Source organism: Terrabacter sp. Soil811 (assembly GCF_001429655.1).
Lineage (GTDB): Bacteria > Actinomycetota > Actinomycetes > Actinomycetales > Dermatophilaceae > Terrabacter.
Map to the genome: position 1 here is coordinate 114174 of NZ_LMSX01000001.1, position 56977 is coordinate 171150.

Consider the following 56977-nt stretch of genomic DNA (forward strand, 5'->3'; position numbering starts at 1 on the left):
GCCGGACGTCGCCGAGGTAGGCACGCCGGGTGTGGACCGAGCGACCCCGCTCGGCGCCGAGGTGACGGGCGTATGCGTGGAGCAGCTCGGAGTGCTGCTCGAGCACGTCCGGCACCGCCCTGACCACATCCGTCACTCCCGCACCATCGCAAAGCGCCGGTGGTTAGGCAAGTACCGCACCGCGTCGGGAGCGACGTCCCGGGCTCGAGCCTGAGGCGCGCCGTCCTCGAGTGGCCGCGTGACCCCATCCGTCACTCACCCCCTTGGGACCCGTGTGGCGGAGCGGCCACTCGAGTGCGATTGCGCGCTCACTCGACGGGGACCTGGCGCTCAGTCGGGCTTGGCTTGGCGGGGCTGGGGGCGTTTGCGCCAGGTGCCGGCGGACTCGGTCACGAGGCCCTTCCGCTCGAGGCGTCCGAGCGCCGCCCGGACCATGAGCGGCGCGAGGGCGACCTGGCGGACGACGGCGTCGAGGGTCAGGCCGGAACGGAAGGGCACGACCTCGAGGACCGAGGCATCGAGAGGTGGCAGGTCGTCCTCCGGCCGGACCGGCCCGCGGGCCGGCTCGCACGCGTCGTCGCCGAGGTCGCCCACGAGGTCGATGACCTCGTCGGCACTCGTGACGAGGACCGCCCGGCCGTCGCGGATCTCCTGGTGACAGCCGGCCGACGTCATCGACGTCGTCGGACCGGGCACGGCGCCGACGTGGCGGCCGGCCTCGATCGCGTGCTTGACGGTGTTGCGCGAGCCGGAGCGCAGGTCGGCCTCGACGACGATCGTGCCGCGCGTCATCCCGGCGATGAGCCGGTTGCGGGCGAGGAACCGTGACTTCATCGGCGCCGACCCGGGGGCCACCTCCGACACGACGAGTCCGTCGCGGGCGATCCGTGAGATGAGGGTGGCATGCGCCGAGGGGTAGGGCCGCTCGACCCCTCCGGCCAGGACGGCGATGGTCGCTCCGTCGACGGCCAGGGCACCGCGGTGGGCACTGCCGTCGATGCCGAACGCGGCGCCGGACACGACGCTCCATCCCCTCCGCGCGACGCCGGCTGCGATGTCAGAGGCGACCTGCTCGCCGTAGCCGGTGGCGGTCCGGGAGCCGACGATCGCGACGGAGCGCTCCACCGTCTCGGCAAGGTCGAGCGGCCCGCGGACCCAGAGGCAGTAGGGCGGTACGGGGATCTGCGCGAGCCGCTCCGGCCACTCGTCGTCGCCGGGCACGACGACCCGCGCGCCGACCCTCGCCGCGATGTCGAGGTCGCGCTCGGTGTCGAGAGTGGCCAGCCGGGCCCGGAACCGGGTCAAGGTGCCCCGGCCGGCGCGGATGCGCTCGAACGTCTCGACGGCTCCGAGCTCGTCGACGAGACCGGGCACCTCCTTGTCGCACGGCTCCGCGAGACGCGACAGCGCCGCTCGGGCGAACCGGTCAGCGTCCACGGCGCACCCCCACCATCGAGCCCACGCGACCGTGAGCCGCCCAACGGCGCCGGCCTCGCACGTTCATGCGGCCACCCCGGCCCGGTGGCGCAGCGACAGTGCGAGGTCGACCTCCTCGCGCCCGGGGCGTTGCAGCCCCATGACGTCGGCGATGGTCCAGGCGCAGCGCAGGGTGCGGTCATAGCCGCGGAGGCTGAGCGAGCCGCTCTCGAGGGCGCGGTCGAGGGTGGTCGTCGCCGAGGTCGGGAGCCGCCACGGCCGACCGCGCAGGACCGAGCCGGGGACGTCGGCGTTGACCCCGCGACGGCGTTCGAGCACCTCGCACCAGCGCTCACCCTGTGCCTCGCGCGCCCCCGCCACCCGCGCGGCCACCGACGTCGTCGACTCGCCCGCGGGTGCCCCCGCCATCGAGAGGCCCGGAGGCTGGACATGGACCTGCAGGTCGACCCGGTCGAGGAGCGGCCCGCTCAGCTTGCCGAAGTAGGAGCGGCGCATGAGCGGCGTGCACGTGCAGTCGAGACCCTTGCCCCACCCGTTGCCGCACGGACACGGGTTGGCGGCGAGGACGAGCTGGAAGCGCGACGGGAACGTCACGGTCTCCTGGGCGCGGGCGATGGAGACGGACCCGCGCTCGAGCGGCGTGCGCAGCGACTGCAGGACCCCCTTGTCGAACTCGGGGGTCTCGTCGAGGAACAAGACTCCTCGGTGGGCCTGGGTGATGGCGCCGGGCCGGATGTGTCCGCTGCCGCCACCGATGACCGCGGCCTGTGACGCGCCGTGGTGCGGCGCGACGAACGGTGGTCTCGAGATGAGTCGCACGTCCTCACCGGCGCCGAGGGCACCCAGGACGGAGTGGATCGCCGTGACCTCCATCGACTCGGCCTCGTCGAGGGCCGGCAGCAGTCCCGGCAGCCGTTCGGCGAGCATCGTCTTGCCTGCACCGGGTGGACCGGCGAGCAGCAGGTGGTGACCGCCGGCCGCCGCGATCTCGAGGGCGAGCTTCGCGTCGGCCTGCCCGACGACCTCGCTGAGGTCGCGCACCGCCTCGGGAGGAGGCGGCACGACGAGCGGCACCGGAACCTCGTCGACGCCCCGGCCCTTGCCCAGCGCGTCATAGCGCCGGACGAGCTCGGTCACGTCGGCCACGGGGTGGACGCGGATGCCCGAGACGAGACGGGCCTCGCCGGCGTTGGCGACGGGGACGACGACATGACGCACCCCGGTCATCGCGGCCGCCCGGACCAGGGGCAGCACGCCGGGGACGGGTCGCACCGTCCCGTCGAGACCCACCTCTCCGATGTGCACGAGGTCGCGCACCACCGTGGGTGGCACCAGCCGCATCGCGGCGGCGACCGCGACGAAGATGGCCAGGTCGAAGCCGGTGCCGATCTTGCGCTCCCCCGCGGGCGAGAGGTTGACCGTGACGCGACGTTGGCTGACCGGCATGTCGTCGATGCGGGCGGCGGCGGCCTTGATCCGGTCGGACGACTGCTTGACCGCCGAGTCCCCGAGCCCGCTGATCGCGAAGCCGGGCAGGCCGGGCGTCACGTGCGCCTCGACGTCGACGACGAACCCGTGCACACCACGCAGCCCGACCGACCGGGTGCGGCCGAGGCCGGTGCCCATCAGCACACCCCGCGCAGGTGCTGGAGGCTGGCCCGTCCCGAGCGCGGCCGCAGGATCGAGATGACGTCGATGCGCAGGGCAAGTCCCCGCGCGAGCTCGTCGTGGTCGTCGCGCCAGAGCCCGGCCAGTCGCCGCAGCCGACGCTGCTTGCGCCACGTCACGGCCTCGAACGGCGCGCCGAAGGCCTCGCTCGTGCGGGTCTTGACCTCGCAGACGACGAGCTCGCGGCCGTCGACGGCGACGACGTCGATCTCGCCGCGCGCGCAGCGCCAGTTGCGGTCGATGATCGTCAGGCCCTCAGCGAGCAGGTAGCGGCACGCGAGGCGTTCGCCGTAGTCACCGAGGGCGCGGGTGGAGAGGTCCATGACGACCACCCTCCCGGCGCCGACCCGGCGAGGACACCCGTCAGCGCGCGGCTGTGGACGGCATACGCGATCGGCGAGGGGGTGTGGACGAAGCCCGACGGCTCAGCTGAAGTCGCCGTTCTCCGGCAGTTTGATGTCGGGCTTGGGCAGCTCCTCGACGTTGACGTCCTTGAACGTCACGACGCGCACGTTCTTGACGAACCGCGCCGGCCGGTAGATGTCCCAGACCCACGCGTCGGCCATCGTGACGTCGAAGAAGACCTCACCACCGTCGGAGCGCACCTTCACGTCGACCGAGTTGGCGAGGTAGAAGCGGCGCTCGGTCTCGACGACGTGGGTGAAGAGGCCGACGACGTCGCGGTACTCCTTGTAGAGCTGGAGCTCCATCTCGGTCTCGTACTTCTCGAGATCTTCCGAACTCACCTGATCGCCGTCCCTGTCTGCTCTGCCGTGATGGGCGCCGGAGCGAACGACTCCGTCCCCTCATTCAACACCTCGACCGGCTCGCCCACGTACACGCCGGGCAGGCGCCACGAGCGGCGGTGCAGCTCGCAGGGGCCCAGACGCGCCAGCGCGTCCATGTGCTCGGGCGCGGAGTAGCCCTTGTTGAGCGACCAGCCGTATGCCGGGTGGTCGGCCGAGAGGGCCACCATCATGTCGTCGCGCTCGACCTTGGCCAGCACGCTCGCGGCCGCGACCGAGGAACACTTCATGTCGGCCTTGATCATCGTCGTCACCGGCGGCGTGGTCGGTGCGGAGTCGTCGGCGAAGGCGAAGAGCCCCACCTCGGTCGGGGCCGTCAGCCAGTCGTGGTTGCCGTCGAGGATGACGAGGTCGGGCACGACGCCGAGTCCCGCCAGGGCCCGCATCCCGGCAAGGCGCAGGGCACCCATGATGCCGATCTCGTCGATCTCGTCAGGGCTCGCGTGCCCGACGGCGTGGGCCACGGCCCAGCGCTGGATGCGCGGCACGAGCACCGTTCGAGCACGCTCGGTCAAGAGCTTGGAGTCCTTGACGCCGATGGGCGCCGAGCGCACCGTCTCGTCGATGACGACGATACCGACGCTGACCGGCCCGGCGAGCGCGCCGCGGCCCACCTCGTCCATGCCGGCGAGGAGTCGGTGACCGGATCGCTGCAGGGCGCGCTCGACGCGCAGCGAGGGCTTCTTGGAGGGAGCAGGGCGTGCCATGGCGTAGCTCGAGCGGATCAGCCCGCCGCGGCCTTCGTCGTCGTGGCGCTCGGCTTGCCGCTCTGGCTGGGGTTGACCGTGGCCTTCTTCGTCGGGGTCGTCGACGGCGTCGTGGGCGTCGGGACCTGCGAGAAGGTGCGCTCGGGGACGCCGAGCCACGTCACGTGGTCGATCGGCCAAACGACGAAGAGGGCGCGACCGACGATCTTGTCCATCGGCACGGAGCCGGTGGCCCCGGTGCCGTCGTCGTGCCAGCGGCTGTCGGAGGAGTCGCTCCGGTGGTCACCCATGACCCAGACGCGCCCGGCGGGGACCGTGATGTCGAACTTCTTGCCCTCACTCGGGTAGTCGCCGGGCTTGACATAGGGCTCGGTGATCTCGACGCCGTTGACCTTGAGCTTGCCGGTGTCGCCGTCGGCCTGGACGTGGTCGCCCGGCAGGCCGATGACGCGCTTGATGAGGTGGTTCTCGGAGTCCTCGGGCAGCAGGCCGACGAAGACCAGGGCGTCGTGGAAGGGGCCACCGACGGTGCTGTGCTGCTCACCGAGGTCGCCGAGCCACGGGCTGGGCACGCCCGGGTCCTCGAAGACGACGACGTCGCCGCGCTTGAGGTCGAGCGGTCCGGGTGTCAGCTTGCTGACGATGACGCGGTCGTCCTTGACGAGGGTGTTCTCCATCGACCCGGACGGGATGTAGAAGGCCTGGAAGAGCCACGTCTTGACGACGAAGGAGAGCGCCATCGCGAGGACGACGACGATGACGAGCTCCTTGACGCCTGCGAAAAGGGTCGCGCCGAAACCGCGGGGCTCGTCGTCGTAGTCGTCGTCGAGGTTGTCGTCGTCGAGGTCACCGTCGATGTCGTCAGCACTGCGCCCGCGCGTCGGGTCTTCGGGGCGTCCGGTGTACTGCGACATCACTCACCATTTCGTGGGACGGAGGCAATTTGTCCTTGGTCGACCGATCCGAGCCGACCGAGCGGCCAGTATCGCACCCAAACCTTGCCGATGATGTCGTCCCCCGGCACCATGCCGCCCCCCGGATCGCCGAGGTGCGCACGGGAGTCGGACGACGAGCCGCGGTTGTCGCCCATGACCCAGAACCGGTCGGCGGGCACCGCCACGTCGAAGGTCAGGGCGCTCGGTTTCTGGCCCGGTGCGACGTAGGGCTCGCTGACGGCGTCGCCGTTGACCTCGAGCCGTCCGTCGGCCGAACAGCACCTGACGCGGTCGCCCGGCAGACCGATGATCCGCTTGACGTAGTCGGTGGGCTGGCCCTTGCCGGCCAGGCTCTCGACGGCCTCGACGAGGGTCTGCACGATGCCGCGCTCGGGCACCCGCAGGTTGAACGCCTGGGAGGCGTCGAAGACGATGATGTCGCCGCGCTGGAGGTCGGCCGGCGCCGTGGTGCGGCTGACGAGGATCCGGTCGCCGATGAGGAGCGTGTCCTGCATCGACTCGCTCGGGATGCCGAAGGGCGTCACGAGGAAGGCCCGGACGACGACGATCGCGAGGAGGAGCAGCGCGGGTCCGAGCAGCCACCGGTGACGTCGCGCGGCGGCATACGCCGCGTGGGTAGCCCGGCCACCGTCGCGCCCTGACGGCGACGTCGCGACGTCCCCCGGACGCGACGAAGGCGCGGCGGACCCCGCCTGCTGGGACGTACCGGATCGTTCCGGAACGGCCCGCTCGGGGTCCACCGCGCCTCGCGTTACTGGACGGACGTCTGCGTCAGCAGGTCGTCAGCTCTTGGCGCCGGTCTTGGCCGGGATGCTGTCGCGCTTCTCGCGGATCTTGGCAGCCTTGCCGCGCAGGCCGCGCAGGTAGTACAGCTTCGCGCGGCGGACGTCACCGCGGGTCATGACCTCGATCTTGTCGATGACCGGGGTGTGCACCGGGAAGGTGCGCTCGACGCCGACACCGAAGGAGATCTTGCGGACCGTGAAGGTCTCGCCGATGCCGCCGCCGTGGCGACGGATGACGATGCCCTGGAACACCTGGACACGCGAGCGCGTGCCCTCGATGACCTTGACGTGGACCTTGAGGGTGTCGCCGGCGCGGAAGTCGGGAACGTCCGAGCGCAGCGATGCCGCGTTGATGTCGTCAAACGTGTGCATGATGCTTCGCTTTCCTGGGTGCCACAGGCCACCTCGTCACAAAGGTGTGGGTCGCGTCCGTCGGGCCGCGTCGAGTCACCGGTGGATCTGGTCGAGCTGGTGGTGACCCGACTCCCCCTGTGGCAGGGGCCGTCGTGTGCCGGACGCAAGGAGCAAGTCTGCCAGAGCACACGGCATACCAGAAATCGGCAGCGGTGGACGCCGACCCTCGGTGCCCTAGCGTGGGCCCGTGGACGTCTCCCCCGGCTGGCCCGTGTACCTCTGTCTCGCCGTCCTGCTCGTCGTGACGCTGCTCGCCAACCGGCTGAGCGGCGTGGGTCTGGGACGCCAGTCGGCGATCGCCGGCGCCCGGGCGGTCGTCCAGCTCTCCCTCGTGGCGCTTGTCATCACGGCGGTGGTCGGGTCGCTGGGGCTGTCGTTCCTCGCCGTGGGCGCCATGTTCGCGACGGCGGTGGCGACGACGTCCAAACGGGTCGGTGCGCCACGCACGTGGCCGTGGGCCGCGGCCGCGATGGCCTGTGGCGTCGTGCCCGTCGTCGCCATCGTGCTCGCCACCGGCGCGGTCCCGCTGACGGGGATCGCCGTGATCCCGGTCGCCGGCATCGTCATCGGCAACACGATGACGGTGCACACGCTCGTCGGGCGGCGCACCTTCGCGGCGCTGCGCGAGGAGCACGGGCAGTACGAGGCGTCGTTGTCCCTGGGACTCACATCGAGCCAGGCCATCGACGAGATCATCGCCCGACGGGTGCCCGAGGGGATCCTGCCAAGCCTGGACCAGGTGCGCACCTCGGGCATCGTCACGCTGCCCGGCGCCTTCATCGGCGTCATGCTCGGTGGTGGCAGCGCCGTGCAGGCGGCCACGGCACAGGTGCTCGTCCTCTTCGCCATCATGGCGACGCAGTCGATCACGGCCGGCGTGCAGGCGGCGCTGATCCGCCGGCGCCTCCTGCTGCCCGCCGACCTCGGCGTGGCCCTCGTCTCCTGAGGCAGGCCCCCAGTCCTGAGGCAGGCCCCGTCCTGAGGCAGGCCCCGCCGTCAGCGGCGGCGGCGCTTGACGAGGGTGACCGCGCCCGGGATCGGCGCGGCCGTGTCGACGAGGCGGTAGCCGGCCTTCTTGTACATCCGCAGGTTGTCGGTGCTCCGCGCGCCCGTGTGCAGCGTCAACGTGCGTATGCCGTCCGGCGCCGTCGACTCGGCGTGCTCGAGGAGGCGTTTGCCGAGTCCACGACCCTGGAGGTCCGGGGCGACGCAGAGGCGCCCGACGAACCAGTCGTCGTCGGACGCGCCCGCGCTCGTGCGGACGGCTCCGACGAGGCGGCCGCCGCTGCGTGCGACCCACGTCTGCGTCGTGTCGAGGCTCGCCCGGACGTCGTCGAGGCTCTCGTGCAGGGCCGGGATGTCAAGGGTGTCGTTGGCGACGGCCTCCTGGACCCAGCACGCGCGCATGAGCACGGCGAGCTCGGGCACGTCGCCCGGCGTCGCAGCACTGATGACGACGTCACCGCCGTCGGGGGCGGCGTGCGAGGCGTGGAGCAGGTCGGGCCGCCGCTCCGCCGTGCGTGCGAGCCGCTGCTCGTGCCGCCAGGCCGCGATGGCGCCGTGGTTGCCCGAGAGGAGGACCGGCGGGACGTCGCGGCCGCTCCACGAGGCGGGCTTGGTGTAGATGGGGTACTCGAGCAGGCCGTCCTCGTGCGACTCCTCGACGAGCGACCCGGCGTTGCCGATGACGCCGGGCACCAGCCGGCCGACGGCCTCGACCATGGCGAGGACAGCCACCTCGCCGCCGTTGAGGACGTAGTCCCCCAGGCTCACGACCGACACCTCGAGCCCGAGGTCCTCGCGGGCGTGGTCGTAGACGCGCTCGTCGATGCCCTCGTAGCGTCCGCACGCGAACGCGAGCCACGGCTCGTCGACGAGCTCGCGCGCGAGCGCCTGCGTGAACGGCTGCCCACCGGGCCCGGGGACGATCAGCCGGGGCTTCGCCTGCGACGGGTTGTCCTGTGCGAGAACGTGGTCGAGCGCCTCGGACCACGGCTGGGCCTTCATGACCATGCCGGCTCCCCCGCCGTACGGGGTGTCGTCGACGGTGCGGTGCCGGTCGTGCGTGAAGTCGCGCAGGTCGTGGACACGGACGTCGAGGAGGCCGTCCTCGCGCGCCTTGCCGATGAGGGACAGGTCGAGCGGGGCGAGGTAGTCGGGGAAGATCGAGACGACGTCGACGCGCATGGCCGGACGCCTGGGCGGACGCGGGTCGCGACGCGGGTCGGGCACGGTCACTCGGTGCCCTCGCGGTAGAGGTCGAAGAGGCCGGGCGGCGGGTCGACGACGACGTGGTCCTCCGCGACGACGGGCACGATGCGCTTGACGAACGGGACGTAGGCCGTGACGCCGTCGGTCAGGGTGAGGACGAGCCGGTCCTGGGCGGGACCGATCTCGAGGCCGCTCACGGTGCCGACCTTCTCGCCGCTCGGGTCGCGCGCCTCGAGCCCGACGAGGTCCTCCTCGTAGAAGGCGTCGTCCTCGACCTGGGGGTTGGACTCCGGCAGGACGAGGCGCGTCCCGCGCAGGCTCTCGGCGCCGACGCGGTCGGGGATCTCCTCGAAGGTGATGAGCCAGATGCCGCGGTGCACGCGCGTCGACGCGATGGTCAGCGTGGTGGGCACTCCGGACCCCGGTTCGGCCTCGGTCTCGATGACGGTGCCGACCGCGAAGCGGGTCTCGGGGTCGTCCGTGTGCAGCTGGACGGTCACCTCTCCACGCAGACCGTGGGGCTTGCCGATGCGGGCGAGGACGACGTTCATGGGCCGAATCCTCTCAGGTTTGGGGGCGGTCGGAGACCGGTGCGCGAAGGTCGGGCGCGGGCACGCGAGAGGGGCGCCCCGGTGGTCCGGGACGCCCCTCTCGGTGACTCTGTCAGAGTCGGCGCTCAGCGCACGCGGTCGGTGTCGACGATGTCGACGCGCACGTTGTTGTTGCCCGCGAGGGCGCCGACGACGGTGCGCAGCGCGCTCGCCGTGCGGCCGGAGCGGCCGATGACGCGGCCGAGGTCGTCGGGGTGGACCCGGACCTCGAGCAGCTCACCGCGGCGCAGCTCCTTGCGGACCACGACGACGTCCTCGTCGTGGTCGACGATGCCCTTGACGAGGTGCTCGAGCGCCTCCTCGAGCATGCTCAGGCCTCGGCCTTCGCGGCGTCGTCGCCGGCAGCCTCGGCCGGAGCCTCGGTCGTCTCGGCGGCCTTGGGCTCGTCGGCCTTGGGCTCGTCGGCCTTGGCCTCAGCCTTGGGCTCGGCCTTCTTGGCGGCCTTCTTGCGCGGCGTCGGGCCGTCGGTGCCGGCGTCGGTCTTGCCGCCGGCAGCGGCGATCGCAGCCTCGTAGAGGTCCTTCTTCGGGGTCTTCGGCTCCTTGGTCTGGAGCTTGCCCTCGTCGACGATCTTGATGAGCGCCGCGACGGCCTCGGTCGGCTGCGCGCCCTGGCCCAGCCAGTAGTGCGCGCGCTCGATGTCGATGTCGATGAGCGACGGCTGCTCGGTGGGGTGGTACTTGCCGATCTCCTCGATGGCACGGCCGTCACGCTTGGTGCGCGAGTCCATGACGACGACGCGGTAGAACGGTGCACGGATCTTGCCCATGCGCTTCAGACGGATCTTGACTGCCATGGTGGCGGTCTCCTCAACCAGTAGTGAGCGCGGCGAGACCGGCTGGGTTCAGCCGGGGTGCCGACGCTCGGTGTGTAGGCGTCCGGTCCAGCCGGAAGCGGCCGGACGGGTACAGCCCTCCATTCTGCCAGACCCGAAGGGGTGCTCCGGACACGCACCCGCCAGTGGGCGAGCGCGCGCGACTCGTCCACCCCGATGGCGTATGCCGTCCGCGCCCTCAGGCGTGGGCTGCGCGGACCGCGAGGGCGTGGCGCACGACCTCGCGCCGGGACACGTCGGTGGCGCCCTCGAGGACCGGCACCCCGGAGGGCTCGAAGCCCGCGCGGGCCAGGCCCATCCGCAGCTCCGGCCCGCCGAGCCGGCACTCGACGACGCCGCCGACCGGTGAGACGCGGAGCAGCTCGAAGAGCGTGGCCGGGCTCTCGACGATGGACGCGGTGTAGAGCGGGATGCCGAGCTCGGCTGCCAGGGCCGAGGCCAGGCTCGTGCCGCCGTAGGCGCCGAAGGCCGTGGACCCCGAACCGTTCACGACGCAGGCGATGCGGCGGTGGCCGTGCGGCCGGTAGGGCACGGCCGGCCAGTCGGTGGACAGCAGGGTGAAACGGTCGTGGTCGCGCCAGTCCCGGCGCCCGTCGATGCCGGGCAGGTGCAGGAAGTCGCGCGAGAAGCCCTCGTGGACGAAGCCGAGCGAGCGCACGAGCCCGGCGGAGCGGTGGTTGGCCGGCTGGATGTTCGCCTCGACGCGGTGCAGGCCCATCCCGTGCGGCTGGTCGGCGAAGACGAGGTCGAGCGTGAGGCGCAGCCCCTCGACGAAGAGTCCGCGGCCGGCATACGGGTCGTAGGAGTCGTAGCCGACGGTCGCGCTGCGGAAGGCTCCCTCGACGACGTTCGCGACGTTGATGCGCCCGACGAGGCCGTGTGAGGCCTCGGGGTCGAGCGCGTGCACCATGAAGGTGCGGTAGGTCGGCGACTGGTGGTCGAGGACGACCGGCAGGTTGTGCGGGTTGGGCATGGCGAAGTCCGCGAGGCGCCGCTCCGAGAGGGTCACGGCTGCGGCATACGACTCGATGTCGGCCGTCGACGGGGGACGCACCTCGACACGCTCGCCCACGGCGGTGAGCGGCGCCTCGTCGGCGGCGGGCCCGGGCAGGTGCTCAGACGACAACGCGACCTCGCAGCACGACACCTCGCGGTTCGCCGACGACGGTGACGTCGGCGATCGGGTCGGCGGCGTAGACGACGAGGTCGGCGTCCTCTCCCTCGACGATGCCGGGGCGTCCGAGCCACTCGCGCGCGCCCCACGTCGCGGCCGCGACGACCTCGGCGTTCGTCAGGCCGGCCTTGGTCAGCTCGACCATCTCCTGCGCGACGAGACCGTGCGGGAGGCTGCCACCGGCGTCGGTGCCGACGTAGATCGGCACGCCGGCCTCGTGCGCCGCGCCGACCGTGGCGTGGCGCCGCTCGTGCAGGTCGAGCATGTGGCGGTGGTAGTCGGGGAACTTCTCCTTCGCCGGCTCGGCGAGGTCGGGGAACTGCGCGATGTTGACGAGGGTCGGCACGATGGCGATGCCCTGGGCGGCGAAGGTGTCGATCGAGTCCTCGCGCAGGCCGGTCGCGTGCTCGATGCAGTCGATGCCGGCGGCGGCGAGGTCGCGCAGGGACTCCTCGCCGAAGCAGTGCGCCGTGACCCGGACCCCCTCCTCGTGCGCGGCCGCGATGGCGTCGGCGACGGCCTGCCGCGACCAGCTCGGCGCGAGGTCGCCGACGTCGCGGTCGATCCAGTCGCCGACGAGCTTGACCCACCCGTCGCCGCGGTGCGCCTCGAGCCGGACGTGGCGGACGAGCTCGTCCTCCTCGACCTCGTGGGCGTAGTTGCGGATGTAGCGCCGGGTGCGGGCGATGTGGCGGCCGGCGCGGATGATCTTGGGCAGGTCGTCGCGCTCGTCGACCCAGTGCGTGTCGCCGGGCTGCCCCGCGTCGCGGATGAGCAGCGTGCCGCGGTCACGGTCGGTGATCGCTTGCAGCTCGGCCTCCTCGCGCGGCACCCCACCGTGCGGCCCCAGACCGACGTGGCAGTGGGCGTCGACGAGACCCGGCAGCACCCAGCCCTCGAGCGTCTGCACGTCGCTTCCGTCGCTCGGCGGCGTGAACGAGACACGCCCTCCGATGACCCACAGCTCGTCGACGACGTCGTCAGGACCGACGAGCACCCGACCGCGGACGTGGAGCACCGGTGCACTCATGGCACCGACCCTAACCTCCGTCGCGCGCCAGATCCGTGAGGACGTCCGCCCAGTGCGCCAGGAGCGTCGCGAGGTGTCCGGCGCCCTCCCGGACGACGAGCCGGGACGTCGGCAGGTGGGCGTGCAGCCACTGCCCGTGCTCGAGCCCGACCGTCCGGTCACGGTCGCCGTACCAGAGGTGGACCGGGGCGCGGACGTCTCCGAGGTCGACGTCCCAGCCGGCCGTGAAGGCGAGCGCGTCCCGCGACACCCCGCGGTAGGACGGCACGCCGGGGCGACCGCTGCCGGTCCACGGCTCGAGGATCTCGGGCGAGACGAAGCCGCCCACGCGGACCTTCGCCCGAGCACCCGGTCCGCTCCCCCGCCCGCGGTCGGTCATCGCGCCGTCCTGGAGGGCGACCGCCTCGTCGAGGTCCCCGGCGAGCGCCGCGCGGACCGCGGGGTCGGCCGCCGCGGACGGGTCGAGCTCGAGCAGAGGCCCGATCCCGGCGACGACCCCGACCACGCGCACGCGCTGGGGCAGGACGGCTGCGGCCGCGACGGCATACGGCCCTCCTCCGGAGACGCCGAGCACGGCGAAGGCGTCGATCCCGAGCGCGTCCGCGACCGAGCCGGCGTCCGTCCCGACGGAGGTCAGCGTCGTGGGTCCGTCCGTGGAACCGCCGTAGCCCGGACGGGAGAACGCGACCAGCCGGACGCCGGCGCGGGAGGCCGCGCCGTCGCCGAGCGCGGCCTGCAGCCGCCCGCCCGGGGTGCCGTGGAAGAAGACGAGCGGGGTGCCCCGCGGGTCACCTCCGAGCCACACGTCGAGACGCCGCCCGTCGGGCAGCCGCACCCGCGAGCGTCCGTCGGTGGTGACCACGCATCGAGCGTATGGCGCCCGGCGGGCACCGTCACGGGCGTCGGGTCGCGCTCCGGACGGGGACCGCTCAGGCGATCGAGGCGACGACGATGAGCGACACCGCGAGCTGCACGGCCGCGGCCACGATCGAGGCCGGGCGGAAGTCGCGCTGCGTCACGAGCTCGGCCATGGGGTCGTCGTGACGACTCGTCAGGACGCGCCTCCGACGCCACACGGGCGTCGTCGGATCCCTCGGTCAGTCCAGAATCTTGCGGGGTCGGCCAGCCGGCCGACGTCCGCGGTCACCCGCGGCCTCGTCGGGCCGTTCGCGACCGGTCAGCGACCGCCGAGGAACTTCTCGAAGCCCTTGGGCAGGTTCGACGGGTCGAAGCCGGCCAGCGGGTCCTCGTCGGCCGCACCGGCGCCGTCGGCACCGTTGGCGCCGGGAGCCCCGAAGGCGCCGGCCGCCGACGCGGCGCGCCCGGAGGCGGCCTTCTCCGCGGCGGCCCGCTCCTCGGCGGCGCGCTTGGCGGGGTTGCCGCTCTTGCTCTTCTTGCGCTGCGGCTGCTGCTGCTTGCCGCGCTTGCCCGTGCCGGGGATGCCGGGCATGCCCGGCAGGCCGCCCCCGCCGCCGCGGGCCATCGACTTCATCATCTTCTGGGCCTGGCCGAAGCGCTCGAGGAGCTGGTTGACCTCGGTGACGGTGACGCCGGAGCCCTTGGCGATGCGGGCGCGGCGCGAGCCGTTGATCTGCTTGGGGTGGGTGCGCTCGAAGGGCGTCATCGAGCGGACCATCGCCTCGACGCGGTCGAACTCGCGGTCGTCGAAGGCGTCGAGCTGGTCACGCATCCCCTGCATGCCCGGCATCATCTTGAGCATCGACTTGAGCGAGCCCATCTTCTTGATGGCGTTCATCTGCGAGAGGAAGTCCTCGAAGGTGAAGTCCTCCTCGGCGAGGAACTTGCGGGCCATCTCGTCGGCCTCGCGCTTGTCGAACGCGCGCTCGGCCTGCTCGATGAGCGTCAGCACGTCGCCCATGTCGAGGATGCGGCTCGCCATGCGGTCGGGGTGGAAGACCTCGACGTCGGTGACCTTCTCACCGGTCGAGGCGAACATGATCGGCTCGCCGGTGATCTCGGCGACCGACAGGGCGGCGCCACCCCGGGCGTCACCGTCGAGCTTGGACAGGACGACACCGGTGAAGGCGACGCCCTCGTGGAAGGCCTGGGCCGTCTCGACGGCGGCCTGGCCGATCATCGCGTCGATGACGAAAAGGACCTCGTCGGGCGAGATCGCCGAGCGGATGTCGGACGCCTGCTGCATGAGGTTGGCGTCGACCGCGAGACGGCCGGCCGTGTCGACGATGACGACGTCGTACTGCTTGGCGCGGGCCTGCTCGATGCCCATCCGCGACACGGTGACCGGGTCGCCGAACGACCGGGTGCCCTCGCCGGAGTCGAGGACGGCGTCGTGTCCGCCCATGTTGCCGCGCTCGGGCGCGAAGACGGGGACACCGGCGCGCTCGCCGACGACCTCGAGCTGGGTCACGGCGTTGGGGCGCTGGAGGTCGGCGGCGACGAGGAGGGGCGTGTGGCCCTGGTCCTTGAGCCACTTGCCGAGCTTGCCGGCGAAGGTCGTCTTGCCCGAGCCCTGGAGGCCGGCGAGCATGATGACCGTCGGCGGCTGCTTGGCGAAGCGGATCGTGCGCGTCTGCCCGCCGAGGATGGCGACGAGCTCCTCCTGCACGATTTTCACGACCTGCTGGGCCGGGTTGAGCGCCTGGCTGACCTCGGCACCGAGGGCGCGCTCGCGCACCGACCCGGTGAACCGCTTGACGACGGGCAGGGCGACGTCGGCGTCGAGCAGGGCGAGGCGGATGTCGCGGATCGTCGCGTTGACGTCGGACTCCGTGAGTCGGCCCTTGCCGCGGAGGTTCTTGAACGTCGCGGTCAGGCGGTCAGACAGGGATGCAAACACCCGGCAAGGTTATCCGCTCCGCCGACCACTTCCGACTCGGTGGCCTCCGGGGGGCGAGGGCGTGGGCCGCCGCGTAGGGTCGCGCAGGTGAGTGACCCCAGTGCCCTGCCGTCCCCGACCCCGCCGTTCATCGACAAGATCGCGTGGATCCACCTCGAGGAGCGCCGGCTCCTCACGGCCCGCAACGCCGGCCGGGACCGCTTCTACCTGCCGGGTGGCAAGCGAGAGCCGGGCGAGAGCGACCTCGAGACGCTGGTCCGCGAGCTCGACGAGGAGCTCGCGGTGTCCGTCGACCCGGCGACCGCGGCGCACGTCGGCACGTTCGAGGCGCTCGCCGACGCCCGCACGGACGGGCTCGTCGTGCGCCTCACCTGCTACACGGCGACGCACACGGGCGAGCTCGTGCCGTCGCGGGAGATCGACGAGATCGCCTGGCTGACGGCCCGCGACGGCGACCGGGTGTCGGCCGTCGACCGCCTCGTCCTCGACCACCTCCACGACGCCGGCCTGCTCGACTGACGGGTCAACCAACAGGACGCTCGCCCGCGGCCACGCTCGGTCGGCCGCCGGAGACGCCGTCGTGCCGGTTGGTCGACCCGACGGGTCAGTCGGCGTCGCAGGTGTCGATGATCATCGCGACGGCCTGGGCGGCCCGAGCGGGCGCGAGCTGGCCCCCGCCGAACTCGGTCACGTAGAACGTGTCGAGCGTCTGGCCGGCATACGTCGCGATGTGTGCAGAGCGCACCGACAGCGACGCCCGGGCGAGCGTGATGCCGATGTCCTGGAGCAGTCCGGGACGGTCGGTCGCGCGGACCTCGACCACGGTCGCGCTGTCGGACGCGCTGCTGATGACCATGGCGCGCGTCGAGTCGACGGAGCCCGAGCCGGGGCTGCGCACCCCGCTCGACTTGCGCCGCTGGAGCTTGCCGAGGGGTGATCGGTCCCCCTTGGCGACGCGGACGAGGTCGCGCGAGATGACCTCGGGCAGTGGGGTCTCGCTGCCCGGTGAGTCGACCCACCACTCGTTGACGGCAAGGCCGTCGATGGTGCGGACGATGGCCGAGCGCACGACGAAGCCGTGCGCGGCGAGCAGCCCGGCCGTGTCGGCGAAGAGGCCGGCGCGGTCGCGGTCGATGATGTCGATGCGGTGGGCGCCACCGAGGGATGACACGGTGACGTAGGGCTCTCCGGACGCGATGCGGTCGAGCGCGTCGCCCCCGAGCGGCAGGGTCTCGATCGGTTCCACGACGAGAGGCCCCTCTCCTTGGGTCTGGGTGGTCAGGGCGGTGCGGCAGGCCTGGTAGAGGCGCTGGACGAGACCGGCGCGCCAGTCGCTCCAGGCCTTGGGGCCGGCGGCCGACGCGTCCGCCTCGGTGAGGGCGCGCAGGAGGTCGAGGGTCATGGCCGACCCGTCGACGGCCTCCGAGAGGGCGGCGATGGTGGCCGGGTCCTCGGGGTCGCGGCGGGTGGCGAGGTCGACGAGGGTGAGGTGCTCGCGCACGAGCCGCACGATGGTCCGGCGATCGGCGTCGGTGACGCCCATCCGCTGCAGCACCGTGTCGGCGAGCTCGGCCCCGGTGACGCTGTGGTCCTGCGACCCCGGCACCTTGCCGATGTCGTGGAGCACCGCGGCGAGCATGAGCAGGTCGGGCCGGGCGACGTCGCGGACCATGCCGCTCGCCGCCACGACGGTCTCGATGAGGTGGCGGTCGACCGTGTGCCGGTGCACGGCGTTGCGCTGTGGGCGGCTGCGCACGGCCTTCCACTCCGGGATCCACCGCTCGACGACGCCCGCGAGGTCGAGGCCCTCCCACACGGTGACGAGCCCGGGGCCCGACGCGAGCAGGTCGGCGAAGAGGTTGCGGGCGACCTCGGGCCAGGGCTCCGGCAGGACCGGAGCGGTGGCGGCGAGGTTCTTCAGCGTCGTCGGCGAGAGCGGTATGCCGCCGCGTGCAGCCACGACGGCCGCGCGCAGCGGGGTGATCGGGTCGGACGACAGGTCGGCGGACGGCCCGAGGACGGCCTCGCCGTCGTGCCGGTAGAGGCCGTAGCCGAGGGGTGCCAGCTGCGGACGGCGGGGACCGACCCGCAGGGTGCGGGCGCGCTGGGACTGCATGGCGCGGCGCAGGGTGCCGTCGACGGCATACGCGATGGTGCGTGCCGACGTCGAGAGGTCGGTGAGGAGGTCGTCGGCGTCGGTGTAGCCGAGCAGCGCGGCGCACGCGTCCTGGTCGTCGCGGGTCAGCCGGTCCCTCCCGCGCCCCGTGACGACGTGGATGGCGTCACGCACGTCGAGGATGCGCTCGTAGGCCTCGTCGACCTCGCCGTGCGGCCGGTCGGTCAGCCAGGCGGCCGTGAGGGCCCGCAGCACCGACATGTCGCGGAGGCCGCCGTGGGCCTCCTTGAGGTCGGGCTCGATGAGGTGGGCGAGGTCGCCCTGGCGGGCGTGGCGCTGGATCACCGACTCCTGCATCTCACCGAGCCGGGTGCGGGCGTTGGCCCGCCAGTCGTGCGCCACGGTGGACCGCGCCGCGTTGACGACGTCGGCGTCCCCGGCCACGTGGGTGAGGTCGAGCAGCCCGACCGCCGCGGAGAGGTCGTCGGACGCGACGGCCCGGCAGTCGGCCACGGTGCGGACACTGTGGTCGAGCCGCACCCCGGCGTCCCAGATCGGGTACCAGAGCTTGTCGGCGAAGGCGCCGACCTCCTTGCCCGACAGGCCTCGTGGGTGGTGGACGAGGACCAGGTCGTAGTCGCTGAGCGGTCCGCCGTCGCCGCGGGCGAGCGAGCCGACCGCGGCGAGGGCGACACCTTCGTGGCGACGCCCTGCGCACGCCTCGCGCCAGAGCTCCTGGAGCCACCCGAACCCGAACTCCGCGAGCGCCCGGCGGCGGGTCTGGCCCGCGCCGGGCGTCGCGAAGGTTCGGGTGCCGGCGAGGTCCAGACGTCGTGAGGTCACATCCGTCATGTCAGGTCTCGCCGTCCCCTTGAGTTGCGTGTGGTGCTTCTTCGGTGCTGCGAGTGGACCGTCGACGCTCAGAGAGCGTCGACGCCCCGCTCGCCGGTGCGGACCCGCACGACCTCTTCGACCGGGACTGACCAGATCTTGCCGTCACCGATGCGACCGGTCTGGGCCGCCTTGAGGATGACCTCGAGGACGTCCGCGGAGTCGACGTCGTCGACGAGGACCTCCAGGCGCACCTTCGGCACGAAGTCGACGGTGTACTCGGCGCCGCGGTAGACCTCGCTGTGGCCGCGCTGGCGGCCGTAGCCGCTGGCCTCGCTGATGGTCATGCCGGCCACCCCGAAGGCCTCCAGGGCCTCCTTCACCTCGTCGAGCTGGTGGGGCTTGATGATGGCGGTGATGAGCTTCATGCGGAGGCCTCTTCCTTGGGCGCCTTCTCGGCGGACGGGGCGGGTGCGGTGGCGGTGTGGCCGGCGACGACACCGGTCCGGGATCCACCGAAGGAACCGAAGTCGTACCCGGTCTCGGCGTGCTGGGCGAGGTCGATACCGCTGGTCTCCTCCTCCTGCGTCACGCGGAAGCCGATCGTCTTGTGGAGGGCGAGACCGATGAGGTAGGTGACCACGAAGGAGAACACCAGGACGGCCAGCGCACCCTCGAGCTGGGCGACGAGCTGGGAGCCGCCACCGCCGTAGAAGAGTCCCTCGTTGACGTCGAGCCCGGCAGCACCGGTGGGGCTGCCCTTGGTGGCGAGGAAGCCGATGAGCAGGGTGCCGATGAGACCACCGACGAGGTGGACGCCGACGACGTCGAGGCTGTCGTCGAAGCCGAGCTTGAACTTCAGGCCGACCGCCAGCGCACAGCCGACACCGGCGACGAGACCCACGATGAGGGCACCGATGGGCGAGACCGTGGCGCAGGCCGGGGTGATGGCGACCAGGCCGGCGACGACACCGGAGGCCGCGCCGAGCGAGGTCGCGTGACCGTCGCGCAGCTTCTCCGTGAGGAGCCAGCCGAGCATGGCGGTCGCGGTCGCGGCGAGGGTGTTGACCCAGACGCCGGCAGCCTGGACACCGGCGCCGAGCGCCGAGCCGGCGTTGAAGCCGAACCAGCCGAACCAGAGGATGCCCGCGCCGATCATGACGAGCGTCAGGTTGTGGGGACGCATCGGGTCACGCTTGAAACCGATGCGCTTGCCGAGGACGAGCGCGAGGGCGAGGCCCGCCGCACCGGCGTTGATGTGGATGGCCGTGCCGCCGGCGAAGTCGTAGGCGCCTGCGCCGCCGAGGAAGAGGCCGTCGGCCTTGTTGGCGATCCAGCCGCCCGTCTCGGCCGCGTAGCCGCTGAAGGCGAACACCCAGTGGGCCGCGGGGAAGTAGACGAGGGTGGCCCAGACGACCGTGAAGATCGTCCACGTGCTGAACTTCGCACGGTCGGCGATGGCACCCGAGACGAGGGCCACGGCGATGATCGCGAAGACGACCTGGAAGGCGACGAAGGCGGTCGCGGGGATGCCGCCGGCCGCTGCCGTGCCCGCCGCGGCGTCAGCCGGGACGTAGCCGTAGATCTGGTCGATGACGCCACTCAGGCCGAAGTGCGTGAAGGGGTTGCCCATGAGGCCACCGCCGATGTCGGGGCCGAACGTCTGGCTGTAGCCCCAGAGGATCCACACCGTGCCGACCGTGCCCATCGTGATGAACGACATCATCATCATGTTGAGGACGCTCTTGGTGCGAACCATGCCGCCGTAGAAGAGGGCGAGACCGGGGGTCATGAACAGGACCAGTGCGGCCGCTGCCAGGACCCACGCGGTGTTCCCGCTGTCGGTGAACGGCGCGTCTGCCGTCACGAAGGTAAGTGCGCTCATGGCGAGAACGATGGACGGGCCGAATTTCGGGCGACCGCGTCGTTTGTTACAGCCGTGTCAACAACCGGTGGGGGTTGTTAGCGGATGGTTTCCCGCACCGTGGGCGTCCAGATCGTGGACTCTCCCGTTCGTCCACCGGACGCCACGAGCACGTATGCCGTCCGGCACACGTGCTCGTCGTCGTGGGCCGGGAGCGCGCGTCGTCACATGACGATGGCGTCGACGAAGGCCTCGGGGTCGAAGGGGGCGAGGTCGTCGGGGCCCTCGCCGAGGCCGACGAGCTTGACCGGCACACCGAGCTGGCGCTGGACCGCGACGACGATGCCGCCCTTGGCGGTGCCGTCGAGCTTGGTCAGGACGATGCCCGTGACGTCGACCGCCTCGGAGAAGACCTTGGCCTGCTGGAGACCGTTCTGCCCGGTCGTCGCGTCGAGGACGAGGAGCACCTCGTCGATGGGGCTCTGCTTCTCGATGACGCGCTTGACCTTGCCGAGCTCGTCCATCAGGCCGACCTTGTTGTGGAGGCGGCCGGCGGTGTCGATGATGACGACGTCGACCTCCTCCTCGATACCGGCCTTGACGGCGTCGAAGGCGACGGCCGCAGGGTCGGCGCCGTCCTTGTCGGAGCGCACGGTGGCGACCCCGACGCGGGATCCCCACGTCTCGAGCTGGTCGGCGGCTGCGGCGCGGAAGGTGTCGGCAGCACCGAGCAGGACCTCACGGTCCTCGGCGACGAGGACGCGCGCCAGCTTGCCGACGGTCGTCGTCTTGCCGGTGCCGTTGACGCCCACGACGAGGATGACGGCGGGGCGGTCGCCGATGCGGCTGCTCGCGATGCGGCGGTCCATGTCGGGCTGGACGAGGGCGAGCAGGTCGTCGCGGAGCCAGCCCCGCACCGTGGCCTCGTCGGTGGTGCCGTCGATCTTGACGCGGGTGCGCAGCGAGTCGACGAGCTCGGTCGCGGCCTCGACGCCGAGGTCGGAGGAGATGAGGGTGTCCTCGACCTCTTCCCAGGCCTCCTCGTCGAGCTTGCCACGGGAGAGCAGGGCGAGCAGTCCCTGGCCGATGGAGGAGTTGGACCTGGCCAGACGGGCCCGCAGGCGCTGGAGGCGACCCCGTGCGGACTCCGGTCGCTCGAGGGTCGGCTCGGGGGCCGGCGTCGGCTCCGGTGCCGTGGGCGCCTCGGGCTCGAGCGTCGTGGACGCGGGCGGCCCCGCAGGCGGAGCGACGGTGTCGGTGGTGCCGCTCGGTGGCCGGCGGTCGAGGTCCTCGCCGGGCAGCCCCGGACGGGTCGGCGGGGCCTCGCGCTCGACGGTGCGGCCGCGGCCGCGCACGAGGCTGACGCCGTAGGCGACCGCGCCGACGAGGATGGCGACGCCGATGATGACGTATGTCCAGACAGTGTCCACGTCAGCCATCCAACCACGCTGGGGTGGAGGTCCCGGACGCCGCGATCACGACCTCGATCACGGCCCCGGGCAGCCCGGGACGCGGCTCGGCCACCGGCAGTGGCCGGTGGCCGAGGAGGGTGGGCAGGCGGTCGGGCGCGGCTAGTGCGTGCGGGCGCGCGGACGACCGAGGGTGCCTGCACGGCGACGTGCCGAGCGTGCGACCCCTTCCCCCTTGGCGGTGAGCAGGTCCCGGCCGCCGCGGTGCGCAGGCACCGCGACGACGCCGACGACCGCCACAGCGAGCACGGTGACGACGAGCATCGAGATGACCAGGTAAACCATGTGACAAGAGTGACGCATGTGACCCGTGTGACGCAAATAGCACGGAGTGACGATTTCGCAACCCGAGGCGCCGACGCGCACTCCCCCGCCCCGCGGCCCGGAGGGCGCGCGGACGGAGGGCGTATGCCGTGTGGTCAGGCGGTTCGGTCGGCCACGTCGCGCAGTCGCTGCGACACGACGGTCGTGACGCCGTCGCCGCGCATGCTGACGCCGTACAGGGCGTCGGCGATCTCCATCGTCTTCTTCTGGTGGGTGATGACGATGAGCTGCGAGCTGTCGCGCAGCTCCTCGAAGAGGGTGATGAGGCGGCCGAGGTTGGCGTCGTCGAGGGCGGCCTCGACCTCGTCCATGATGTAGAAGGGCGAGGGCCGGGCCTTGAAGATGGCGACGAGCAGCGCCACGGCCACGAGCGAGCGCTCGCCACCGGAGAGCAGCGAGAGCCGCTTGATCTTCTTGCCGGGCGGGCGAGCCTCGACCTCGAGACCCGTCGTCAGCATGTTGGACGGGTCGGTGAGGACGAGACGCCCTTCGCCACCCGGGAAGAGTCGCTGGAAGACGCGCTCGAACTGGACCGCGGTGTCCTCGAAGGCCTCGGCGAAGACGCGCTCGACGCGCTCGTCGACCTCCTTGACGATGTCGAGCAGGTCACGCTTGGAGTTCTTGAGGTCCTCGAGCTGCTCGGTGAGGAACTTGTGCCGCTCCTCGAGCGCCGTGAACTCCTCGAGCGCGAGCGGGTTGATGCGACCCAGGGCGTTCAGCTTGCGCTCGGCCTGGCGCAGCCGCTTCTCCTGCGCCTCGCGGACGAACGGGACCGGATCGGGCTGGGGCGCGTCCGGATCGGCGTCGGGGTCGGGCACGGCCGGGACGAGCTGGTGCGGGCCGTACTCCTCCACGAGGTCGGACGGCGAGATGCCGAGCTCCTCGACGGCCTTCGTCTCGAGCTGCTCGATGCGCAGCCGCTGCTGGGTGCGGGCGACCTCGTCGCGGTGGACCGTGTCGGTGAGCTCGCGCAGCTCGGCCTGCAGGGTCGCGATGTCACGGCGCACGACGGCGAGCTCGGCGTCCCGCTCGGTGCGCTCGGCCTCCCCCGCGGCGCGGGCGCGACCCGCCTGCTCGGCCGACTCGGCGAGCAGCTCGTGCGCCCAGGCCGCGGCCGTGCGGACGGCCCCGGCCACGGCGGCCTCGCGGTGGCGTCGGGCCCGCTTCTCGGCGAGGCGCTGACGGGCCTCCTCCTCGTGGCGGGCGCCGCGCTCGAGCGCGTCGGCGCGGTCCTTGAGGGCGCGCGCACGCTCCTCGCGGGTGCGCAGCGCCAGACGCAGCTCGGTCTCGGCGGCACGGGCCTCGCGGGCCACGGCCTCGAGGCGGTCGCGCTCCTCGGTCGACGGCTCGTCGGCGAAGTCGCCCTCACCGCTCGCCGCCTCGAGCCGCTCGAGAAGGGCGGCGTGCTCGGTCTGGTCGGCCTCGAGGGCCGCGGTGGCGTCCGCGATCGCCTTCTCGGTGCGCTCCACCTCGGAGCGCGCAGCCCGCAGGGTCTGGCCGAGCGAGCCGAGCTTCTCGGCGATCGCCGCCATCCGGGCGTCGCTCTCGTTGAGGCGCTCGAGCGCGGCCTCGACGGCGTCGGCGAGCTCGGCGCGCGTAGCGTCGGCGCCCGAGACGCGGAAGCGGGCCTCCTCGCCCTCGCGGGTGGCCCGCGCCATCGCGTCCTGGGCGTCGTCGAACGCGGCCTGCAGCTCGAGCAGGCTGGGCGCCGTCGTGCTGCCACCGCGGACCGCACCGGGGGCGTAGACGTCGCCGCCGCGGGTCACGGCCGTGACTCCGGGGTGGCTGCGGACGAGCGTGCGGGCGGCCGCGCCGTCGGGCACGAGGGCGACGCGCTCGAGCACCTGCTCCACGGCCGGGCGCACGGAGTCGGGGCACTCGACGACGTCGCGGACCCAGCGGGCATCGCCCGTCAGAGCCGGCCATGACGAGGGGTCGACGCGGGTCGCGGACTCCGCGACGAGAAGGCTGGCGCGGCCGTTGTCGCCGTCACGCAGCGCGTCCAGGGCCGCCGCAGCGGCATCGAGCGAACCGACGGCCAGGGCCTCGGCAGCCGTCCCGAGGGCGGCGGCCACGGCGTTCTCGAGCCCGGGCTCGACGGTGACGAGGGAGGCGACCGAGCCGAGGATGCGATGGCCCTCGTCGGCGGCGGCGAGGAGCGCCGCGGCGCCGTCCTTGCGGCTCAGGCTGAGACCGAGGGCCTCGACCCGGGCGGCGGCCGTGGTGCGGGCACGCTCGGCGGTCGCCTCGGCCTCCTTCCAGCGGGCGAGCTCGGCCTCGGCGGCGTCGAGGCGCGCGGCAGCCTCCTCGTAGGCCGTGTCGAGCCCCTCCTCACCCTCCTCGTCCTGGGCGACACTGGACTCGAGACGGGAGAACTCGTGCTCGGCCTCGGCGGCGCGGGCCTGGGCGGCCTCGATGGTGCCGCGCAGGCGTCCGACCTCGGCCTCGCGGGCCTCGATGCGCGAGGCCTTGGCGCCGACCTGGCCGCCGAGCTTGGCCAGGCCCTCGCGACGGTCCGCCGCGGCTCGGGCCTCGCGCTGCAGGCGGGTGGTCTCCTCGGCGTGACCGCGCTCGGCCTCGGTGCGGGTCAGGACGGCGTTCTCGAGGGCGGCCTTGGCCTCGGCGATCTCCTCGAGGAGGAACGCCTCCTGCTCGCGGACGTCGGCGGCCTGGGCGCGCAGCTGCTCGGGGTCGCGGCTCTGGCCGGGGGCCTCTGGCCCGTCGTCCTCGCTCAGCAGGCGCACGCGCTCGGCGGCGAGGGACCGGGTCGAGGCCATCCGCTCGACGAGCCGGCCGAGCGAGACGTACTCGTCCTGGGCCCGGGTCAGGGCCGGACGAGCGGCCTCGGCGGCCTCCTCGAGGGTGGAGAGCCGGTGGCCGAGGTCGCCGATGGACGCCTCGACCTCGGAGCGACGCTCGATGAGGGCGGACTCGTCGGCGACCTCCTGCTCGAGGGTCGACGTCAGCTGGACGAGGTCGTCGGCGACGAGGCGCAGGCGCGCGTCGCGGGCGTCCGTCTGGATGACGGCCGCCCTGCGCGCGGTCTCGGCCTGGCGCCCGAGCGGACCGAGCTGGCGGCGGATCTCACCGGTGAGGTCCTGGACCCGGGTGAGGTTGGCCTCCATCGAGTCGAGTTTGCGGAGCGCGCGCTCCTTGCGTTTGCGGTGCTTGAGGACGCCCGCGGCCTCCTCGATGAACCCGCGGCGCTCCTCGGGGGTCGCGCGCAGCACGGTGTCGAGCTGGCCCTGGCCGACGATGACGTGCATCTCGCGGCCGATGCCGCTGTCGGAGAGCAGCTCCTGCACGTCGAGCAGGCGGCACGGGGTGCCGTTGATGGCGTACTCCGAGCCACCGTTGCGGAACATCGTGCGGGCGATCGTCACCTCGGTGTAGTCGATCGGGAGCGCGCCGTCGGTGTTGTCGATGGTGAGGGCCACCTCGGCGCGACCGAGCGGCGCCCGGCCGGACGTGCCGGCGAAGATGACGTCCTCCATCTTGCCGCCGCGCAGCGACTTGGCGCCCTGCTCTCCCATGACCCAGGCGAGCGCGTCGACGACGTTGCTCTTGCCGGAGCCGTTGGGGCCGACGATGCAGGTGATGCCGGGCTCGAGACGCAGGTGGGTCGCCGAGGCGAAGGACTTGAAGCCCTTCAGGGTGAGGCTCTTGACGTACACGACCCGAGAAATCCTTTGTCCAGCCAGCCAGCGATCCCGGTCAGCGTACTAGTCGTGGGGCCGTGCTCCGGGGAGGTGAGCGCCTGCGCGTGCTGGGACGGACGGCATACCGTGGTCGGGTGGATGCCGAGGAGCGCGCAGCGCACGACGAACACACGGTCACGACCCTCGAACGGCTGCTCGAGGTCTACCCCACGGCGCCGGCGGCCAACAGCCTCGCCAAGGAGTCGGCGACCATCACGCCGAGCCAGGCGCGGATCATCGACGCGGCACCCTTCGTCGTCGTGGCCACGGTCGGCGACGGCGGCCTCGACCAGTCGCCGCGGGGCGACCGTCCCGGCTTCGTCGTCGTGCGCGACGAGCGCACGCTCGTCATCCCCGACCGCCGCGGCAACCACCGCCTCGACACCATGCGCAACGTCCTCGCCGACCCGCGGGTGGGCCTGATCTTCCTCGTGCCGGGCCTCGGCGAGGAGCTCCGTGTGCGCGGCACCGCCGTCGTCTCGACGGACCCGGACGAGCTGGCCCGTCACGAGGTCAAGGGCGTGCTGCCGGCCTCGGTGCTCGTCGTGGCCGTCGAGCGCGTCTACTTCCAGTGCGCGCGTGCGATCAAGCGAAGCCGCCTGTGGGACAGCGCGTCACGGGTGGACCCGAAGACCCTGCCGACGGCGGGGGCGATGACGCGTGAGGCCGGCGGGTTCGCCTCCGACGACGAGGCCGCGGCCTATGACGCGGCCCTCGACAAGCGCCAGGACGCGACCCTCTACTGAGGGCACCGGCCCGGCGCGGCGCCCTCCGGCACGACGGCTACGAGTCGCCGTTGGCGATGCGCTCGTGGTGGTGGATGACCTCGGCGATGATGAAGCCCAGGAACGCCTCGGCGAACACCGGGTCGAGGCCGGCGCTGTCGGCGAGCGCCCGCAGCCGCGCGATCTGGCGCTCCTCGCGCTGCGGGTCTGCCGCGGGTAGGTGCTCCTCGGCCTTGAGCCGGCCGACCTGCTGGGTGCACTTGAAGCGCTCCGCGAGCAGGTGGACGAGCGCGGCGTCGATGTTGTCGATGCTGCTGCGCAGCCGAGCGAGCTCGGCGGGGACCTCGGGCACGTCGCTCACCCTGCCAGCCTAGGCGGGTCAGCGCTCGACGAACCCGGAGATTCCGTCCCTCGGAACGCCCTGCTGCACGACGACGCTCTCGACGTGTCCCGGGCGCCGGGTCGTCGACGGGGTCTCGCGCAGCAGCGCCTCGAGCGCGTCGACGGCCGCGCGTCGCCCCTGGGCGACGACCTCGACCCGACCGTCGGCGGTGTTGCGGGCGTGCCCTGCCAGACCGAGCTCGAGCGCGCGGGCGCGCGTCCACCAGCGGAAGCCGACACCCTGCACCTCCCCGCGCACGAACAGCGTCACGCGGACCGGCGCGCCGGACACCTCGGCCTCCTGCTCGACACCCACCCCGACACGGTATGCCGCGTGGCGCCGCAACGGGAGCCCCACGCGTACCTATGCTCACATCAGGCACGGCGGTGACTCCACTCACCGCGGCCCACGGAAGGAGCGACGTGACGACGTCGGCGATTTCACGGGCGGCTGGCACGGGTCAGACCGCCGACACGACCACGGGGGCCACCCCCCGATCGGGGCGTGCGCCGTCGGGACGCCCGGCTCGGATCGAGGGCCTGGACGGGCTGCGGGCCCTCGCCATCGTCGGGGTCCTCGTCTACCACCTCAACGCCTCGTGGCTGCCCGGCGGCTTCCTCGGCGTCGACGTCTTCTTCGTCGTCTCGGGCTTCCTCATCACGACGCTGCTCGTCCGCGAGCACCACCGCACCGGCCGGATCGCGCTCTCGCAGTTCTGGGTGCGGCGAGCGCGCCGGCTCGTGCCCGCCCTGGTCCTCTGCGTCGTGACGAGCGTGCTCATCGCACGGGCCGTCAGCCAGGACCTCCTCGTCGACATCGGCCGGCAGATCGTCGGGGCCCTGACCTTCTCGACGAACTGGACCGAGATCACGGCCGGCACGAGCTACTTCGACCAGACCGCGCCGCAGCTGTTCATGAACTTCTGGTCGCTCGCGGTCGAGGAGCAGTTCTACCTGCTCTGGCCGCTCGTGACCCTCGCCCTGCTCGCGGTGTCGAGCCGGGTTCGCGTCGGGGTGGCGGTGGCCGTCGGGGTGGGCTCGTCACTGCTCATGGCGCTGCTCTTCACGCCGGGCACCGACGCCACGCGCGTCTACTACGGCACCGACACCCACGTCGTGGGGCTGATGGCCGGCGCCGCTCTCGCCTTCGCCTGGGCCAGCCCGCAGCTCGCGCTGTGGGTGGCGCCCTCGCGGTGGGGTCGCTTCGGGTCGTATGCCGTCCCGCTGGCCCTCGTGGTCCTGCTCGCCGAGATGGTCCTCCTCGACGAGCAGTCCACCGTGACCTTCCGCGGCGGGATCGTGCTCGCGTCGCTCGCGACGGCGGTCCTCGTCATGGGTGTCATCGAGCGACGCCCCGACCAGGTCACCGGCGTGCAGCGGGTCATGCGGCACCCGGTCGCGGGCTGGGTGGGCGCCCGGTCCTACTCCATCTACCTCTGGCACTGGCCCGTCATCCTGCTCGTGGCGCTCGACAACCCGTCTGCGCCCGGCACCACGTCGCACCTGCTGACGCGGCTGTGGTGCGTGCTCGTGACGTTCGCACTCGCCGACCTCACGTTCCGCTTCGTCGAGACGCCGTTCCGCACCCTCGGCTTCCGGGGCGTGGCGACGCGGCTGCGCGGGCACGTCTCGGGCCTGACCCGACGCACCAAGCAGGTCGTCGGCGCGGGCGTCGCCGCCCTGGCCGTCGTGACGGCGGTCATCGTGCTCACCGCCCCCGACCAGAGCGAGACCGCGCGCATGCTCGCCGCCAACGAGGCGGCCGCCGACGGCATGGCGAGCCACTCCCCCGCGACCACGGCGCCCGGTTCGGCGGTGTCGCGTCCCGTCGCGACGACCGGTGCGAGCCCGTCCTCGTCGGGAGCGGCGTCCGCGGCCCAGACCTCGTTCACGATGCCCTCCGGGCCCGAGATCGACGCGTACGGCGACTCGATCATGGTCGGCAGCCTCCAGGCGCTGCGCTACTACTTCCCGGGCATCCGCATCGACGCGAAGTCCAACCGTCGCTGGTCCGACGGTCTCGCCGAGGTCTCCGCGCGCGGTGACGGCAACCGGCGCGCGATCATCCTCGCCTTCGGCACCAACGCCGGCGTCGACGAGGACCGCGTCAAGCAGGTGCTCGACGTGCTCGGCCCGGGCCGCATGGTCGTGCTCGTCAACATCATGGGACCGTTCGCCCGCGTCGACACCGACAACGCGACGCTCGACCTCATCGCCCGCGGGCGGCCCAACGTCATCGTGGCCGACTGGGCCGACGCCATCCGGGCCCACCCCGAGCAGGTCCAGTCCGACCGCATCCACCCGACGATCAAGGGTGCGCACCTCTTCTCCAAGGCGGTGCGCCAGGCCATGGCCGACCTGTCGCAGCGCAGTACCGGCAAGGCGGTCGTGCTCAAGGAGCTCCCGATCCCGTGAGCGTCGGGCCGGCGCGCGCACCCTCCCCGACGGCCGAGCTCCAGCCGGGAGCCCGCGCCGTCCGGACCATCGCCATCGTCTCCCCGGGAGCCATGGGATCGGCCCTGGGGCGCGCGTGGGCGGCCGGCGGCACCCGGGTCGTCGCGACCGTGCGGGGACGCAGCGACCGCACGGCCGCCCTGGCCCGCGGGCTCGAGCTGCTGCCCGACCTCGAGGCCGTCGTGGCCGCTGTCGACCTCGTCGTCAGCATCTGCCCTCCCGGAGCTGCCGACGCAGTGCTCCGATCGGTCATCGACGCGGCCGGGGCGACCGGTTCGACACCGCTGATCCTCGACGCCAACGCCGTGTCGCCCGACCGGGTCTCCGGCCTCGCGGACCGGGCGGCCGCCGAGGGCCTCGACCTCGTCGACGGGAGCGTCAGCGGCGGTCCACCGGAGCCGGACGGCGACACGATGATCTACCTCTCCGGTGCCCGAGCGGCCGAGGTGGCTCGGGTCCCGGCCGTCGGGCTGCGACGGCGCATCGTCGGCGACCGCGTCGGCCAGGCCTCGGCCGTGAAGATGTGCACGGCGTCCGTCTACAAGGGCACGACGGCCGTCTGGGCGCAGGCCCTCCAGACGGCCGAGGCGCTCGGGGTGCTCGCGCCGGTCCTCGACGACCTCGCCGAGGAGCTCCCCGCCCAGGTCGAGGGCGCCGCCCGACGGGTCGCCGTGGCTGCGGCCAAGAGCGGGCGATTCGTCGACGAGATGGAGAGCATCGCGGCCACCCAGCGCTCGGCCGGCGTCTCGCCCGAGCTCTTCGAGGGGATGGCCGCGGTCTATCGCCGGCTGTCAGCCACGCCGCTGGCGGCCCTCAGCCCCGAGGAGGCACGCGGCCTCACCGACCTGCGCGCGGTCCTGTCCCGACTCACCTGACGCCTCGTGCCCCGGCTGGTCGTGCGTGACATCGCGCAGCTCGGGTGGCTGATGCACCACCACCGCGCGATCTCGCAGCCGATCTCTCGCCACGCCCCTCGGCTCGGCTCGGCCCAGCTCGGTCAGGCCGGCTCGACGGGGTCGCCGACCCGCAGCACGGCACCGTCGGCAAGGGGCAGCTCCGGCGTGAGTCGGATGCCGAACCACGTGGCACCGTCCCACTTCCGGTGTCGGGCGAGGGTGCGGATCGGCTCCTTGCCGGTGCGCAGGTCGCCGCGGTCGACCGTCGTCATGACGCAGCGGTCGCACACCATCGTCGCGCGGAACGGCACGTCCCCGACGCGGACCGTCGTCCAGGCGTCCTCGGCGAACGGGTCGCTCCCGGAGACGACGACGTTGGGCCGAAACCGGTCGTGCCCCAAGGGATCTCGCGGCCCCTCGCCACGCTCGGCCGCCGTCTCGAGCAGCCAGTCGTTGAGGCGCGCGAGGGACGACTCCGACGTGACGTGGAGGGGTGCGGCGTCGGAGAGCGAGTTGCGGTCGCCATCGGCGCCACCCATGTCCGGACGGATGGGCCGGTGCGTCTCGTCGTCCTGCCACACGAGCCGGAGCGGGCGTCCGACCCGGGCGGTCAGCCACGCATCGGCGTCGGCGCCGGCGGGGAGCGCGTGGTCCTGCCCGGAGAACGCGACGGGAACCGGCGCAGCTCCCCGTGGCGGGCCGAGCTCGAGCGCGTCCGCGCCGGGTGCGACGAGGCGCACTCCCCCGCCGTCGAGCGGCTCGGCCCTCAGGCCGAGGAGCACGTGCTCCTCGCGCGCCGTGACCTTGGTGCCCTCCGGATCGACGACCGCCCAGCGCCGGTCGCCGTGCAGCCCGCGGGCCTCGACGACCGCCTCGTCGACCGGGACCCCGGCGAGCGACTTGACGGGGTAGACGGTCAGCGCCGTGACGAGCAGGCCGTCAGGCCGCGCCGCGGTCACTCCGCGAGCCACGCGGCATACGCGTCGAACGTGTAGGGACGGCCGAGGAAGTCCTCGACGAGGTCGGCCGCGTCGCGTCGCCCGCCCTGCGCGAGGACCTTGTCCCGGTAGGCGCCGGCGACCTCGGGGTCGAAGAGGTCGCCCTTGTCGAAGGCCGAGAACATGTCCTTGGCGATGACGAGCGACCACATGTACGTGTAGTACGCCGAGCTGTAGCCGTCGAGGTGACCGAAGTGGCACTGCATGTGCGTGCCGTCGAGGTACGGGAACACCGAGTAGCGCTCCATGAGCTCGCGCAGGCGGGCCGTGAGGTCGTCGGTCTCGTTGACGTGGAAGTCGTAGGAGAGCGCGGCGTAGAACATCTGCGTCCGGGCGTCGTAGCCCTTGCCGAAGTCGTCGGCCCGGCGCATCGCCTCGACGAGGTCGGCGGGGATGGTCTCGCCGTCGGCGTTTCGGGCGAAGGTGGCGAGCACGTCGGCGTCCCAAGCCCATTCCTCGAGCATCTGGCTCGGGGCCTCGACGAAGTCCCACTCGGTCGCGACGCCCGAGAAGCGCACCCACTCGGTGCGGCCGGCGAGCACGTGGTGCACGAGGTGGCCGAACTCGTGGAAGAGGGTGACGACCTCGTCGTGCTCCATGAGGCCGCGGTTGAAGTTGCAGACGAGCACGCCCTCGGCGAGCTGTGTGCCGTCGACACCGCGCGCGAGGTCGAACTGGGCCGCGTGCTTGTACTTCCCGTCGCGCGGGTGCAGGTCGAGGTGGATGCGGCCGATGCGCTCGCCGTGGAAGGAGACGTCGTAGGTCGCGACCTCCTCGTGCCACGTGCGGGCGTCCTCGCGCGGCACCGGCGACCACTCGAGCCCGAAGAGCCGGCCCGTCACGTCGAGCAGCCCCTGGCGCACCGACTCGAACGGGAAGTACGTGCGCACGCGCTGCGCGTCGACGGCGAGGTCCTCCTTGCGGACGAGCTCGGCGTAGTAGGAGACGTCGGCCCCGTCGATGTCGGTGGCGTCGGGACGGTCCTGGCGCAGCCGCTCGAGCAGCACCGCCTTGTCGCGCTCGGCGCTCGTGGCCGACAGCTCGGTGATGCGGTCGACGAACTCGCCGATGGCGTCCCCGCTGCCGATCATCTTGACCTCGGCGTCGTAGTCGGCCCAGGAGGCGTAGCCGAGGAGAGAGGCGTGCTCCCGCCGGACCGAGAAGATCTCCTGCAGGACGCGGTCGTTGGCCGGCCACGCGATGGTGAGGAACTCGGTGACGAGGTCACGGCGGGCCTGCGCGTCGTGCGCGAAGGTCCGGAAGGGCACGACGTCGGGGTAGTCCGTCGTCACGGTGACGAGGCCGTCGTCGTCGACCGGGTGCGCCTCGACCCAGTCCTGCGGCAGCCCCGCGAGCCGGTCGGGCGTCACCCGGATGCTGCGGACGTTCTCGCGGATGTTCTTGCTGAACTCCTGGCTGAGCAGGATCGCGCGCTCGCTCAGCGCACGGAGGCGGTCGCGGGTCTCCTCGTCGCGGTCGACGCCCGAGCGACGGAAGTCGCGCAACGTCCTCTCGAGCACCCTCGTCGCGTCGGCGTCGAGGGTGCTCGCGTCGAGCCCGGCGAGGACGGCATACAGCTCGGTGTCGAGACCGAGGTCCGTGTCGAGCTTCTGCACCTGCTGGGCCACCGACTCGGCGCGCTCGCGCACGGCCGCGTCCGGGTGCACCTCGGAGAAGAGCGACCCGACGGACGCGGCGTTGGACAGCGCCGTCTGTGCGTCGTTCCAGACCCGGAGCACCTCGAGCGGCTGCTTCGGCGGGTCGCTGCGCAGGCCCTCGACGAGGGACCGCGCCAGCGCGAGCTGCTGCTCGCCGCGGGCGCCGACCCAGTCGAGCCAGTCGCTGTCGAGGGGCAGGGGCAGGTGCGTGGGCTCCGTGGTCACAGACGGCACTGTATGCCGCCACCCGCCCCTCGCGTCGACCACTATTCCCAGAGCTGCAGCGAGCGGGTCATGATGCCGGCCAGGTCGTCGGCTCCGACCTCGCGGGGACTCGTCGCGAGCAGCCGCTGCTGCTTGAGCGAGCCCTCCACCAAGGCGTCGACGTCGCGCTCGTCGTAGCCGACGGCCCGGAGGCCGTTCGGCATGTCGATGTCGCGCATGAGGTCGACGAGGACGCCGGGAAGCACGTCACGTGGCTCGGACTCCCAGCGGCTGCCGTGCGCCGGGTCGAGGAGCCGGGCCGCGGCGAGGTGCCGCTCGGGGTCGGACCCGAAGGTCCACCGGAACGCCTCGGGCGCCGTCAGCGCGACCGCCATGCCGTGCGGCACCATCGGCTCGTCGCTCGGGTAGCCGTGCGGGTGGAAGTCGCGCACCCGGCCGGCGATGGGGTACGCGTTGGCGTGCGGCACGTGGACGCCCGCGTTGCCGAACCCGAGGCCGGCGAACGTCGCCGCGAGCGCCATCTCGCCGCGGGCGGCCTCGTCGGAGCCGTCGCGAACCGCCGTCCGGAACGCCTTGGCCAGCAAGGACATCGACCGCTCCGACCACATGTCGGCGATCGGGTTGCTGCCGCAGTAGGGCACGCGCTCGCCGGGCTGCTTGCGCTCGTAGCTCGTGAACGGCCGGGCCGTCCAGCTCTCGAGGGCGTGGCAGAGGATGTCCATGCCGGCGCTCGCCGTCACCCCCGCGGGCTGGGTGGCCGTGAGTCGAGGGTCGACGACGGCGAGGCTCGGCCGGAGCCGCACGTGGGAGATGCCCGTCTTGACCTTGAGCGAGAGCACGTCGAGGACGCAGATCGTCGTGCTCTCGGCTCCGGTCCCGGTCGTCGTGGGCACCGCGACGAGGGGCGCGAGCGGGCGGGTCGGTGCGCGACCGGCACCGACCGGCGCGTTGACGTAGTCCATGAGCTCCCCGCCGTCGCTGAGGAGCAGGTCCACCGCCTTCGCGGTGTCGATGGCCGAGCCACCGCCGACGGCGACGTAGCCGTCGAACGGTCCGTCCGCTCGGGCCCGATCGACCGCGGCGAGGAGGCTCGCATCGGTCGGCTCGACGCGCGCCGAGTCGTGGACGACGACCTCGACCCCGAACCCGCGGATGCCGTCGGCGACGCGGTCCGGCCAGCCGGTCGCGAGCACGCCGGCATCGGTGACGACGAGCACCCGCGACGCACCGAGCACCAGGAGGTCGTGCCCGATCTCGTCGGCCGCGCCCGCGCCGAACTTCAGCTGCGGAGCGCCGTAGGTGAAGACGGACTCGGGGTTCGCGGGAGACCACGTCATGGGCCCACCCTAGGGTGGACGCATGGCCACCGCCGCGACCGTCAGCACCCTCGTCGTCGGCGCCGGGCAGGCCGGCATCTCGCTCGTCACGGCCCTGCGCGAGCTCGGTGACACAGGGCCCGTCGTGCTCGTCGGCGCCGAGCCCGAGCCGCCCTACGAGCGCCCACCCCTGTCGAAGAGCTACCTGCGCGGCGAGCACGACCGCGGCTCCCTCGTCTTCCACGACGCCGCCTGGTTCGCCGACCTCGGGGTCGAGCTCGTCACCGGTGAGCCCGTCGTGACGATCGGCCGGGACGCCTCCGGAGGGAGCGCCACGACGGCCTCGGGCCGGACCCTCACCTTCGAGCGCCTCGCCCTGACGACGGGTGCGGTCAACCGCGGCCTGGGGGTCGAGGGCGCCGACCTCGACGGGGTCCACTCGGTGCGCACCCTCGCCGACGCCGACCGGCTGGCGCCTCGGCTCCACGCGGCTCGAGAGGTCGTCGTCGTCGGCGGTGGTTTCATCGGGCTCGAGATCGCCGCCGGAGCTCGGGCACTCGGGTCCGCTGTCACCGTCGTCGAGGCCACGGACCGGCTCCTCGGCCGCGCCGTCACCCCGATGCTGTCGGAGGCCGTGCGACGCGCGCACGAGCGCCGCGGCACGCGGATCCTCCTGCGCTCCGACGCCGTCCGCGTGACGGGCGAGGGCGGACGTGCCACGGGTGTCGAGCTCGGCGACGGCACCGTGGTACCCGCCGACCTACTGGTCGTCGGGATCGGGGCCGTCCCCAGCACCGCCCTCGCCGCGCAGCTCGGCCTGCTCGTGGAACCTCGGGGCATCGTCGTCGACGAGTACGCCCTCACCTCCGACGGGGTCACCGTCGCGGCCGGCGACTGCGCCGTCGGACCCAACCCGTTCGACCGCGGCGAGCCGGGCGCGATGCGGCTGGAGAGCGTGCCGCACGCGACCGACCAGGCGCGGGCGGCAGCGGCGACCCTCGTCGGCCACCCGACGGCATACGACCGCGTGCCGTGGTTCTGGAGCGACCAGGGCGACCTGCGGCTCCAGATGGCGGGGCTCCCGCACGGCGCCGACCGGACCATCGTGCGGGGCGACGTCGCAGCCGAACGCTTCTCGCTGCTCAGCTACCGCGACGGGCTGCTCATCGCCGTCGAGTCGGTCGGCGTCCCGACCGACTACCTCGCCGTGAAACGAGCGCTCGAGAAGGGTATGACGATCGAAGCCGACAGCGCGGCGGACACCTCCGTCCCGCTCAAACGGCTCATCTCGAGGGCACGCGGCACTCGCACATCCTGACTCGCCCCGCTTCAGAGGCTGCGCTAGCGTCGGTCGTCGCTCAACGAAGGGACTGAACGCATGCACGCACTGGCGGGTCTGCCCACGGCGGACGCCCTCATCAGCGCCAAACCGGTCGACTACGTCATCATCGCCCTGTACTTCGTCTTCGTCCTCGGCATCGGGGTCATGGCGAGGCGCGCGGTGTCCGACTCCATCGACTTCTTCCTGTCCGGCCGGTCGCTGCCGGCCTGGGTCACCGGCCTCGCCTTCATCTCCGCGAACCTCGGTGCCGTCGAGATCATGGGCATGTCGGCCAACGGTGCCGAGCTCGGCATCTCGACCGTGCACTACTTCTGGGTCGGCGCCATCCCCGCCATGCTCTTCCTCGGCGTCGTGATGATGCCCTTCTACTACGGCTCCAAGGTGCGCTCGGTCCCCGAGTTCATGTTCCGCCGCTTCGGCACCGGTGCCCACCTCGTCAACTCGATCAGCTTCGCCGTCGCGCAGCTGCTCATCGCCGGCGTCAACCTCTACCTGCTCGGCTCGATCGTGCACGCGCTGCTCGGCTGGCCGCTCTGGGTGGCGCTGCTCGTCGCCGCCGCGATCGTCCTGTCGTACATCACGCTCGGTGGTCTGTCGGCCGCGATCTACAACGAGGTGCTCCAGTTCTTCGTCATCGTGGCCGCCCTGCTGCCTCTGACCCTGATCGGCCTGCACCGCGTGGGCGGCTACCAGGGCCTCAAGGACAAGGTCACCGAGTTCGCCACGTCCGCTCCGGCGTCGGCGGGCGTCCCGTCGGCCGAGCAGCAGCTCCACTCGTGGCCGGGCCAGGCGCTCTCGGGCTTCGACTCGCCGTTCTGGTCGGTCGTCGGCATCGTCTTCGGCCTCGGCTTCGTCCTGTCCTTCGGCTACTGGACGACGAACTTCGTCGAGGTGCAGCGGGCCATGGCCTCCAACTCGATGTCGGCGGCTCGCAAGACACCCATCATCGGGTCGTTCGCCAAGATGTTCGTGCCCTTCATCGTCATCATCCCCGGCATGGTCGCCGCCGTGCTCGTCAAGGAGATCGGCGAGCTCAAGGCGGGCGGCACCCCGCCGGGCGGCGCATCGGGCGAGGGCGTGAAGTACAACGACTCACTCCTCCTGCTCATGCGCGACATCCTGCCCAACGGGCTGCTCGGCGTCGCGATAGCCGGACTGCTCGCCGCCTTCATGGCCGGCATGGCGGCCAACATCTCGGCGTTCAACACCGTCTTCAGCTACGACCTGTGGCAGCGCTACATCCGCAAGGACCACAGCGACGACTACTACCTGCGCATCGGCCGTCTGGCCACGGTGGGAGCGACGGTCATCGCGATCTTCACGGCCACCATCGCCAGCTCCTTCAGCAACGTCATGGACTACCTCCAGTCGCTGTTCGGGTTTTTCAACGCACCACTGTTCGCGACCTTCATCCTCGGCATGTTCTGGAAGCGCATGACGGCAACCGCCGGGTGGGTCGGCCTGACGGCCGGCACGCTCTCGGCCGTGCTCGTCGCGTTCCTCAGCGAGGACGGCTTCGGGTCGGCGAGCCTCGGGGTCATCCCACTGAGCGGCCAGGGCGCCGCGTTCGTCGCGGCGTCCGCGGCGTTCGTCGTCGACATCGTGCTCAGCGTCGGCGTGTCGCTCGTGACCGAGCCCAAGCCGTCTTCCGAGCTGCGCGGTCTCGTCTACTCCGAGACGCCGAGAGAGGAGCTCGTCGACCCCCAGGAGCGCACGATGCCGTGGTTCCGCCGCACCCTTCCCCTGGCCGGCATCTCCCTCGGCCTCGTCATCATCCTCAACTTCTTGTTCTGACAGGAGCCTCGACATGAGTGACCAACACCGGCTCGACGCACCTGACCCGGACGGGAAGCGGGGCGAGAAGCACACCGCGGGCGCCTTCGACATCCGCAACTTCATCGGCGCCCTGCTGGGCCTCTACGGCCTGATCCTCCTCGTCATGGGGATCTTCGGGGACCAGGCGCTGCAGAAGACCGGCGGCGTCAACGCCAACCTGTGGGCCGGCATCGTGCTGCTCCTCATGAGCGCGTTCTTCTTCGTCTGGGCGCGGATCAAGCCGATCGTCGTGCCCGAGCACGTCGAGCCCGTCGACGACGACCCGGTGCGTCCCGCGCCGAAGCGTCGCCCGACCGGGAACTGAACGAACGGCACGGTTCGCCGACGGACCGACCTGACGAGAACGCCGCGGCCCGTCCACCGTCCCCGACGGTCAGGACGGGCCCCGGCGTCTCGGGCGAGGCTGACAGACGGGGCACGAGAAGGACGAGCGGTTCATGAACTGCTCGCGCCGCATGATCGTGCCGCAGCGGTCGCAGGGCGTGCCCGCGCGGCCGTACGCATGGAGCGACCGGTCGAAGTAGCCGCTCGCCCCGTTGACGTTGACGTAGAGCGAGTCGAAGCTCGTGCCGCCCTGACCGAGCGCCTCCGCCATGACCTCGCGTGCTCGGTCGAGGACGGCGGAGAGCGTCGGCTTGGTCAGCGACGAGCACAGCCGCTCGCCGTGCACCTTGGCGCGCCAGAGCGCCTCGTCGGCGTAGATGTTGCCGATGCCGGACACGAGCGACTGGTCGAGCAGGGCCCGCTTGACCGCACTGTCGCGCTGCTTCATCCGCCGCACGACGGCCGCCTGGTCGTAGACCGGCTCGAAGGGGTCGGGAGCGATGTGGGCGACGGACTCGGGGATGCCGTCGGGACGCAGCGGCGACAGGGCGAGGCCGCCGAAGGTGCGTTGGTCGACGAAGCGCAGCTGCGGCCCGCCGTCGGCGAAGTCGAAGCGGGCGTGGCAGTGCTTCTCGAGCGGAGCGTCAGCGGGCTCGACGAGCATCTGCCCGCTCATCCCGAGGTGCACGATGAGCGCGTCCTCGCCGTCGAGGGCGAGCCAGAGGTACTTGCCGCGACGCGAGGCCGCGGTGACGGTCACGTCGTGCAGTCGCGCCGCGAGGTCCTCCGGCCCAGCGTCGTGACGACGCGCGACGCGGACGCCCGTGACCCGGGCACGCGTGACGTGGCGACCCACGACGTGGTCGGCGAGGCCGCGGCGGACGACCTCGACCTCGGGCAGCTCCGGCACGCGCGGCTCAGGCCTGCGTCTGGCCCGTGGCCGCCGACGACACGGAGGCGCTGCGACGACCGTCGAGCGCGTGCCAGGCCTCCTTGGCGGCCTTCTGCTCGGCCTCCTTCTTCGAGCGGCCGCGACCTTCGCCGAGGACCTCCTCGCCGACGACGACGCGGGCGTGGAACTCCTTCTCGTGGTCGGGCCCCTGCTCGCTGACGCGGTACTCGGGCGAGCCGAGGGCCGAGCCGGCCGCCATCTCCTGCAGGCTCGTCTTCCAGTCGAGACCGGCGCCGAGCGTGGCGGCCTCCTCGATCAGGGGATCGAAGTGGTGGTGCACGAAGCGCGCGGCGAAGTCGATGTCGGTCGACAGGAACACGGTGCCGATGAGGGCCTCGAGCGTGTCGGCCAGGATCGAGGCCTTGTCGCGGCCACCGGTGGCCTCCTCACCCTTGCCGAGCATGACGTACTGCCCGAGGTCGAAGACCCGGGCGACGTCGGCAAGCGCCCGCATGTTGACGACGGCGGCGCGCAGCTTGGCGAGCTGCCCCTCCGCGAGGTCGGGGTGCTCACGATAGAGCGACTCGGTGACGACGAGGCCCAGCACGGAGTCCCCGAGGAACTCGAGGCGCTCGTTGTTGGGCAGGCCACCGTTCTCGTAGGCGTACGACCGGTGCGTCAGGGCACGCAGGAGCAGCGGCTCGTCGATGTCCTGGCCGACCACCTCACGGAGGTGGGCGATCAGAGCATCGACGGGCCGCTGCGGCACCGCCGGAACACCCCCAGCACCAAGGCTGCTCACGGGGCTGCTCACGGGGTGATCAGGCCTGGTGCTCGGTGCGCTCGGCAGCGGCGTAGTGACGGCCCTTGTACGTGCCACACGAGGGGCACGCGATGTGCGGCTGGGTCGCCGCACCGCACTGGGGGCACGTGGTGAGCGTCGTCGGCGTTGCCTTCCAGTTCGCGCGACGCGAACGGGTGTTGGAGCGCGACATCTTCCGCTTCGGGACAGCCACGTCAGTTCCTCTTCTCTTGCGGGTCGTTCCCCAGCAGTCCGCTGAGGGACGACCACCTCGGGTCGATCACTTCATGATGATGGTCCGGGTCCTCCGCGAGGTGCATCCCACACTCGGAACACAACCCCGGGCAGTCAGGCCGACACACCGGTTGGAACGGCAGCGTCGGCACGACAGCGTCCCGGAGCACGGGCTCGAGGTCGATGAGGTCACCGACCAGCTCGTGCACCTCGTCCTCGTCCGAGTCGGCTCCCACCTCGTGGTGGTGCGCCGCCCGGTCGGCGTAGGCGAACAGCTCCTGGAAGGTCCCCTCGACATCGAGCTCGAGAGGATCCAGGCACCGCACGCAGGCGCCGGTCGCCGTGCCACTGGCCGAACCCGTGACGAGGACACCTTCGACGACGGACTCGAGGCGCACCTCGACCTGGACCGGTTGACCGGTCTGGATCGAGATGACGTCGGTTCCGAGGTCGTCGGGCAACGTCACCGTGCGCGAGATCTCGTGCATCGTGCCCGGTCGCCGAACAAGCTCTCTGGTGTCGAGCACCAGAGGAGAACGGGGATCGGGACGGTCCATGACTCCTGCGCACAGTTGAGGATTCGGCCCGCGCCAAGACGGACGTGGACCGACCTCCAAGGCTACTAGAGGCGCGCCGTGCGCCCAAATCAGCCCGAACGCTCCCCCAGCCGCTCGATCAGCGCCGCCAGGACCGGGTCCGGCACGAGGCCGCTGACGTCGCCGCCGTAGCGCGCGACCTCCTTGATGAGCGAGCTCGAGACGTGCTGGAGCGTGGGGTCGGCAGCGATGAAGAGCGTCTCGACGCCGGTGAGGTGGTGGTTCATGTGCGCCATGGGCAGCTCGTAGGCGAAGTCCGTGCCGCCCCGCAGCCCCTTGACCATCGTCGCCGCTCCGACCTCGCGACACACGTCGACGACCAGGGTGCCGGCCCAGGCGCCGATCCGGACGTTGGGCAGGTGGCCGACGGACTGCTCGATGAGGGCGGTGCGCTCCTCGATGTCGAACGTGCCGTGCTTGCTCGGGTTGTGCAGGATCGCGACGACGACCTCGTCGAACAACCTGCTGGCCCGGGTCACCACGTCGACGTGACCGTTGGTGATCGGGTCGTAGGAGCCGGGGCAGACACAGCGGCGCGCTTCGCTCGTCACGCGGCCCAACCTACCTTCCGGATCCCCGACGTCGCGTGAACCTCGCTCCACGGGGTCACGCGACGACGTCGCTCGGCGGCGGCTCGGCGAACCACATCGCGGTCTCGCCGTAGCGCTTCTCGCCGGAGAGCTCGAGCCCCTCGGGCCACGTCGGTTGCGGTGAGCGGCTCGAGCGCTCGACGACGACGAACGCGTCACGCGSGAGCCACTGGTACCCGACGAGCGCGGTGAGCACGGCCGCCAGGGCGTCCTCGGGCACGTCGTAGGGCGGGTCGATGAGCACGAGGTCCATCCGTACGCCGGCGGGTGGGCCGGCGGCGAGGGCGCGCTCGACGGTGTCGGCGACGACGCGGACGGCCGGGTGCCCGATGACGCCGACGTTGGCGCGGATGACCTTCGCGGCAGCCTGGCGCGACTCTACGAGCAGGACCTGCGCGGCGCCGCGGCTCGCGGCCTCGAGGCCGAGCGCACCGGACCCGGCGTAGAGGTCGAGCACGCACGCGCCCTCGAGCAGCCCCCGGTGCTCCAGCCGACTGAAGAGCGCCTCGCGGACCCGGTCAGACGTGGGTCGGGTCGAGGACCCGGGCGGCGTCTGGAGGCGACGACCGCCTGCCGTGCCGCTGATGATCCGTGTCATGTCAGCCCCGCTCGAGCCATACGGCCTGCTCCTCGTCGAGCCGCATCGCGACCGCGGCGGCGAGCGCCGGGTGCTCGCGCAGCCCGGGGTCGGCGTCGACGAGCGCGAAGGCGTCCTCGCGGGCGTCGGCGATGATCTGTTCGTCCTCGAGCCTGCCGAGGCGCAGGTGACGCACGGAGTTGCCCCGGCCGCTCTGGCGCGCCCCGAGCACGTCGCCCTCGCGGCGCAGGAGCAGGTCGGCGCGGGCCAGCTCGAAGCCGTCGGTCGTCGCGGCGACCTGGTCGAGGCGCTCGGCGGCACGCTCCCCCGCACCCTGGGTCATGAGCAGGCAGAGCCCGGGCACCGCACCACGGCCGACACGACCCCGCAGCTGGTGCAGCTGGGAGATGCCGAACCGGTCGGCGTCGACGACGACCATGACCGAGGCGTTCGGCACGTCGACGCCGACCTCGATGACCGTCGTGGCGACGAGGACGTCGATCTCGCCGTCCCCGAAGGCACGCATCGTGGCGTCCTTGGCGTCGGGGTCGAGCCGGCCGTGGAGCACGCCGATACGCGTGCCGTCGAGGGCCGGGTTGGCGCGCAGCGTGCTGAGCATCGCGTAGACGCCGGTCAGCTCCCGCTCGGGGGCGTCGCCCTCGACCTCGCCCTCGTCCCCCTCCCAGTGGGTCTCCCAGCCGGCGTCCTCGTCGGACGTGTCGCGGGAGGTGGCGCCGCTGCCCGGGGCGGCAGCGGCCTCGTCGTCGACGTCACCGATGCGCGGGCAGACGACGTAGGCCTGGTGGCCCTTGGCGACCTCCTCGGCGACGCGCTGCCACGTGCGGTCGACCCAGCCGGGCCGGTCTGCGTCGACGACGTGCGTCGTGATGGGCGAACGACCGCGCGGCAGCTCACGCAGCGTCGAGGTCTCCATGTCGCCGAAGACCGTCATCGCGACGGTGCGCGGGATCGGGGTGGCCGTCATGACGAGCACGTGAGGTGGCCGGATGCCCTTCTCGCGCAAGGCGTCCCGCTGCTCGACGCCGAAGCGGTGCTGCTCGTCGACGACGACGAGGGCGAGGTCCGCGAACTGGACGTGCTTCTGGATGAGCGCGTGGGTGCCGACGACGATGCCGGCCTCGCCGGAGGCCGCGTCGAGCAGGGAGCGACGGCGGGTCGCGGTGTTCTGGCTCCCGGTGAGCAGCGCCACGGTGGTCCCGAACTCCGAACCGCCGAGCATGCCGCCCTGCGCGAGGTCGCCGAGCATCGCGGTGATCGAGCGGTGGTGCTGAGCCGCCAGGACCTCGGTGGGGGCGAGCAGGGCGGCCTGGCCGCCAGCGTCGATGGCGGCGAGCATGGCCCGCAGCGCAACCACCGTCTTGCCCGAGCCGACCTCGCCCTGGAGGAGCCGGTGCATCGGCCGGTCGGACGCGAGCTCGGTCGTGAGCACCTCGCCGATCTCGCGCTGCCCCGCCGTGAGCTCGAAGGGCAGCCGGGCGTCGAAGGCGGCCAGCAGGCCGCCGGGACGCGGAGGCCGCGGCGTCGCGAGCTCGGACTCGGCGGCCTTGCGGCGCTGGGCGAGGATCGCCTGGAGGACGAACGCCTCGTCGTACTTGAGCCGGTCGAGCCCACGGGACGGCTGGTCGTCGAGCGAGGGTCGGTGGACGAGCTCCAGCGCGACGGCGCGGTCGACGAGACCCCGCGCGGCGCGTACGCCGTCGGGAACCGGCTCGCGGACGCGGTCGACGGAGTCGAGCGCCTGGTGGACGAGCCGGCGCAGCTTGAGGGAGTTGAGCTTGCCCGTCGTCGAGTAGACCGGCACGCGGTGGGTGCGGTACCACTCGACGGTCGCCTCACCCTGCTCGTCGTCGTCGAAGAGCTCGTACTCCGGGTGGGTGAGCTGGAGCCGCCGGCCGTAGGCGCCGATCTGCCCGACGAAGAGCCCGCGCACGCCGGGCAGCAGCTTCTTCTCGTGGCCAAAGGCGCTGAAAAAGGTCACGTCGAGCTCGTTGCCGTGGTCGTCGCCGATGACGACGGTGAGCATCTTGCCTCGACGGTTGCGCATGGCCCGCGAGGTCGCCGTGCGGACCTCGGCCACCACGAGGACCTCCTCGCCGACGTGGAGCGAGGACAGGTCGGTGAGCTGGCCGGGGCGCACGTAGCGCCGGGGCACGAACTCGAACAGGTCGCCGACACTCTGCAGGCCCTTGGTGCGGGCCAGCTGGGCGGCGTCGGGCTTGGTGAGCAGCTTGGTGAGCGGCGAGTCCTCGGTGAGCACCGGCACCTCACTCCACCCCCAGCAGCACGGGGTAGACCGCCTGCCCACCGTCGAGGAGCGAGACCTCGATGCCGTGGTGGGCGACGCGGGCCTCGGCGGTCACGGCCTCGAGCAGGCCGTCGGGCGCGTCGACACCCGCCACGACCGTCAGGAGCTCACCGCCGCTCGCGAGCAGCCGCTGCACGACCTGCCGGGAGACGTCGAGCTGGTCGGAGCCGACGATGACGACGTCACCGTCGACGACGCCGAGCACGTCACCCGCCTCGCACGGACCGCCGCTCGTGAGCGCCGCCCGGTTGGCCACGGTGACCGCGCCGTGTCGGGTCGCCGACGCAGCCGCCTGCATGGCGAGCACGTTGGCGGACGCCGCGGCGGTCGGCTCGAAGACGGCGAGGGCGGCGATGCCCTGCACGGCCGTGCGGACGTGGACGAGGTGCGCCTCGATGCCGTCATCGGCCACCGCACGCACGGCGGCGGCAGCGGCCAGGAGCGTGTCGCCGTCGTTGGGCAGGACGACGACGCCCGAGGCCCCGCGTGCGTGCTGCTGGCGAATGGCGTCGATGAGACCCCCGGTCGAGGCGCGCCGACCGGGTCCGGAGCGGACCACGACCGCGCCGGCGTCCTCGAAGAGCCCCTCGAGACCGACGCCGGCGGCGCACGCGACGATCGCGGCACCACGGACCGCCGAGGTGCCGGCATGGTCGACCCGCGGACCTCGAGTGCCGTGGCCGTGCTCGTCGGTGAGGCGCGTGATGCGCACCCGGTGCGGGCGGCCGGCCTCGATGCCGGCCTCGACGGCGGCGCCTGCGTCGTCGACGTGGGCGTGGACGTTCCACTCCCCGTCGCCGCCGACGACGAGCACCGAGTCGCCGAGCTCGACGAGGCGGGCGCGCAGGGCGTCCACCGCCGTGTCGTCGGAGTCGCGCAGGAGGTACATCACCTCGAACTCCGGGATGCCGGGGGCCTCGGCGCCGTCGGCCGGTCGAGCCGCGCTGAGCGCCGCGCTCCGGGGGTCGGGCCGGCGCCGGGACCGTCGGTCGGAGGCGTCGGACCCGGAGCGAGCGCGCTGGCCGGCGCAGACCCGCTCGAGGCACTCGAGGAGCACGACGAGCCCGGCTCCCCCGGCGTCCACGACGCCGGCGCGGGCCAGCACCTCGAGCTGCTCGGGCGTGTGCTCGAGGGCCTCCCGGGAGGCGTCGAGAGCTGCGAGCGCGACGGCGTGGACGCCGACGGGTCCATCGCCTGTTGCGGGGGCACCCGGGTCGGGGTCGCCGGCGCCGTCGGTGACGGCATACGACCCCGGGGCGGTGGACCCGGCGGCCCGGGCGGCGGCCTCGGCCATGGCGCGGGCCACCGTGAGGATGGTCCCCTCCTTGGGGTCCGTCACGGCCTGGCGGGCGCGCTGCTCTGCGTGCTGCAGACCCTCGGCGAGGACGCGGCCGTCGATCTCGGCTGCCCCGGCGCAGCCCTCGGCGAGTCCGCGGGCCAGCTGGCTGAGGATGACGCCGGAGTTGCCCCGGGCGGTCCAGAGCAGGTGGCGGGCGAAGACGGCGAGCAGGGCGTCGGCCGTCGTGACGTCCGCGGTGGCCAGGGTGCGCTCGACCGCGCCGTCGAAGGTGAGGTAGAGGTTCGTGCCCGTGTCGCCGTCGGGGACGGGGAAGACGTTGAGGGCGTCGATCTCGGCGCGGCGGGCCGCGAAGAGCGACCGTGTCAGCACGGCCCACCGGCGGACCGCGACGAGGTCGAGCAGGCTGAGCGGCCCGTCGGGCGGCGGCGCTGCGCCGGGCATCGGACCTCCTGCTCGTCGTGCGTGTCCATCGGCCTGGGGATCGGCTCGCCGATGCTCGGCAGGCTAGCGCCTCGTCCGGACGGTCGCATGCACCAGTCCTGTGCCGCGCACCAGTCCTGTGCCGCACCGGCGTCATGGCGCGCCCACGACGGTAGGGACCGCCGACGACACCGGGCCACTAGCGTGGGCGCGGTGTCGAGCGCCGCCCCCACCCACCGGAAGTCGTGGCCCGCAGCCCCCGCCGGCTTCTTCGAGGTCGAGGCGGCCGGCCTGCGCTGGCTCGGGGAGGCGCAGGAGCGCGGCGGCGCCCGCGTCGTCGAGGTCCGCGGCGTCGGTGCCGGGCACATCGACCTCGCACGGCTGCACCCCTCTCCTCCGACGGAGGAGGCGGCCGAGGCCCTCGGGCGGGGTCTTGCCGTGACCCATGCTGCGGGTGCGCCGGCCTTCGGGTCTCCCCCGGCGGGCTGGACCGGTGCCGCCTGGATCGGGCGCCAGACGCAGAGCAACGACCCGACGCCGACGTGGGGCCTGTTCTACGCCGAGCAGCGGGTGCGCCCTTTCGTGCGCCGGGCCCTCGACCGCGGTCACCTCGACGCCGCCGGGGCCCGCACCGTCGACCGCGTCTGCGACCGGCTGGCGTCCGGCGACCTCGACGACGACCGACCCCCGGCGCGCATCCACGGCGACCTGTGGGCAGGCAACGTCGTGTTCACGGCCGACGGCGCCGTCCTCATCGACCCGGCCGCGCACGGCGGCCACGGCCTCACCGACCTCGCGATGCTGGCCCTCTTCGGCTGCCCGGGCCTGGGTCGCGTCCTCGCCGCCTACGAGGAGGCCGCCGGACTCCGCCCGGGGTGGCGCGAGCTCGTGGGTCTGCACCAGCTGCACCCGCTCGCCGTGCACGCGGCGTCGCACGGACCTGCGTATGCCGCCCAGCTCGTCGAGACGGCCCGGACCTTCGTGTGAGGCGGGGTCAGTGGGGTGCTCACGCCGTTTTGTCGTCCGAGCATCTCGTCGGCTACGCTTTACCGGTTCCCCCCGTGACTGCGGGGTGACGCGCGCCCTCGTGCGTCTGCCCCGATCCAGTGGTGGAGCTCAGCACTTCGTCAACATCGAATTTCAGGAGATACCCGTGGCTGCCAACTGCGACGTCTGCGGCAAGGGACCGAGCTTCGGTCACAACATCTCGCACTCGCACCGCCGCACCAAGCGCCGCTGGAACCCCAACATCCAGCGCGTTCGGACGCTGGTGGACGGTGTGACGCCGAAGCGACTCAACGTCTGCACCTCCTGCCTCAAGGCGGGCAAGGTCGTTCGCTGAACGTCCCTCACCACAACGCTGAAGGCCGGTCCCCCGAGGGGGCCGGCCTTCGTCGTGCCCGCCGGGTGCGGGTCGAGGGGACCGCCCGCGTCCGGGCGCGACGGCATACCTCGTCGTGCGGGTGATCGCGCACCCGCTGTCGCCCGGGCGCACGGGCTGCGCGATCTCGCGCCCCACCTCGAGCCGCGCGCCCGCCGCTCCGGTCAGGCGCCGCGGAAGTGGTCCCAGCCGGTGTGCGTGACGACGCGGCCGCCGACGAGGATGCCCGCACCCTCACCGGCCCCGGGAGCCCGGACGGACCCGATGGCCCGCCAGCCGACGGGCAGAGACCCCCGCGGGAAGGTCGCGAGCAGCGAGTGCTCCTCGCCGCCGGCCAGCACGCAGTCGAGCGCGGCCTCGGCCCCGAGGGCCTCGGCCAGGGCGTCGACGTCCGGGGCGAGCGCCCGCGGGTCGAGGTCGATGACGACGCGGCTGGCCCGGGCGATCCGCCCCCCGTCGCGCAGCAGGCCGTCGCTGAGGTCGAGCATCGCCGTGGCCCCGGCGGCCGCCGCCTCGGGCCCCGCCGCGAGCGGGGGGTCGGGACGTCGCTGACGGGCGACCGCGACCGGGTGCCGCTCGACGGCGTCGGCCCGGAGCAGGCGCAGGCCCGCGTCGGCGAGGCCGAGCGACCCGTGGACGGCGAGGACGTCCCCGGGCCTCGCCCCCGAGCGGAGCACCGGCTCGCCGTCGAGGCGGCCGAGCGCCGTGACCGACACCATGACGACCCCGGGCGGCGCGGACGAGAGGTCTCCGCCGAGCACGGCCACGCCCGCGGCGGCACACGCCTGCGCCAGGCCGCCCACGTGGTCGAGCACCCACTCCAGCGACAGCTCGGGGTCGGCGACGAGCGTGACGAGGATCCCCGTGGGCCGGCCGCCCATCGCCGCGACGTCGGCGAGGTTCTGGGCCACGACCTTGTGCCCGATGTCCGCGCCGGAGGACCACGCGTCGAGCCAGTCACGGCCGAGGACGACGGTGTCGGTCGTGGCGATCGTGCGCTCGGACGTGCGCAGCACCGCGGCGTCGTCACCCGGGGCCACGAGCAGCTCGTCGGTGCCCGGGAAGGCCGGGAGGATGCGCCCGAGCAGCTCGTCCTCGTCGAGGTCGCGCAAGGGCGTCCCGCCCGTCATCATCGGCCCACGCTGGAGCCGCTGCCCGTTCGGCACGGATCACACACCCTTTCGGTGGACGGCCGTCTCAGGCCCCCGGTTTCCATGGGACGTGAGGCCCCATGGCAAGGTAGCGTCAGGGCACGGTCGCAGTCACACTGGGACCTGCCGTTCCGAGCGGTTGGGCCAGCGCATCGCGCCGTGCACGACCGTCCAACGATCGACACACAGTGAGGTGACACGTGGTCCAGGCCTACATCCTGATCCAGACCGAAGTCGGCAAGGCCGCGAGCGTGGCGGAGGCGATCGCGGGCATCTCGGGCGTGACTCTCGCCGAGGACGTCACGGGTCCCTACGACGTCATCGCCCGCGTCGAGGCCTCCAACGTCGACGACCTCGGCCGTCTCGTCATCGCCAAGCTCCAGGACGTCCCCGGCATCACCCGGACCCTGACCTGCACGGTCGTCCACGTCTGAGGCCAGCCCCCTGACCGGACGCCCGTACCTCACGACGGCGGCGCTCATCGGCGTCGCCGTCGTGCTGTCCGCGTGCAGCCGCGCCCCCGAGGTGGCGCTCGCGCCCCAGGCGTCGGCGCCGGTCTGCGCCTCGGCCCGGTGGCCCGGTGACGTCAGCGGCCACACGAGGGTGACGACGCAGCCCGACGACGGGTCGGTCGCGGCGTGGGGCGACCCGGCGCTCATCGCCCGCTGCGGGCTCGACCCCCTCGGCCCGACCACCGACGACTGCGTGACCGTCGACGGCGTCGACTGGGTGGTGCGCCCCCTCAGCGACGGGTCGGTGGCGACGACCTACGGCCGCGACCCGGCCATCGAGGTGCTGGCCCCCGGTGCCTACGGCGCGGTGCCGCTGCTGCTGCCGGCCTTCACCGACGTCGCGAACTCCCTCCCGGCCACCGGTCGCCACTGCTCCTGAGGGCGTATGCCGTGTGGCCGACCCGGCAGTCCCCTGAACGTGCCCGGTCGGCCCGGTTCAGCGCAGGCCGGTGCGCCGCTCGAGGGCGAGCGAGATCAGCTCGTCGATGAGGTCGGGGTAGGTGACGCCCGAGGCCGCCCACATCCGCGGGTACATCGAGTGCGGCGTGAAGCCCGGCATCGTGTTGATCTCGTTGATGAGCACCCGGCCGTCGTCGGTGTAGAAGCAGTCGACGCGCGCGAGCCCCTCGCAGCCGAGCGACTCGAACGCCTCGGCGGCGAGCCGTCGGACCTCCTTGGAGATCTCCTCGGGCACGTCGGCGGGACAGGTGAGGTCGACGTCGGCCTCGGCGAGGTACTTCGCCTCGAAGTCGTAGAAGCCGTGGTTGTCGTGGACCGCGACCTCGCCCACCTCGGACGTGCGCGGCCCGGACGTGCCGTGGCCCTCGAGCACGGCGCACTCGATCTCACGGCCCGCGATCCCGGCCTCGACGAGGACCTTGGGGTCGTGCTCGCGGGCCACCTCGATGGCGGCCTGGAGCTCGGCGGGGTCGTCGACCCGGGTGATCCCCATCGACGAGCCGGCCCGGGCGGGCTTGACGAAGAGCGGGTAGGCGAGACCGGCGCAGGCGTCCATGGCGGCGGCCGGGTCGGTCCGCCACGCGCGGTCGGTGATGACGGCATACGGCCCGACGGGCAGCCCGTGGCCGGCGAAGACGACCTTCATGTAGTGCTTGTCCATGCCCGCGGCGGAGGCGAAGACGCCAGAGCCGACGTAGCGGACGTCGGAGAGCTCGAGGAAGCCCTGGAGCGTGCCGTCCTCGCCGAACGGCCCGTGCAGCAGGGGGAAGACGACGTCGACCTGGCCGAGCTCCTGCGGCGGCCGGCCGGCCTCGAGCGAGGTGAGCGAGCTCTCGCGCGTCGAGAGCGGCAGCACCACGTGGGCGGCGCTCGGCTCGACCTCGGGGGTGCGCCCGGCCGTCAGCTCGAAGCGGCTCGGCTCGTCGGCCGCGAGGACCCACTGCCCGTCGCGGGAGATGCCGATCGGGATGATGTCGTACTTGCTGCGGTCGATGGCGCGCAGCACCCCGGCAGCGGTGGCGCAGGAGACTGCGTGCTCCGAGGAGCGCCCTCCGAAGACGATGGCGACGCGGGGGCGGCTCTGCAGGTCGGGCTGGGGCTGGTCCGTGGTCATCAGACGAGACTCTATCGAAGACCGTGGGGGCCCCTCGTACCCTGAGGGCGTGGGCACCGAAGCGGATTCGCAGCACCTGCACGTCGACACCTTCCTCGTGGCGTCGGGACGCCCCGAGCGCTCCCCCGGCTCGCCCGCGAACGTCGCCGTCGAGCTGACGTCGACGTATGCCGCGGACGGGCCCGTCAACTACGCCCGCTCGGGCAACCCGACGTGGAACGCGTTCGAGGAGGCGCTCGGCGGCCTCGAGGGCGGTCACGCGCTGGTGCACGCGTCGGGCATGGGAGCCATCTCGGCGGCACTCGCGCTCGTCCCGGCCGGCGGCACGGTCGTCGCCCCCGACACGACGTACAACGGCACCGGCGACCTGCTCGTGACCCACGAGAAGGCCGGCGGCACGGTCGTCCGCGTGCACGCCACCGACACGGCGGGCTTCGTCGCCGCCCTCGAGTCGGCCGACCTGCTCTGGCTCGAGTCGCCGACGAACCCGCTCATGGACGTCACCGACCTCGACGTCGTCCTCGCCCGGTCACGCGAGCTCGGCGTGACGAGCGTCGTCGACAACACCCTCTCGACACCGCTGCTGTGCCGGCCCCTCTCGCTCGGCGCCGACGTCGTCGTGCACTCCGTGACGAAGTACCTCTCGGGCCACAGCGACGTCGTGCTCGGCGCGACCGTCGTCGCCGACCTCGAGCGCGGGCGCGCGATCGGCGATCGGCTGCGTCGCCACCGCACCCTGCACGGAGCGATCGCCGGACCGATGGAGGTCTTCCTCGCGCTGCGGGGGCTGCGAACGCTGTCGGTGCGGTTCGAGCGGGCCAGCGCCAGCGCGGCCGAGCTGGCCCGCCGCCTCGAGGGCCATCCGGCCGTGGAGCGCGTGCGCTACCCCGGCTCGGGCGCCATGGTGTCGATCGACGTGGCCGGTGACGCGGACGCCGCCGAGCGGGTCTGTGGCTCGACGCGTCTCTGGCTGCACGCGACGAGCCTCGGCGGCGTCGAGTCACAGCTCGAGCGCCGCCGGCGTCACCCCTCGGAGTCCGAGCAGGTGCCGGTCAACCTCGTCCGGCTGTCGGTCGGCATCGAGCACGTCGACGACCTGTGGGCCGACCTCGCCCAGGCGCTCGACCACGCCTGACGCGAGCCGGGCGGGCGGCATACGCCCTCAGTGCTTCTCGGCCTTGAGGTCACGTGACATGAGGCGCGGGCCGACCTCGCTCGCCGAGTGACCGTCACGGATGACGGCGACGACCTGCTCGCAGATCGGCATGTCGACGTCGTGCTGCCCGGCGAGCGTGAGGATCGACTCGCACGACTTGACGCCCTCGGTCGTCGTGCGCAGCTCGGCGGTCGCCTCCTCGACGGTGCGGCCCCGCCCGAGCCGCACGCCGAAGCTGTGGTTGCGCGAGAGCGGCGACATGCACGTCGCGATGAGGTCTCCGACGCCGGCGAGGCCCATGAAGGTCTGCGGGTGCGCGCCGAGAGCCAGGCCCAGGCGCGTCGTCTCCGCGAGACCACGGGTGATGATCGTGGCCTTCGTGTTGTCGCCGAACCCCATCCCCTCGGCCATGCCGGACGCGAGCGCGACGACGTTCTTCGTGGCCCCGCACACCTCGGCGCCGATGACGTCGGTGTCGGTGTAGGGCCGGAACCACGGGGTCGCGCAGGCGCTGGCGACGCGCTCGGCGGTCGCCATGTCACGGCACGCGACGACGCCCGCGGCCGGCTGGCGACGGGCGATCTCGGGCGCGAGGTTGGGGCCGGACACGACGACGATGCGGTTGGTCGCGATGTCGGCGGCCTCGGCGATGACCTCGCTCATCCGCATCGTCGTGCCGAGCTCGACGCCCTTCATGAGCGACACGACCGGGGCGTCGGTGGGGATCGAGGCGCCCCAGCGGGTCAGGTTGTCGCGCAACGTCTGCGAGGGCACGGCGAGCACGACGACGTCGGCCCGGTGGAGGGCCTCGGCCGGGTCGACGGTGGCGCGGACGGCCGACGGCAGCTCGAGCTCGGGCAGGTAGGCGTCGTTGCGCCCGGCGTTGATCGCGTCGGCGACCTCTGGTCGACGAGCCCACATCGTCACGTCGCACCCGGCGTCGGCCAGGATCATCCCGAAGGCCGTGCCCCAGTTGCCACTGCCCATGACGGCGACGCGAGCCGTCACGACGGACTCCCGTCCCGACCGCGGTGACGCTTGGCGCGCCCGATCTCGTGATGCTTGAGGGGGTCACCGATCTCGGGGACGCCGTGGCTGCGCGGGTCGAAGCGCTCGGTCGGACGCTTCTCGTCCCGGAGCACCTCGAGCAGCCCGGTGATGCGGTCCATGAGCCGGTCGGTGGCCTCGCGCAGCACCTTGGTGTCGATCGGGCGGTCGTAGAGGTCGGTCAGGTCGACCGGCGGACCGGCGTACATCATCATCGTCTTGCGCGGGAAGAGCGAGGGCTTGTGGCCGTAGGGGGACAGGATCTCCTGAGCACCCCACTGCGCCACCGGGATCAGGGGACAGCGCGTCTCGAGGGCGACCCTGGCGGCGCCCGTCTTGCCCCGCATCGGCCACAGGTCGGGGTCGCGCGTGATGGTGCCCTCGGGGAAGATCCCGAGCGCCTTGCCGGCGCGCACGCCCTCGACCGCGGCCCGGTAGGAGTCGGTCGCTGCGGCGGAGTTGCGGTAGACGGGGATCTGTCCGCACTTCTTGAGGAGCCAGCCGACGAACGGGATCGCGAAGAGGCTGTCCTTGCCGAGGAAGTAGGCCTCGCGCCCGCTGTCGAACATGAAGTGCGCGAAGACGAGCGGGTCGGCGTAGGAGATGTGGTTCGTCGAGACGACGAAGCCGCCCTCGACCGGGATGTTCTCGAGCCCGCGCCAGTCGCGCTTGGTGACCCGCATCAGCAGCGGCCGGAGCAGGAGGGCCACGAGCCGGTAGGCCCACGGCAACCGCCTCTTGGGTGCGCCGGCAGTCACGGTGTCACGTCCTCCTCGTCGTGCGCACGCCGGTCGACGTGGCTGGGCTTCATCTTGTCCACCTCACGGCGCGGTGTCGAGCAGCAAGGCGGCGAGTGGGACGATATCGCCAGCATGACGACCTCCTCGCACGCGCACCCCCCGGCAGAGCCGTCCGCCGGCTGGCACGTCGTCGTCCCCGTCAAGGACACGAGCCACGGCAAGTCGCGCCTCGCCCGCGCCGTCGGCTCGGACCGCACCGAGCTCAGTGCGGCGATCGCGACCGACACGCTCGCCGCGGCCGCCGCGGCCGTCGGGCCGGACCACCTCGTGCTCGTGACGAGCGACGCGGGCCTGGCGGCCAGGTGGCGTACGCGTGGGGTGCACGTCGTGGCCGACCCGGGCACCGGGCTCAACGAGGCCGTCTCCGCCGGTATGCGGCACGCCGGGCCGGGCGCCCGCGTGGCCGCCCTGCTCGGTGACGTGCCCTCGCTCGACGCCGCCTCGCTGCGGTCGGCTCTCGAGGCCGCTGCGTACGTCGAGGAGTCGTTCGTGCCCGACGCCGACGGCACGGGCACGGTCCTGCGCTGCGGCCGCGGCTTCACGCCGCGGTTCGGCACCGACAGCGCCGCGCGTCACGAGGCCGACGGGGCGGTGCGCCTGGACCTGCCGCTCCCCCGATTGCGCACCGACGTCGACGACGCACGGAGCCTCGCGCGGGCGCGCCGGCTCGGGCTCGGGCTCGCGACACGCACCGTCCTCGAGCACCGGGCATCTGGTTGGATCAGGAGCATGCAGGCCACCGTCCACCGCTTCGACCCCGAGACCCACACCGGGAGCGTGCTGCGCGACGACGGCGTCGAGCTGCGCTTCGAGGCACCGGCGTTCGAGGCGAGCGGCCTGCGCCTGCTGCGCCTCGGCCAGCGCCTCACGGTCGAGGTCGTCGACGACCTCGTCATCGCGCTGCACATCGTGGGCGTCGGGCCCGGCCAGCCCATCCGCTGACGCACGCGTGGGCCCGACCGTCGCCGGTCGGGCCCACGTCACGTCCGGCGACGCCCGTGCCGGGCGCCGCGTGGCCTCACCTCGAGGCGGTCTTCCTGGCCGTCGTCTTGCGGGCCGTCGTCGTCTTCTTGGCCGCCGTGGTCTTCGTGGCAGCGGCCTTCGTCGTCGTCTTCTTCGCCGCGGCCCTGGCGGGGGCGGCCTTGGTCGCCGTGGCGCGCTTGGCCGGCGCAGCCTTCGTGGCAGCGGCCTTCGTCGTCGTCGTCGTCTTCTTCGCCGCCGCCCTGGCCGGGGCGGCCTTGGTCGCCGTGGCGCGCTTGGCCGGCGCAGCCTTCGTCGCAGCGGCCTTCGTCGTCGTCTTCTTCGCCGCGGCCTTCGCCGGGGCGGCCTTGGTCGCCGTGGCGCGCTTGGCCGGCGCAGCCTTCGTCGCAGCGGCCTTCGTCGTCGTCTTCTTCGCCGCGGCCTTGGCCGGGGCGGCCTTGGTGGCGGTCTTCTTCGCCGTCGTCCGCGTGGCCGGGGCCGCGGCCACCGAGGTGCCGGCGGAGGCGCGCGAGGCGGCCGACTCGGTCTTGGAGAGCTTCTTGGCGCCCGACACGACCTCCTTGAAGTTCGTGCCCGAACGGAACTTGGGGACGCGGGTCTTCTTGATCCTCACGGTCGCCCCCGTCTTGGGGTTGCGGCCGGTGCGTGCGGCCCGGTCGGCCCGCTCGAAGGTGCCGAAGCCGGTGATGCCGACCTTGCCACCCTTGGCGACCTCGCGGATGACGACGTCGAGGAACGCCTCCAGCGCGTCGGATGCGACCTTCTTGCTGCCGAGCTTGACCTCGAGCGCGTCGATCAGTTCTGCCTTGTTCACGTCTTCCCCTCCAGAGGACTGTCGGTGTCAGGCGACCCGACGATGTGCGTCCGGAACCGGTCCGGCTACCTCCTGACGTTAGGCCGCCACGGCAGGCACGTCCATCACCGGTCGGTGGGTTTTTCGTTGTGTCGCAAGGAGTTTGACGGGTTCTGAGCGGGTTCTCGGACGGCACGGGGACGTCTGAGCCGTGTCCGATTCGCCCTGAAACGAGAACGGATCCCCTTGTCTGACAAGGGGATCCGTTCACTCTCAGGCACCATCTGGGCGCCGCAGGAAGGTGCCGTCAGGCGGGAGTCGTCACCGGCTTGTGGCTCGCCCGGTGCGACTCGAAATCTGCGACGAGATCCTCGTGTCGCAGGGTCAGCCCGATGTCGTCGAGGCCCTCGAGGAGGCGCCAGCGCGTGTAGTCGTCGATCTCGAAGGGTGCGACGATCTCTCCGGCATGGACCGTGCGACCCACGAGGTCGACCGAGATCTCGGCACCGGGGTTGTTCTCGAGGTACTTCCAGATCAGCTCGACGTCGTCCTGGGACACGATCGCCGTGAGCAGGCCCTGCTTGCCGCTGTTCCCGCGGAAGATGTCGGCGAAGCGGGAGCTGATGACGACCCGGAAACCCCAGTTCATCAGCGCCCAGACGGCGTGCTCGCGACTCGACCCCGTGCCGAAGTCGGGGCCGGCCACGAGGACCGAGCCGTTGGCATACACCGGGTTGTTGAGGACGAACGACTCGTCCTTGCGCCAGGCGGCGAAGAGGCCGTCCTCGAAGCCGGTGCGCGTCACGCGCTTGAGGTACTCGGCCGGGATGATCTGGTCGGTGTCGACGTTGCTGCGGCGCAGCGGGACTCCGATACCCGTGTGGGTCGTGAACGCATCCATGGCTCAGGCCTCCCCGGTCGTCGCGGACGCCAGCTGGCCGTGCGCCCGGCTGGCACTGTCGAGGTCGGAGGGGCTCGACAGCGTGCCCCGGACGGCGGTCGCCGCCGCCACGAGCGGGCTGACGAGGTGGGTGCGGCCACCCTTGCCCTGCCGGCCCTCGAAGTTGCGGTTGGACGTCGACGCGCTGCGCTCGCCGGGGGCGAGGGTGTCGGGGTTCATGCCGAGGCACATCGAGCAGCCGGGCAGGCGCCACTCGGCACCGGCCTCGGTGAAGACCTTGTCGAGCCCCTCGGACTCGGCCTGGAGGCGCACCTTGGCCGACCCGGGGACGACGAGCATGCGGACGCCGTCGGCGACCCGGTGACCCTGGACGACGGCGGCCGCCGCGCGCAGGTCCTCGATGCGACCGTTGGTGCACGAGCCGACGAAGACCGTGTCGACCTTGATGTCGCGCAGCGGCGTGCCGGGCTCGAGGCCCATGTAGGCGAGGGCGTTGGCGGCCGCGAGGCGGTCGCTCTCGTCGGCGAACTCCTCGGGGTCGGGCACCGACGCCGAGAGCGGCAGACCCTGGCCGGGGTTGGTACCCCACGTGACGAAGGGGGTGAGCTCGGCGGCGTCGAGGTCGACCTCGGCGTCGAAGACGGCATCGTCGTCGGTGCGCAGCGAGGTCCACTCCGCGACCGCGGCGTCCCAGTCCGCGCCGGTCGGGGCGTGCGGGCGACCCTCGAGGTAGTCGAACGTCGTCTGGTCGGGCGCGATCATGCCGGCGCGCGCGCCGGCCTCGATGGACATGTTGCAGACCGTCATCCGGGCCTCCATCGACAGGGCCTCGATGGCCTCGCCGCGGTACTCGATGACGTAGCCCTGGCCACCGCCGGTGCCGATCTTGGCGATGACGGCCAGGACGATGTCCTTGGCGGTGACGCCGTCGGGCAGCTCGCCGCGCACGTTCACGGCAAGGGTGCGGAAGGGCTTGAGGGGCAGCGTCTGCGTGGCGAGCACGTGCTCGACCTCGGAGGTGCCGATGCCGAAGGCG

58 protein-coding genes (2 of these 58 only partly in view) are annotated in these 56977 nt (G+C 72.4%); 14 read left to right on the forward strand and 44 right to left on the reverse strand.

Annotated features, from left to right (window positions below; translation table 11 throughout):
• The 9 genes from ASH01_RS00495 to rplS all read right to left on the reverse strand — a co-directional run.
• On the reverse strand, positions 1-127 hold the beginning of the coding sequence (locus ASH01_RS00495) for a tyrosine recombinase XerC (RefSeq protein WP_056770040.1). Its footprint begins 803 nt before the window's first position; the window shows 127 of its 930 coding nt (coding positions 1-127); the start codon lies at positions 125-127; its stop codon lies beyond the left edge, outside the window.
• Between the two features lie 203 nt (positions 128-330).
• Positions 331-1437, reverse strand: a complete 1107-nt coding sequence (gene dprA, locus ASH01_RS00500) for a DNA-processing protein DprA (RefSeq protein ID WP_056770042.1) — start codon at positions 1435-1437, stop codon at positions 331-333.
• 63 nt (positions 1438-1500) lie between these two features.
• On the reverse strand, positions 1501-3063 hold the full coding sequence (locus ASH01_RS00505; protein WP_056770045.1) for a YifB family Mg chelatase-like AAA ATPase: 1563 nt from the start codon (positions 3061-3063) through the stop codon (positions 1501-1503).
• Positions 3063-3428 (reverse strand): YraN family protein, encoded by a 366-nt coding sequence (locus tag ASH01_RS00510; protein ID WP_056772429.1) that lies wholly within the window; start codon positions 3426-3428, stop codon positions 3063-3065. The genes ASH01_RS00505 and ASH01_RS00510 overlap by 1 nt, the downstream gene beginning before the upstream one ends.
• A gap of 102 nt (positions 3429-3530) precedes the next feature.
• The gene (locus ASH01_RS00515; RefSeq protein ID WP_028785386.1) at positions 3531-3851 is read right to left on the reverse strand and encodes a DUF2469 domain-containing protein; all 321 of its coding nucleotides are present in this window, start codon (positions 3849-3851) and stop codon (positions 3531-3533) included.
• A complete protein-coding gene (locus ASH01_RS00520) occupies positions 3848-4618 on the reverse strand; it encodes a ribonuclease HII (protein WP_056770047.1) in 771 nt (256 codons plus the stop codon). Before ASH01_RS00520 ends, ASH01_RS00515 begins: the two co-directional genes overlap by 4 nt.
• 17 nt (positions 4619-4635) lie before the next feature.
• Positions 4636-5532, reverse strand: coding sequence for a signal peptidase I (gene lepB / locus ASH01_RS00525; protein WP_056770050.1), 897 nt, complete (start codon positions 5530-5532; stop codon positions 4636-4638).
• Positions 5532-6314, reverse strand: coding sequence for a signal peptidase I (gene lepB, locus ASH01_RS00530; protein ID WP_056770053.1), 783 nt, complete (start codon positions 6312-6314; stop codon positions 5532-5534). Before lepB (ASH01_RS00530) ends, lepB (ASH01_RS00525) begins: the two co-directional genes overlap by 1 nt.
• Before the next feature lie 42 nt (positions 6315-6356).
• Entirely contained in the window at positions 6357-6731 is a 375-nt protein-coding gene (gene rplS, locus ASH01_RS00535) for a 50S ribosomal protein L19 (RefSeq protein WP_056770056.1), read from the reverse strand.
• Positions 6732-6960: 229 nt separating this feature from the next.
• Between rplS and ASH01_RS00540 the strand changes: the two genes are divergently transcribed.
• Positions 6961-7719: an ABC transporter permease gene (locus ASH01_RS00540; protein WP_056770060.1), complete on the forward strand. Its 759-nt coding sequence runs from the start codon at positions 6961-6963 to the stop codon at positions 7717-7719.
• A 50-nt stretch (positions 7720-7769) separates the two neighbouring features.
• Here ASH01_RS00540 and trmD read toward each other — a convergent pair whose 3' ends face one another.
• The 9 genes from trmD to ffh all read right to left on the reverse strand — a co-directional run bounded on the left by trmD (position 7770) and on the right by ffh (position 15452).
• The gene (gene trmD / locus ASH01_RS00545) at positions 7770-8960 is read right to left on the reverse strand and encodes a tRNA (guanosine(37)-N1)-methyltransferase TrmD (RefSeq protein ID WP_056772432.1); all 1191 of its coding nucleotides are present in this window, start codon (positions 8958-8960) and stop codon (positions 7770-7772) included.
• A 47-nt stretch (positions 8961-9007) separates the two neighbouring features.
• Complete coding sequence (rimM, locus tag ASH01_RS00550; RefSeq protein ID WP_056770063.1) at positions 9008-9535, reverse strand: ribosome maturation factor RimM; 528 nt, start codon at positions 9533-9535, stop codon at positions 9008-9010.
• Between the two features lie 125 nt (positions 9536-9660).
• The gene (locus ASH01_RS00555) at positions 9661-9903 is read right to left on the reverse strand and encodes an RNA-binding protein (protein WP_020142764.1); all 243 of its coding nucleotides are present in this window, start codon (positions 9901-9903) and stop codon (positions 9661-9663) included.
• A gap of 2 nt (positions 9904-9905) precedes the next feature.
• Positions 9906-10391, reverse strand: coding sequence for a 30S ribosomal protein S16 (gene rpsP / locus ASH01_RS00560; RefSeq protein ID WP_056770065.1), 486 nt, complete (start codon positions 10389-10391; stop codon positions 9906-9908).
• A gap of 217 nt (positions 10392-10608) precedes the next feature.
• Positions 10609-11556: a GNAT family N-acetyltransferase gene (locus tag ASH01_RS00565; RefSeq protein WP_235509487.1), complete on the reverse strand. Its 948-nt coding sequence runs from the start codon at positions 11554-11556 to the stop codon at positions 10609-10611.
• Positions 11546-12634: an amidohydrolase family protein gene (locus ASH01_RS00570; protein WP_056770070.1), complete on the reverse strand. Its 1089-nt coding sequence runs from the start codon at positions 12632-12634 to the stop codon at positions 11546-11548. Before ASH01_RS00570 ends, ASH01_RS00565 begins: the two co-directional genes overlap by 11 nt.
• Before the next feature lie 10 nt (positions 12635-12644).
• Entirely contained in the window at positions 12645-13496 is an 852-nt protein-coding gene (locus tag ASH01_RS00575; protein ID WP_056770073.1) for an alpha/beta fold hydrolase, read from the reverse strand.
• Between the two features lie 67 nt (positions 13497-13563).
• Positions 13564-13665, reverse strand: coding sequence for a DUF350 domain-containing protein (locus ASH01_RS22780; protein WP_235509488.1), 102 nt, complete (start codon positions 13663-13665; stop codon positions 13564-13566).
• Positions 13666-13811: 146 nt separating this feature from the next.
• Positions 13812-15452 carry a signal recognition particle protein gene (ffh, locus tag ASH01_RS00580; protein WP_056770076.1) on the reverse strand — a complete coding sequence of 547 codons (1641 nt, stop codon included), beginning with the start codon at positions 15450-15452 and terminating at the stop codon, positions 13812-13814.
• Positions 15453-15539: 87 nt separating this feature from the next.
• Between ffh and ASH01_RS00585 the strand changes: the two genes are divergently transcribed.
• Complete coding sequence (locus ASH01_RS00585; protein ID WP_082619319.1) at positions 15540-15971, forward strand: NUDIX hydrolase; 432 nt, start codon at positions 15540-15542, stop codon at positions 15969-15971.
• An 85-nt stretch (positions 15972-16056) separates the two neighbouring features.
• Here the strand turns inward: ASH01_RS00585 and ASH01_RS00590 are convergent, their stop codons facing one another.
• From ASH01_RS00590 to smc, 6 genes are all read right to left on the reverse strand, one after another.
• Complete coding sequence (locus tag ASH01_RS00590) at positions 16057-18420, reverse strand: [protein-PII] uridylyltransferase (RefSeq protein ID WP_056770079.1); 2364 nt, start codon at positions 18418-18420, stop codon at positions 16057-16059.
• 68 nt (positions 18421-18488) lie between these two features.
• Positions 18489-18827: a P-II family nitrogen regulator gene (locus ASH01_RS00595; RefSeq protein WP_020142775.1), complete on the reverse strand. Its 339-nt coding sequence runs from the start codon at positions 18825-18827 to the stop codon at positions 18489-18491.
• A complete protein-coding gene (locus tag ASH01_RS00600; RefSeq protein ID WP_056770082.1) occupies positions 18824-20284 on the reverse strand; it encodes an ammonium transporter in 1461 nt (486 codons plus the stop codon). The genes ASH01_RS00595 and ASH01_RS00600 overlap by 4 nt, the downstream gene beginning before the upstream one ends.
• A 203-nt stretch (positions 20285-20487) precedes the next feature.
• Positions 20488-21702 (reverse strand): signal recognition particle-docking protein FtsY, encoded by a 1215-nt coding sequence (ftsY, locus tag ASH01_RS00605; RefSeq protein WP_056770085.1) that lies wholly within the window; start codon positions 21700-21702, stop codon positions 20488-20490.
• Positions 21703-21834: 132 nt separating this feature from the next.
• Positions 21835-22017, reverse strand: coding sequence for a hypothetical protein (locus ASH01_RS00610; RefSeq protein WP_020142778.1), 183 nt, complete (start codon positions 22015-22017; stop codon positions 21835-21837).
• 134 nt (positions 22018-22151) lie between these two features.
• Positions 22152-25730: a chromosome segregation protein SMC gene (gene smc, locus ASH01_RS00615; protein WP_056770087.1), complete on the reverse strand. Its 3579-nt coding sequence runs from the start codon at positions 25728-25730 to the stop codon at positions 22152-22154.
• Positions 25731-25849: 119 nt separating this feature from the next.
• Here smc and ASH01_RS00620 point away from each other — a divergent pair, with 119 nt between their 5' ends.
• Positions 25850-26500 (forward strand): MSMEG_1061 family FMN-dependent PPOX-type flavoprotein, encoded by a 651-nt coding sequence (locus tag ASH01_RS00620; protein WP_056770090.1) that lies wholly within the window; start codon positions 25850-25852, stop codon positions 26498-26500.
• A 37-nt stretch (positions 26501-26537) separates the two neighbouring features.
• Here the strand turns inward: ASH01_RS00620 and ASH01_RS00625 are convergent, their stop codons facing one another.
• Positions 26538-26840: a chorismate mutase gene (locus ASH01_RS00625; RefSeq protein WP_056770093.1), complete on the reverse strand. Its 303-nt coding sequence runs from the start codon at positions 26838-26840 to the stop codon at positions 26538-26540.
• Positions 26841-26858: 18 nt separating this feature from the next.
• The gene (locus ASH01_RS00630) at positions 26859-27176 is read right to left on the reverse strand and encodes an acylphosphatase (RefSeq protein ID WP_056770097.1); all 318 of its coding nucleotides are present in this window, start codon (positions 27174-27176) and stop codon (positions 26859-26861) included.
• 107 nt (positions 27177-27283) lie between these two features.
• On the opposite strand from ASH01_RS00630, the gene ASH01_RS00635 reads away from it, so the two are divergent.
• Complete coding sequence (locus ASH01_RS00635) at positions 27284-29275, forward strand: acyltransferase family protein (protein WP_056770101.1); 1992 nt, start codon at positions 27284-27286, stop codon at positions 29273-29275.
• Positions 29272-30189, forward strand: a complete 918-nt coding sequence (locus tag ASH01_RS00640; protein WP_200961737.1) for an NAD(P)-dependent oxidoreductase — start codon at positions 29272-29274, stop codon at positions 30187-30189. The genes ASH01_RS00635 and ASH01_RS00640 overlap by 4 nt, the downstream gene beginning before the upstream one ends.
• A 122-nt stretch (positions 30190-30311) precedes the next feature.
• On the opposite strand, the gene ASH01_RS00645 is transcribed toward ASH01_RS00640, so the two are convergent.
• The 3 genes from ASH01_RS00645 to ASH01_RS00655 are packed head-to-tail and all read right to left on the reverse strand — an operon-like array spanning position 30312 to position 34428.
• Positions 30312-31181 carry an MOSC domain-containing protein gene (locus ASH01_RS00645; RefSeq protein WP_235508599.1) on the reverse strand — a complete coding sequence of 290 codons (870 nt, stop codon included), beginning with the start codon at positions 31179-31181 and terminating at the stop codon, positions 30312-30314.
• A complete protein-coding gene (locus tag ASH01_RS00650; RefSeq protein WP_056770102.1) occupies positions 31166-33091 on the reverse strand; it encodes a M3 family metallopeptidase in 1926 nt (641 codons plus the stop codon). The genes ASH01_RS00645 and ASH01_RS00650 overlap by 16 nt, the downstream gene beginning before the upstream one ends.
• Positions 33092-33132: 41 nt before the next feature.
• Complete coding sequence (locus tag ASH01_RS00655; protein ID WP_056770105.1) at positions 33133-34428, reverse strand: hydroxyacid-oxoacid transhydrogenase; 1296 nt, start codon at positions 34426-34428, stop codon at positions 33133-33135.
• Positions 34429-34450: 22 nt separating this feature from the next.
• Between ASH01_RS00655 and ASH01_RS00660 the strand changes: the two genes are divergently transcribed.
• From ASH01_RS00660 to ASH01_RS00670, 3 genes are read left to right on the forward strand one after another with little or no spacing between them, the layout of a single operon-like run.
• On the forward strand, positions 34451-35725 hold the full coding sequence (locus tag ASH01_RS00660; RefSeq protein WP_056770108.1) for an NAD(P)/FAD-dependent oxidoreductase: 1275 nt from the start codon (positions 34451-34453) through the stop codon (positions 35723-35725).
• Between the two features lie 60 nt (positions 35726-35785).
• A complete protein-coding gene (locus tag ASH01_RS00665; RefSeq protein WP_056770110.1) occupies positions 35786-37543 on the forward strand; it encodes a sodium:solute symporter family protein in 1758 nt (585 codons plus the stop codon).
• Positions 37544-37556: 13 nt separating this feature from the next.
• Entirely contained in the window at positions 37557-37889 is a 333-nt protein-coding gene (locus ASH01_RS00670; protein WP_056770114.1) for a hypothetical protein, read from the forward strand.
• A 69-nt stretch (positions 37890-37958) separates the two neighbouring features.
• Here the strand turns inward: ASH01_RS00670 and mutM are convergent, their stop codons facing one another.
• From mutM to ASH01_RS00710, 8 genes are all read right to left on the reverse strand, one after another.
• A complete protein-coding gene (mutM, locus tag ASH01_RS00675) occupies positions 37959-38819 on the reverse strand; it encodes a bifunctional DNA-formamidopyrimidine glycosylase/DNA-(apurinic or apyrimidinic site) lyase (RefSeq protein WP_056770117.1) in 861 nt (286 codons plus the stop codon).
• Positions 38820-38826: 7 nt separating this feature from the next.
• Entirely contained in the window at positions 38827-39570 is a 744-nt protein-coding gene (rnc, locus tag ASH01_RS00680; protein WP_056770120.1) for a ribonuclease III, read from the reverse strand.
• A 52-nt stretch (positions 39571-39622) separates the two neighbouring features.
• Positions 39623-39817 carry a 50S ribosomal protein L32 gene (gene rpmF, locus ASH01_RS00685; protein WP_020142793.1) on the reverse strand — a complete coding sequence of 65 codons (195 nt, stop codon included), beginning with the start codon at positions 39815-39817 and terminating at the stop codon, positions 39623-39625.
• A gap of 1 nt (position 39818) precedes the next feature.
• Positions 39819-40394 (reverse strand): YceD family protein, encoded by a 576-nt coding sequence (locus tag ASH01_RS00690; protein WP_056770124.1) that lies wholly within the window; start codon positions 40392-40394, stop codon positions 39819-39821.
• 89 nt (positions 40395-40483) lie between these two features.
• The gene (gene coaD / locus ASH01_RS00695) at positions 40484-40984 is read right to left on the reverse strand and encodes a pantetheine-phosphate adenylyltransferase (protein WP_056770128.1); all 501 of its coding nucleotides are present in this window, start codon (positions 40982-40984) and stop codon (positions 40484-40486) included.
• A 55-nt stretch (positions 40985-41039) separates the two neighbouring features.
• Positions 41040-41621, reverse strand: coding sequence for a 16S rRNA (guanine(966)-N(2))-methyltransferase RsmD (gene rsmD / locus ASH01_RS00700; protein ID WP_056770132.1), 582 nt, complete (start codon positions 41619-41621; stop codon positions 41040-41042).
• Position 41622: 1 nt separating this feature from the next.
• Positions 41623-43884 (reverse strand): ATP-dependent DNA helicase RecG, encoded by a 2262-nt coding sequence (locus tag ASH01_RS00705; RefSeq protein ID WP_082619321.1) that lies wholly within the window; start codon positions 43882-43884, stop codon positions 41623-41625.
• A gap of 1 nt (position 43885) precedes the next feature.
• Complete coding sequence (locus ASH01_RS00710; RefSeq protein ID WP_056770135.1) at positions 43886-45667, reverse strand: DAK2 domain-containing protein; 1782 nt, start codon at positions 45665-45667, stop codon at positions 43886-43888.
• A 183-nt stretch (positions 45668-45850) separates the two neighbouring features.
• Here ASH01_RS00710 and ASH01_RS00715 point away from each other — a divergent pair, with 183 nt between their 5' ends.
• Complete coding sequence (locus ASH01_RS00715) at positions 45851-46633, forward strand: fructosamine kinase family protein (RefSeq protein WP_082619322.1); 783 nt, start codon at positions 45851-45853, stop codon at positions 46631-46633.
• A 166-nt stretch (positions 46634-46799) separates the two neighbouring features.
• Positions 46800-46988: a 50S ribosomal protein L28 gene (gene rpmB / locus ASH01_RS00720; protein ID WP_020142801.1), complete on the forward strand. Its 189-nt coding sequence runs from the start codon at positions 46800-46802 to the stop codon at positions 46986-46988.
• Between the two features lie 203 nt (positions 46989-47191).
• On the opposite strand, the gene thiL is transcribed toward rpmB, so the two are convergent.
• Positions 47192-48160, reverse strand: coding sequence for a thiamine-phosphate kinase (thiL, locus tag ASH01_RS00725; protein ID WP_082619416.1), 969 nt, complete (start codon positions 48158-48160; stop codon positions 47192-47194).
• 218 nt (positions 48161-48378) lie between these two features.
• Here thiL and ASH01_RS00730 point away from each other — a divergent pair, with 218 nt between their 5' ends.
• Both ASH01_RS00730 and ASH01_RS00735 read left to right on the forward strand, forming a co-directional pair.
• Positions 48379-48612 (forward strand): Lrp/AsnC family transcriptional regulator, encoded by a 234-nt coding sequence (locus ASH01_RS00730; RefSeq protein WP_020142803.1) that lies wholly within the window; start codon positions 48379-48381, stop codon positions 48610-48612.
• A gap of 61 nt (positions 48613-48673) precedes the next feature.
• The gene (locus tag ASH01_RS00735) at positions 48674-49069 is read left to right on the forward strand and encodes a DUF3515 family protein (RefSeq protein WP_056770138.1); all 396 of its coding nucleotides are present in this window, start codon (positions 48674-48676) and stop codon (positions 49067-49069) included.
• A gap of 57 nt (positions 49070-49126) precedes the next feature.
• Here the strand turns inward: ASH01_RS00735 and ASH01_RS00740 are convergent, their stop codons facing one another.
• Positions 49127-50263 (reverse strand): D-alanine--D-alanine ligase family protein, encoded by a 1137-nt coding sequence (locus ASH01_RS00740; RefSeq protein ID WP_056770141.1) that lies wholly within the window; start codon positions 50261-50263, stop codon positions 49127-49129.
• Between the two features lie 49 nt (positions 50264-50312).
• On the opposite strand from ASH01_RS00740, the gene ASH01_RS00745 reads away from it, so the two are divergent.
• Positions 50313-51398 carry a trans-sulfuration enzyme family protein gene (locus ASH01_RS00745; protein ID WP_056770143.1) on the forward strand — a complete coding sequence of 362 codons (1086 nt, stop codon included), beginning with the start codon at positions 50313-50315 and terminating at the stop codon, positions 51396-51398.
• 27 nt (positions 51399-51425) lie between these two features.
• On the opposite strand, the gene ASH01_RS00750 is transcribed toward ASH01_RS00745, so the two are convergent.
• Positions 51426-52427, reverse strand: a complete 1002-nt coding sequence (locus ASH01_RS00750; RefSeq protein ID WP_255358392.1) for an NAD(P)H-dependent glycerol-3-phosphate dehydrogenase — start codon at positions 52425-52427, stop codon at positions 51426-51428.
• The gene (locus ASH01_RS00755) at positions 52424-53224 is read right to left on the reverse strand and encodes a lysophospholipid acyltransferase family protein (protein WP_056770146.1); all 801 of its coding nucleotides are present in this window, start codon (positions 53222-53224) and stop codon (positions 52424-52426) included. Before ASH01_RS00755 ends, ASH01_RS00750 begins: the two co-directional genes overlap by 4 nt.
• A gap of 114 nt (positions 53225-53338) precedes the next feature.
• Here ASH01_RS00755 and cofC point away from each other — a divergent pair, with 114 nt between their 5' ends.
• The gene (gene cofC, locus ASH01_RS00760; RefSeq protein WP_056770150.1) at positions 53339-54208 is read left to right on the forward strand and encodes a 2-phospho-L-lactate guanylyltransferase; all 870 of its coding nucleotides are present in this window, start codon (positions 53339-53341) and stop codon (positions 54206-54208) included.
• A 76-nt stretch (positions 54209-54284) separates the two neighbouring features.
• On the opposite strand, the gene ASH01_RS00765 is transcribed toward cofC, so the two are convergent.
• The 3 genes from ASH01_RS00765 to leuC form a co-directional block, all read right to left on the reverse strand.
• Positions 54285-55061: an HU family DNA-binding protein gene (locus ASH01_RS00765; RefSeq protein ID WP_056770153.1), complete on the reverse strand. Its 777-nt coding sequence runs from the start codon at positions 55059-55061 to the stop codon at positions 54285-54287.
• 286 nt (positions 55062-55347) lie between these two features.
• Positions 55348-55941 carry a 3-isopropylmalate dehydratase small subunit gene (leuD, locus tag ASH01_RS00770; protein WP_056770156.1) on the reverse strand — a complete coding sequence of 198 codons (594 nt, stop codon included), beginning with the start codon at positions 55939-55941 and terminating at the stop codon, positions 55348-55350.
• Positions 55942-55944: 3 nt separating this feature from the next.
• Positions 55945-56977 carry the 3' portion of a 3-isopropylmalate dehydratase large subunit gene (gene leuC / locus ASH01_RS00775; RefSeq protein WP_056770159.1) on the reverse strand. It continues 413 nt past the right edge of the window, so the window shows 1033 of its 1446 coding nt (coding positions 414-1446); its start codon lies beyond the right edge, outside the window; it ends in the stop codon at positions 55945-55947.

Coding starts and splice junctions, on each gene's coding strand:
- ASH01_RS00660 (WP_056770108.1), top strand. CDS start 34,451: ATGGCCACCGCCGCGACCGTCAGCACCCTCGTCGTCGGCGCCGGGCAG.
- ASH01_RS00710 (WP_056770135.1), bottom strand. CDS start 45,667: ATGCCCGGCGCAGCGCCGCCGCCCGACGGGCCGCTCAGCCTGCTCGAC.
- ASH01_RS00740 (WP_056770141.1), bottom strand. CDS start 50,263: ATGACCACGGACCAGCCCCAGCCCGACCTGCAGAGCCGCCCCCGCGTC.
- ASH01_RS00665 (WP_056770110.1), top strand. CDS start 35,786: ATGCACGCACTGGCGGGTCTGCCCACGGCGGACGCCCTCATCAGCGCC.
- ASH01_RS00570 (WP_056770070.1), bottom strand. CDS start 12,634: ATGAGTGCACCGGTGCTCCACGTCCGCGGTCGGGTGCTCGTCGGTCCT.
- lepB (WP_056770050.1), bottom strand. CDS start 5,532: ATGTCGCAGTACACCGGACGCCCCGAAGACCCGACGCGCGGGCGCAGT.
- cofC (WP_056770150.1), top strand. CDS start 53,339: ATGACGACCTCCTCGCACGCGCACCCCCCGGCAGAGCCGTCCGCCGGC.
- ASH01_RS00690 (WP_056770124.1), bottom strand. CDS start 40,394: ATGGACCGTCCCGATCCCCGTTCTCCTCTGGTGCTCGACACCAGAGAG.
- thiL (WP_082619416.1), bottom strand. CDS start 48,160: ATGATGACGGGCGGGACGCCCTTGCGCGACCTCGACGAGGACGAGCTG.
- ASH01_RS00510 (WP_056772429.1), bottom strand. CDS start 3,428: ATGGACCTCTCCACCCGCGCCCTCGGTGACTACGGCGAACGCCTCGCG.
- ASH01_RS00670 (WP_056770114.1), top strand. CDS start 37,557: ATGAGTGACCAACACCGGCTCGACGCACCTGACCCGGACGGGAAGCGG.
- ASH01_RS00555 (WP_020142764.1), bottom strand. CDS start 9,903: ATGCTCGAGGAGGCGCTCGAGCACCTCGTCAAGGGCATCGTCGACCAC.
- ASH01_RS00600 (WP_056770082.1), bottom strand. CDS start 20,284: ATGAGCGCACTTACCTTCGTGACGGCAGACGCGCCGTTCACCGACAGC.
- ASH01_RS00610 (WP_020142778.1), bottom strand. CDS start 22,017: ATGGTTTACCTGGTCATCTCGATGCTCGTCGTCACCGTGCTCGCTGTG.
- ASH01_RS00520 (WP_056770047.1), bottom strand. CDS start 4,618: ATGGCACGCCCTGCTCCCTCCAAGAAGCCCTCGCTGCGCGTCGAGCGC.
- trmD (WP_056772432.1), bottom strand. CDS start 8,960: ATGCGCGTCGACGTCGTCTCGATCTTCCCCGACTACCTCGCCCCGCTC.
- ASH01_RS00595 (WP_020142775.1), bottom strand. CDS start 18,827: ATGAAGCTCATCACCGCCATCATCAAGCCCCACCAGCTCGACGAGGTG.
- rpsP (WP_056770065.1), bottom strand. CDS start 10,391: ATGGCAGTCAAGATCCGTCTGAAGCGCATGGGCAAGATCCGTGCACCG.
- ASH01_RS00655 (WP_056770105.1), bottom strand. CDS start 34,428: ATGACGTGGTCTCCCGCGAACCCCGAGTCCGTCTTCACCTACGGCGCT.
- ASH01_RS22780 (WP_235509488.1), bottom strand. CDS start 13,665: ATGGCCGAGCTCGTGACGCAGCGCGACTTCCGCCCGGCCTCGATCGTG.
- leuD (WP_056770156.1), bottom strand. CDS start 55,941: ATGGATGCGTTCACGACCCACACGGGTATCGGAGTCCCGCTGCGCCGC.
- rplS (WP_056770056.1), bottom strand. CDS start 6,731: ATGCACACGTTTGACGACATCAACGCGGCATCGCTGCGCTCGGACGTT.
- ASH01_RS00590 (WP_056770079.1), bottom strand. CDS start 18,420: ATGACGGATGTGACCTCACGACGTCTGGACCTCGCCGGCACCCGAACC.
- rimM (WP_056770063.1), bottom strand. CDS start 9,535: ATGAACGTCGTCCTCGCCCGCATCGGCAAGCCCCACGGTCTGCGTGGA.
- ftsY (WP_056770085.1), bottom strand. CDS start 21,702: ATGGCTGACGTGGACACTGTCTGGACATACGTCATCATCGGCGTCGCC.
- ASH01_RS00505 (WP_056770045.1), bottom strand. CDS start 3,063: ATGGGCACCGGCCTCGGCCGCACCCGGTCGGTCGGGCTGCGTGGTGTG.